Origin of the sequence: Thalassococcus profundi (assembly GCF_003344785.1) — a bacterium.
Lineage (GTDB): Bacteria > Pseudomonadota > Alphaproteobacteria > Rhodobacterales > Rhodobacteraceae > Puniceibacterium > Puniceibacterium profundi.
Genome location: NZ_QPMK01000017.1, coordinates 1 through 55,614, shown reverse-complemented (window position 1 = coordinate 55,614; position 55,614 = coordinate 1). Strand labels below are relative to the sequence as shown.

At 66.3% G+C, this 55,614-nt stretch carries 50 protein-coding genes, 2 tRNA genes and 1 riboswitch; of the genes, 24 read left to right on the top strand and 28 right to left on the bottom strand.

Annotated features, from left to right (window positions below):
- Positions 1–32: 32 nt before the first annotated feature.
- Both DU478_RS17940 and DU478_RS17935 read left to right on the top strand, forming a co-directional pair.
- Positions 33–1,508, top strand: coding sequence for a Do family serine endopeptidase (locus DU478_RS17940; protein ID WP_233501407.1), 1,476 nt, complete (start codon positions 33–35; stop codon positions 1,506–1,508).
- 262 nt (positions 1,509–1,770) lie between these two features.
- The gene (locus tag DU478_RS17935; protein WP_114512344.1) at positions 1,771–2,772 is read left to right on the top strand and encodes a GGDEF domain-containing protein; all 1,002 of its coding nucleotides are present in this window, start codon (positions 1,771–1,773) and stop codon (positions 2,770–2,772) included.
- Positions 2,773–3,072: 300 nt separating this feature from the next.
- Here DU478_RS17935 and DU478_RS17930 read toward each other — a convergent pair whose 3' ends face one another.
- Together DU478_RS17930 and DU478_RS17925 are read right to left on the bottom strand one after the other, a co-directional pair.
- Positions 3,073–3,594 carry a peptidoglycan-binding domain-containing protein gene (locus DU478_RS17930; protein ID WP_114512343.1) on the bottom strand — a complete coding sequence of 174 codons (522 nt, stop codon included), beginning with the start codon at positions 3,592–3,594 and terminating at the stop codon, positions 3,073–3,075.
- A 220-nt stretch (positions 3,595–3,814) separates the two neighbouring features.
- Positions 3,815–4,180 (bottom strand): OB-fold nucleic acid binding domain-containing protein, encoded by a 366-nt coding sequence (locus DU478_RS17925; RefSeq protein ID WP_114512342.1) that lies wholly within the window; start codon positions 4,178–4,180, stop codon positions 3,815–3,817.
- 125 nt (positions 4,181–4,305) lie between these two features.
- On the opposite strand from DU478_RS17925, the gene DU478_RS17920 reads away from it, so the two are divergent.
- Both DU478_RS17920 and DU478_RS17915 read left to right on the top strand, forming a co-directional pair.
- Entirely contained in the window at positions 4,306–4,629 is a 324-nt protein-coding gene (locus DU478_RS17920) for a 2Fe-2S iron-sulfur cluster-binding protein (protein ID WP_114512341.1), read from the top strand.
- The gene (locus DU478_RS17915; protein ID WP_233501404.1) at positions 4,629–5,387 is read left to right on the top strand and encodes a VCBS repeat-containing protein; all 759 of its coding nucleotides are present in this window, start codon (positions 4,629–4,631) and stop codon (positions 5,385–5,387) included. Before DU478_RS17920 ends, DU478_RS17915 begins: the two co-directional genes overlap by 1 nt.
- Before the next feature lie 51 nt (positions 5,388–5,438).
- On the opposite strand, the gene purD is transcribed toward DU478_RS17915, so the two are convergent.
- Complete coding sequence (purD, locus tag DU478_RS17910) at positions 5,439–6,701, bottom strand: phosphoribosylamine--glycine ligase (RefSeq protein WP_114512340.1); 1,263 nt, start codon at positions 6,699–6,701, stop codon at positions 5,439–5,441.
- A gap of 154 nt (positions 6,702–6,855) precedes the next feature.
- Between purD and xseA the strand changes: the two genes are divergently transcribed.
- A complete protein-coding gene (xseA, locus tag DU478_RS17905; RefSeq protein ID WP_114512339.1) occupies positions 6,856–8,394 on the top strand; it encodes an exodeoxyribonuclease VII large subunit in 1,539 nt (512 codons plus the stop codon).
- A 6-nt stretch (positions 8,395–8,400) separates the two neighbouring features.
- On the opposite strand, the gene DU478_RS17900 is transcribed toward xseA, so the two are convergent.
- The 3 genes from DU478_RS17900 to DU478_RS17890 all read right to left on the bottom strand — a co-directional run bounded on the left by DU478_RS17900 (position 8,401) and on the right by DU478_RS17890 (position 12,458).
- Positions 8,401–9,000 carry an inner membrane-spanning protein YciB gene (locus tag DU478_RS17900; protein WP_114512338.1) on the bottom strand — a complete coding sequence of 200 codons (600 nt, stop codon included), beginning with the start codon at positions 8,998–9,000 and terminating at the stop codon, positions 8,401–8,403.
- A gap of 61 nt (positions 9,001–9,061) precedes the next feature.
- Positions 9,062–11,527: a hypothetical protein gene (locus DU478_RS22730; RefSeq protein ID WP_147276383.1), complete on the bottom strand. Its 2,466-nt coding sequence runs from the start codon at positions 11,525–11,527 to the stop codon at positions 9,062–9,064.
- A gap of 28 nt (positions 11,528–11,555) precedes the next feature.
- Positions 11,556–12,458 (bottom strand): EamA family transporter, encoded by a 903-nt coding sequence (locus DU478_RS17890; RefSeq protein ID WP_114512413.1) that lies wholly within the window; start codon positions 12,456–12,458, stop codon positions 11,556–11,558.
- A gap of 80 nt (positions 12,459–12,538) precedes the next feature.
- On the opposite strand from DU478_RS17890, the gene DU478_RS17885 reads away from it, so the two are divergent.
- The gene (locus DU478_RS17885) at positions 12,539–13,018 is read left to right on the top strand and encodes an MgtC/SapB family protein (RefSeq protein ID WP_114512336.1); all 480 of its coding nucleotides are present in this window, start codon (positions 12,539–12,541) and stop codon (positions 13,016–13,018) included.
- Positions 13,019–13,022: 4 nt separating this feature from the next.
- On the opposite strand, the gene ftsY is transcribed toward DU478_RS17885, so the two are convergent.
- Positions 13,023–14,339, bottom strand: a complete 1,317-nt coding sequence (gene ftsY, locus DU478_RS17880; RefSeq protein WP_114512335.1) for a signal recognition particle-docking protein FtsY — start codon at positions 14,337–14,339, stop codon at positions 13,023–13,025.
- A 112-nt stretch (positions 14,340–14,451) separates the two neighbouring features.
- Between ftsY and DU478_RS17875 the strand changes: the two genes are divergently transcribed.
- Positions 14,452–15,336: a lytic transglycosylase domain-containing protein gene (locus tag DU478_RS17875; protein ID WP_233501403.1), complete on the top strand. Its 885-nt coding sequence runs from the start codon at positions 14,452–14,454 to the stop codon at positions 15,334–15,336.
- 284 nt (positions 15,337–15,620) lie between these two features.
- Here DU478_RS17875 and DU478_RS17870 read toward each other — a convergent pair whose 3' ends face one another.
- Entirely contained in the window at positions 15,621–17,306 is a 1,686-nt protein-coding gene (locus DU478_RS17870) for an NAD(P)H-dependent oxidoreductase subunit E (RefSeq protein WP_114512412.1), read from the bottom strand.
- Between the two features lie 198 nt (positions 17,307–17,504).
- On the opposite strand from DU478_RS17870, the gene DU478_RS17865 reads away from it, so the two are divergent.
- Positions 17,505–18,530, top strand: a complete 1,026-nt coding sequence (locus DU478_RS17865; protein ID WP_114512333.1) for an alkane 1-monooxygenase — start codon at positions 17,505–17,507, stop codon at positions 18,528–18,530.
- A gap of 46 nt (positions 18,531–18,576) precedes the next feature.
- A complete protein-coding gene (locus DU478_RS17860) occupies positions 18,577–18,975 on the top strand; it encodes a hypothetical protein (protein ID WP_114512332.1) in 399 nt (132 codons plus the stop codon).
- Positions 18,976–18,997: 22 nt separating this feature from the next.
- Here DU478_RS17860 and DU478_RS17855 read toward each other — a convergent pair whose 3' ends face one another.
- Positions 18,998–19,432 (bottom strand): Lrp/AsnC family transcriptional regulator, encoded by a 435-nt coding sequence (locus tag DU478_RS17855; protein ID WP_114512331.1) that lies wholly within the window; start codon positions 19,430–19,432, stop codon positions 18,998–19,000.
- A 123-nt stretch (positions 19,433–19,555) separates the two neighbouring features.
- Here DU478_RS17855 and DU478_RS17850 point away from each other — a divergent pair, with 123 nt between their 5' ends.
- The 4 genes from DU478_RS17850 (at position 19,556) to DU478_RS17835 (ending at position 24,807) form a co-directional block, all read left to right on the top strand.
- Positions 19,556–20,677, top strand: a complete 1,122-nt coding sequence (locus DU478_RS17850) for an alanine racemase (protein ID WP_114512330.1) — start codon at positions 19,556–19,558, stop codon at positions 20,675–20,677.
- A 152-nt stretch (positions 20,678–20,829) separates the two neighbouring features.
- On the top strand, positions 20,830–23,130 hold the full coding sequence (locus DU478_RS17845; protein ID WP_114512329.1) for a xanthine dehydrogenase family protein molybdopterin-binding subunit: 2,301 nt from the start codon (positions 20,830–20,832) through the stop codon (positions 23,128–23,130).
- Complete coding sequence (locus DU478_RS17840) at positions 23,105–24,172, top strand: DUF2235 domain-containing protein (protein WP_114512328.1); 1,068 nt, start codon at positions 23,105–23,107, stop codon at positions 24,170–24,172. Before DU478_RS17845 ends, DU478_RS17840 begins: the two co-directional genes overlap by 26 nt.
- 167 nt (positions 24,173–24,339) lie before the next feature.
- The gene (locus DU478_RS17835) at positions 24,340–24,807 is read left to right on the top strand and encodes a CoA-binding protein (protein WP_114512327.1); all 468 of its coding nucleotides are present in this window, start codon (positions 24,340–24,342) and stop codon (positions 24,805–24,807) included.
- A 357-nt stretch (positions 24,808–25,164) separates the two neighbouring features.
- Here DU478_RS17835 and DU478_RS17830 read toward each other — a convergent pair whose 3' ends face one another.
- Together DU478_RS17830 and hisF are read right to left on the bottom strand one after the other, a co-directional pair.
- Positions 25,165–25,476 (bottom strand): phosphoribosyl-ATP diphosphatase, encoded by a 312-nt coding sequence (locus DU478_RS17830; protein ID WP_114512326.1) that lies wholly within the window; start codon positions 25,474–25,476, stop codon positions 25,165–25,167.
- Positions 25,473–26,234 carry an imidazole glycerol phosphate synthase subunit HisF gene (gene hisF, locus DU478_RS17825; protein ID WP_114512325.1) on the bottom strand — a complete coding sequence of 254 codons (762 nt, stop codon included), beginning with the start codon at positions 26,232–26,234 and terminating at the stop codon, positions 25,473–25,475. The genes DU478_RS17830 and hisF overlap by 4 nt, the downstream gene beginning before the upstream one ends.
- Positions 26,235–26,350: 116 nt before the next feature.
- On the opposite strand from hisF, the gene DU478_RS17820 reads away from it, so the two are divergent.
- Positions 26,351–26,800 carry a DUF302 domain-containing protein gene (locus tag DU478_RS17820; RefSeq protein WP_114512324.1) on the top strand — a complete coding sequence of 150 codons (450 nt, stop codon included), beginning with the start codon at positions 26,351–26,353 and terminating at the stop codon, positions 26,798–26,800.
- 2 nt (positions 26,801–26,802) lie between these two features.
- Here DU478_RS17820 and hisA read toward each other — a convergent pair whose 3' ends face one another.
- A complete protein-coding gene (hisA, locus tag DU478_RS17815; protein WP_114512323.1) occupies positions 26,803–27,522 on the bottom strand; it encodes a 1-(5-phosphoribosyl)-5-[(5-phosphoribosylamino)methylideneamino]imidazole-4-carboxamide isomerase in 720 nt (239 codons plus the stop codon).
- 135 nt (positions 27,523–27,657) lie between these two features.
- Here hisA and DU478_RS17810 point away from each other — a divergent pair, with 135 nt between their 5' ends.
- Positions 27,658–28,041, top strand: coding sequence for a DUF2147 domain-containing protein (locus DU478_RS17810; RefSeq protein ID WP_114512322.1), 384 nt, complete (start codon positions 27,658–27,660; stop codon positions 28,039–28,041).
- A gap of 242 nt (positions 28,042–28,283) precedes the next feature.
- On the opposite strand, the gene DU478_RS22725 is transcribed toward DU478_RS17810, so the two are convergent.
- Positions 28,284–29,504, bottom strand: coding sequence for a DUF6236 family protein (locus tag DU478_RS22725; protein WP_147276382.1), 1,221 nt, complete (start codon positions 29,502–29,504; stop codon positions 28,284–28,286).
- Positions 29,505–29,818: 314 nt separating this feature from the next.
- Here DU478_RS22725 and DU478_RS17805 point away from each other — a divergent pair, with 314 nt between their 5' ends.
- Positions 29,819–30,640 carry an alpha/beta fold hydrolase gene (locus tag DU478_RS17805; RefSeq protein WP_114512321.1) on the top strand — a complete coding sequence of 274 codons (822 nt, stop codon included), beginning with the start codon at positions 29,819–29,821 and terminating at the stop codon, positions 30,638–30,640.
- A 222-nt stretch (positions 30,641–30,862) separates the two neighbouring features.
- Here the strand turns inward: DU478_RS17805 and DU478_RS17800 are convergent, their stop codons facing one another.
- The 3 genes from DU478_RS17800 to hisB form a co-directional block, all read right to left on the bottom strand.
- Positions 30,863–31,543 carry a Dph6-related ATP pyrophosphatase gene (locus DU478_RS17800; protein ID WP_233501401.1) on the bottom strand — a complete coding sequence of 227 codons (681 nt, stop codon included), beginning with the start codon at positions 31,541–31,543 and terminating at the stop codon, positions 30,863–30,865.
- Complete coding sequence (gene hisH, locus DU478_RS17795) at positions 31,540–32,178, bottom strand: imidazole glycerol phosphate synthase subunit HisH (RefSeq protein ID WP_114512319.1); 639 nt, start codon at positions 32,176–32,178, stop codon at positions 31,540–31,542. Before hisH ends, DU478_RS17800 begins: the two co-directional genes overlap by 4 nt.
- 66 nt (positions 32,179–32,244) lie before the next feature.
- Entirely contained in the window at positions 32,245–32,832 is a 588-nt protein-coding gene (gene hisB / locus DU478_RS17790; protein WP_114512318.1) for an imidazoleglycerol-phosphate dehydratase HisB, read from the bottom strand.
- A gap of 129 nt (positions 32,833–32,961) precedes the next feature.
- Here hisB and DU478_RS17785 point away from each other — a divergent pair, with 129 nt between their 5' ends.
- On the top strand, positions 32,962–33,201 hold the full coding sequence (locus tag DU478_RS17785) for an Lrp/AsnC family transcriptional regulator (protein WP_114512317.1): 240 nt from the start codon (positions 32,962–32,964) through the stop codon (positions 33,199–33,201).
- Positions 33,202–33,376: 175 nt separating this feature from the next.
- Here the strand turns inward: DU478_RS17785 and DU478_RS17780 are convergent.
- The 7 genes from DU478_RS17780 to DU478_RS17750 form a co-directional block, all read right to left on the bottom strand.
- A tRNA-Gly gene (locus DU478_RS17780) sits at positions 33,377–33,451 on the bottom strand.
- A 20-nt stretch (positions 33,452–33,471) separates the two neighbouring features.
- Positions 33,472–33,546: transfer RNA gene (locus tag DU478_RS17775), tRNA-Gly, on the bottom strand.
- Positions 33,547–33,758: 212 nt separating this feature from the next.
- A complete protein-coding gene (locus tag DU478_RS17770; RefSeq protein WP_114512316.1) occupies positions 33,759–34,145 on the bottom strand; it encodes an MAPEG family protein in 387 nt (128 codons plus the stop codon).
- A gap of 12 nt (positions 34,146–34,157) precedes the next feature.
- The gene (locus tag DU478_RS17765; protein WP_114512315.1) at positions 34,158–34,964 is read right to left on the bottom strand and encodes a phosphodiesterase; all 807 of its coding nucleotides are present in this window, start codon (positions 34,962–34,964) and stop codon (positions 34,158–34,160) included.
- 243 nt (positions 34,965–35,207) lie between these two features.
- A complete protein-coding gene (locus DU478_RS17760) occupies positions 35,208–38,651 on the bottom strand; it encodes a pyruvate carboxylase (RefSeq protein ID WP_114512314.1) in 3,444 nt (1,147 codons plus the stop codon).
- 134 nt (positions 38,652–38,785) lie between these two features.
- The gene (locus tag DU478_RS17755; protein ID WP_114512313.1) at positions 38,786–39,916 is read right to left on the bottom strand and encodes an alpha-hydroxy acid oxidase; all 1,131 of its coding nucleotides are present in this window, start codon (positions 39,914–39,916) and stop codon (positions 38,786–38,788) included.
- 167 nt (positions 39,917–40,083) lie between these two features.
- Positions 40,084–40,740: a hypothetical protein gene (locus tag DU478_RS17750; protein WP_114512312.1), complete on the bottom strand. Its 657-nt coding sequence runs from the start codon at positions 40,738–40,740 to the stop codon at positions 40,084–40,086.
- 298 nt (positions 40,741–41,038) lie between these two features.
- Between DU478_RS17750 and DU478_RS17745 the strand changes: the two genes are divergently transcribed.
- Positions 41,039–43,468, top strand: coding sequence for an ATP-dependent helicase (locus tag DU478_RS17745; RefSeq protein ID WP_114512311.1), 2,430 nt, complete (start codon positions 41,039–41,041; stop codon positions 43,466–43,468).
- Between the two features lie 238 nt (positions 43,469–43,706).
- Here DU478_RS17745 and DU478_RS17740 read toward each other — a convergent pair whose 3' ends face one another.
- Both DU478_RS17740 and DU478_RS17735 read right to left on the bottom strand, forming a co-directional pair.
- Complete coding sequence (locus tag DU478_RS17740) at positions 43,707–44,366, bottom strand: glutathione S-transferase N-terminal domain-containing protein (RefSeq protein ID WP_114512310.1); 660 nt, start codon at positions 44,364–44,366, stop codon at positions 43,707–43,709.
- 58 nt (positions 44,367–44,424) lie between these two features.
- Positions 44,425–44,784, bottom strand: coding sequence for a hypothetical protein (locus tag DU478_RS17735; RefSeq protein ID WP_147276381.1), 360 nt, complete (start codon positions 44,782–44,784; stop codon positions 44,425–44,427).
- Positions 44,785–45,063: 279 nt separating this feature from the next.
- Here DU478_RS17735 and metZ point away from each other — a divergent pair, with 279 nt between their 5' ends.
- The 3 genes from metZ (at position 45,064) to DU478_RS17720 (ending at position 49,326) form a co-directional block, all read left to right on the top strand.
- Positions 45,064–46,233: an O-succinylhomoserine sulfhydrylase gene (metZ, locus tag DU478_RS17730; RefSeq protein ID WP_114512308.1), complete on the top strand. Its 1,170-nt coding sequence runs from the start codon at positions 45,064–45,066 to the stop codon at positions 46,231–46,233.
- 128 nt (positions 46,234–46,361) lie between these two features.
- Entirely contained in the window at positions 46,362–47,459 is a 1,098-nt protein-coding gene (gene folE2 / locus DU478_RS17725) for a GTP cyclohydrolase FolE2 (RefSeq protein WP_114512307.1), read from the top strand.
- A 418-nt stretch (positions 47,460–47,877) separates the two neighbouring features.
- A complete protein-coding gene (locus DU478_RS17720; protein ID WP_114512306.1) occupies positions 47,878–49,326 on the top strand; it encodes a TrkH family potassium uptake protein in 1,449 nt (482 codons plus the stop codon).
- A gap of 15 nt (positions 49,327–49,341) precedes the next feature.
- Here DU478_RS17720 and DU478_RS17715 read toward each other — a convergent pair whose 3' ends face one another.
- Positions 49,342–52,419 (bottom strand): valine--tRNA ligase, encoded by a 3,078-nt coding sequence (locus tag DU478_RS17715; protein WP_114512305.1) that lies wholly within the window; start codon positions 52,417–52,419, stop codon positions 49,342–49,344.
- 119 nt (positions 52,420–52,538) lie between these two features.
- A riboswitch (cobalamin riboswitch) is annotated at positions 52,539–52,740 on the top strand.
- Positions 52,741–52,866: 126 nt separating this feature from the next.
- On the opposite strand from DU478_RS17715, the gene DU478_RS17710 reads away from it, so the two are divergent.
- Positions 52,867–53,145: a hypothetical protein gene (locus tag DU478_RS17710; RefSeq protein ID WP_114512304.1), complete on the top strand. Its 279-nt coding sequence runs from the start codon at positions 52,867–52,869 to the stop codon at positions 53,143–53,145.
- Positions 53,146–53,356: 211 nt separating this feature from the next.
- Positions 53,357–53,704, top strand: coding sequence for a hypothetical protein (locus DU478_RS17705; RefSeq protein WP_114512303.1), 348 nt, complete (start codon positions 53,357–53,359; stop codon positions 53,702–53,704).
- Here the strand turns inward: DU478_RS17705 and DU478_RS17700 are convergent.
- Positions 53,701–53,919 carry a DUF1127 domain-containing protein gene (locus DU478_RS17700; RefSeq protein WP_114512302.1) on the bottom strand — a complete coding sequence of 73 codons (219 nt, stop codon included), beginning with the start codon at positions 53,917–53,919 and terminating at the stop codon, positions 53,701–53,703. The two genes, DU478_RS17705 and DU478_RS17700, sit on opposite strands and share 4 nt — an antisense overlap.
- Before the next feature lie 238 nt (positions 53,920–54,157).
- On the opposite strand from DU478_RS17700, the gene DU478_RS17695 reads away from it, so the two are divergent.
- Entirely contained in the window at positions 54,158–55,222 is a 1,065-nt protein-coding gene (locus DU478_RS17695) for an Mrp/NBP35 family ATP-binding protein (RefSeq protein ID WP_114512301.1), read from the top strand.
- A gap of 2 nt (positions 55,223–55,224) precedes the next feature.
- Here DU478_RS17695 and DU478_RS17690 read toward each other — a convergent pair.
- Positions 55,225–55,614, bottom strand: a 390-nt coding sequence (locus DU478_RS17690; RefSeq protein WP_147276380.1) for a TonB family protein, incomplete at its 5' end; no start/stop codon positions are given.

Sequence of the window (55,614 nt, the reverse complement as noted above, 5' to 3'; positions counted from 1 at the left end):
CGATGAAGACCCGAACCGACGAGGAGTTCCCATTGAGACCGCAATCCCACGCCCGCACGTTCGACACGGCGACGCCGCTGCGCCTTTTCTGGCTCGGCACCCTGTCGATGATGCTGATCCTGTCGCAAACGCTGATGGCCGGCGCGCAGGGCGCGCCCCGGAGCTTTGCCGAACTGGCCGAACGCATCAGCCCGTCGGTCGTGAACATCACCACCTCGACCACCGTGGCAGGCCGCACCGGGCCGCAGGGGATCGTGCCCGAAGGCTCGCCCTTCGAGGATTTCTTCCGTGAATTCCAGGACCGCAACGGCGGCGGCGACCGGCCGCGCCAGTCCTCGGCGCTGGGCTCGGGCTTCGTGATCTCGGAAGACGGTTACGTGGTCACCAACAACCACGTGATCGACGGCGCCGACGAGATCCAGGTGGAATTCTTCGAAGGGTTCGAACTGCCGGCCGAGCTGGTGGGCACCGATCCCAACACCGACATCGCGCTTCTGAAGGTCGAGGCGGATACGCCGCTCAAGTTCGTTAACTTCGGCGACAGCGACACCGCGCGCGTGGGCGACTGGGTCATGGCCATGGGCAACCCGCTGGGGCAGGGCTTCTCGGTCTCCGCGGGCATCGTCTCGGCGCGCAACCGGGCGCTGTCGGGCACCTATGACGATTACATCCAGACCGACGCCGCCATCAACCGCGGCAACTCGGGCGGGCCGCTGTTCAACATGAGTGGCGACGTGATCGGCGTGAACACGGCGATCCTGTCGCCCAACGGCGGCTCCATCGGCATCGGCTTCTCGATGGCCTCGAACGTGGTGACGCGCGTGGTCGCGCAGCTTCAGGAATACGGCGAAACGCGTCGTGGCTGGCTGGGCGTGCGCATCCAGGACGTGACCGAGGACGTGGCCGAGGCGATGGGCCTCGAGACCGCGCGCGGCGCGCTTGTGACCGATGTGCCGGACGGTCCCGCCAAGGACGCGGGCATGCTGTCCGGTGACGTGATCACCAGCTTCGACGGCCGCGAGGTCGAGGACACCCGCGCGCTGGTGCGGCAGGTCGGCAATACCGAGGTCGGCAAGACCGTGCGCGTCGTGGTCATGCGCGAAGGCAGCAACGAGACGCTGCGCGTGACGCTGGGCCGCCGCGAAGAGGCCGAGGGCATCATGCCCACCGCCGAAGATGCACCGGACACGCCTGACGAGCCCGAGGAGATGGACGTGCTTGGCCTGACGCTGGCACCGGTTACCGATGCGCTGCGCGACGAACTGGGCATCGACCCGTCGGTCGAGGGCCTTGTGGTGCGCTCGGTGGACGAAACCTCCGAGGCCTTCGAGAAGGGCCTGCGCGAAGGCGACGTGATCACCGAAGCCGGGCAGAGCGCCGTCACCAGCCTGGGCGATCTCAACGACCGCATAGACGATGCCCGCGAATCCGGCCGCAGGTCGCTGCTACTGCTGGTGCGCCGCGGCGGCGATCCGCGCTTTGTCGCGCTGGGTCTGGAAGAGGACTGACGCCTCTGTTCATGCCGCAATCGAAAGCGCCCCGGAGACGGGGCGCTTTTTACATGAATGCGAGATAATTTTTTTCAGGTTCCTTTACCGATGATTAAGTAAACGCCTCCAGATTTGATCCGGATGGCGAGAGGTGGCTTGAGACCATGAAGACAATGCGGCGGCGATTTCCGGAGGTGCACCTGACAGGGCGGATCGTGACGCACGTCCCGCGCCGCGGCGCAACCGGCGGGACCCATGGCCGGACGCGGGTCATCGGGCGATGATGCGGGCGTTCAACGCCGACCATTCCGGGGTCCGGACCGGGATTGCCCTCGCGCTCGAAGCGGCGGCGGAGCCCTGCATCCTCGCCGATCCGGAAGGTCGCGTGCTCTGGATGAACCGGCTGGCACGGGCGCAGTTCGGCCCCGACCTGCCCATCTCCATGGAGGAGCTTGACGGCGCAGAACGGGTGCCGCTGGCGCAGCCCGTCGTGCAGGCGCTGAACCGCCCGGCGCCGGTCTGCACGCGCCTGTGCCGGAGCGACGGGCCGGCAGGCGGCGTGTTCATTGCCCGGTGCCTCGCGCTGCCGGGCGGCCCTGACGACCGTCTGGTGCTGTTCCAGGGCGACCGGTCCGTGCCGCCGGTGCCGGTCCCCGCCCCGCCGAAGCCGGTGGAGGCGGAAACCCGCGACTTGCTGCGCCGCAGCCTTGCCGAAAGGGAAAGCCTGCGCCGCGAGGCGGCCCGGCTGCGGGTGCTGGCGATGACCGATCCTTTGACCGGGTTGCTGAACGTCACGGCGTTTTCGCAAGCGGTGGCCCGGTCGATCGAGGCGGCGGCGGCGGGGCAAGGGGCTGTGCTGTATCTCGATCTCGACAATTTCAAACCGGTCAACGACCGCTTTGGCCATGCCACGGGGGACGCGGTCCTGAAAACCGTGGCGGCGCGTCTGCGATCGCAACTGCGCCCCGAGGATCACGTCAGCCGCCTGGGCGGCGATGAGTTTGCCATCTGCCTGGTCGGGCCGGGTCCGGAGGTGACGCAGCGCATCGTGCGGCGCCTCAAGGCCGCTGTTTCGGCACCGTTGCGGCCCGCGGGTCTGAGCCATCCGATCGACACCCTGTCGGTCGCGGTGGGCGCGGCCTACTGGCCGGCCGAAGGCATTGCACCCGCGGCCCTGCTGCGTCTCGCCGATCAGCGGATGTACGACGACAAGTTCACCCGGCGCCCCGCGCCGGACCGCGCGCGATCCAGGGCCGCTGCGCCGGAGCCACGCAGCGCGTGACGCCGCAGCCACCGCACCGGAGCCGCGACGCCGACCTGCACGGCCCGGACGCCCGCGGGACTGCAACGCAGGGGGCGGGACCGGGCCGGTGCCGGGTGGATGCCGGCGCTTTCTTCGTGCAGCATCGAGGCTGGACCGGCGCAGGCTCGACGACCGCGGGGGCTCTGCGATGCCGGGGCCGGGCCGGTGCCGTTTGGATGCCCGCAGGCCTGCAACGCCGCGTGAGAGGCCCGAACGGCGCCGGTCGGGGTCATTTCGCCTTGGTCGCGGTGCCGGCATGCCGCCGCCGGGCACTCTGGGTCAGGCGTCGCTTTCCGGCAGGTCGATCGCGATCAGGCCAAGCTCCTGTGCGGTGTCGAGCGCCAGGTGACCGCTCGGCAGTCCGCGTTCGGACTGGTAGCGGCGCACCGCCTCGACGGTGGCGGCATCCATGCGGCGGGTGATGATGCCGCGGTAATAGCCGCGCGCCAGCAGGGCGCGCTGCACGGTGCCGATGAATTCGGGAGTCATCTCTTCGGGGCAGGGCACCTGGAAACGGATCTCGCGGCGCGGGGTGACGACCCGTGGCACGGTGGCGTTGCGATAGATCGGCGGGCGGATCACCGTGCCGTCGGGCGCAAGCTCGGCCTGTACGACCTGCACCTGGCCGGGCACCTGTTCATAGATTGCGGGGGTGATCTCGCGCGCCCTGCAGGTGCCGTCGGCCTCACGCGTGGCGGCGACGGCGTCGGTCTCGGCCCGGGTCGCCCGGTCGCCGGGGCCGCCCGGTGCGCAGGCGGCCGCCCAGAGGCACAGGGCCAGGGGGGCAAGGGATCGGATCATCGCTGCTCGGCCTCTGATGCGGGCGTTTGGCGCAAGATAGCCGAGCGGTCGCGCAGGTGCCAACCCCGCGATGCGCAACCCGCCGTGTTTCGGCGGTTTTTCGGCACGGGGCGGCATGCCGGAAGGACCCGAGCGCTGCCGTCCGGACCGGGCCTGCGTTTTTCTCGAGAAAAACGGCCCGGAATTCTCGAGAATTCCGGGGGCGCCGGGTGTCGGCCTGTCACTCTGCGGGTACGGCCAGCAGGCTGTCGAGAAGGGCCGAAATATCTTCGATCTGCTCTGCGATCACATGGGTCACGCCATGGGCGCGCTGCAGCCGTCCGGTCACCCGCAGCATCCGCCCGGCGATCACCGCGCGGCGGAAGCGTTCGTAGATGCCGCGCCAGACGATCACGTTGACCACGCCGGTCTCGTCCTCGAGCGTGACGAAGATCACCCCCTTGGCGGTGCCGGGCCGCTGGCGCAGGATCACCAGCCCCGCCACCGCCACCCGCGCGCCTTCGGGCGGCGCCTCGAGCCGGTCGGCGGGCAGGCAGGCGGGCGGACGCGGCCAGGCGGCGGCAGAGGGGGCGGTCAGGACTCGCATGGGAACGAATATAGAACATCCGGGCTTTCACGCAACTCTGCAAGGCCACCGCCGCAAAAGGGACTGGTCGCGGTCCGCGCGCATGACTAGGTAGGGCCGGAACATCGAATTCTGAGGAGAATGGCATGGCGAAGATCACCTATGTCGAACACAACGGCACCGAGCACGAGGTCGAGGTCGCCAACGGTCTGACCGTGATGGAAGGCGCGCGGGACAACGGCATCCCGGGCATCGAGGCGGATTGCGGCGGCGCCTGCGCCTGCTCGACCTGCCACGTCTACGTGGACCCCGCCTGGGTCGACAAGCTGCCGCCCCGGGAAGACATGGAAGAGGACATGCTCGACTTCGCCTACGAGCCCGATCCGGAGCGGTCCCGCCTCACCTGCCAGCTCAAGGTGTCGGACGCGCTGGACGGACTGCGCGTGCAGATGCCGGAAAAGCAGATCTGATGACCCGCCGGGCGCCGCGTCTTCGGTGGCGCCTGTGGTACGGCTCCGCCCGCGGCGCGGGTCTGGCGCTGTTCCTGTGGCTGGCGCCGGTCGGCGGCGCCGCGGCACAGACGATCACCGCCGCGTCCTATGCCGAGCCGACCACGCGCTACGCCCACGGCGTGCTGGGCGATGCGGTGGAATGGGGCGCCCTTGTCCTGACCTTGGCCCCCTGCGCAGGGTGCGCGGCGCGACAGGTGACGCTGCGCCTGCCAGAGACGCGCGTCTTCGAGGACCTGGCGCCACGGCTCATGACCACCGAGACCGGCGACGTGCTGGCGATGGTCGTGGAAAGCGACCTCGGGAAGGGCGCGCGGCTGGCCCTATACGACACCAGCGGCGTGGTCGCGGCGACACCGTTCATCGGCCGGCCCAACCGCTGGCTGGCGCCGGTGGGCGCGGGCGATCTGGACGGCGACGGTCGGATCGAACTGGCCTATGTGGACCGTCCGCATCTGGCGAAGGTGCTGCGAATCTGGCGGCTCGAGGGGCGGCGGCTGGTGCCGGTGGCGGAGATGGCCGGATTCACCAACCATCTCATCGGCTGGGATGTCATTCCGGGCGGTCTGCGCGACTGCGGCGGTGGACCCGAGTTGATCCTTGCCGATGGCGACTGGCAGACGGTGCAGGCGGTGCGGCTCGGGCCGGACGGTTTGCGGGCCCGCAGCATTGGACGCTACGACAGGCCGGAGGACCTGGATCGAGCGCTGCGCTGCTGAAAACGGGACGCCCCTGGCGGGGATGTTTCCATCTCCGCGGCCGCTTCGCGCTCAGAGCGCGCGCCATCCGATGTCGGGGCGGTAGAAGCCGCCGGGCCAGTCGATCTGCTCGAGAAGCGCATAGGCGGCGTCGCGCGCCTCCTGCAGGCTGGCGCCGCGGGCAGTGGCGTTGAGCACGCGGCCCCCGGCGGCGGCAAAGCCGGTGTCGGTCGCGGTGGTGCCGGCGTGGAACATCATCCGGAAGCTGTCCTCGGGCAGGGCCTTGAGCCCGTTGATCGGCGTGCCTTTTTCGTAATCGCCGGGATAGCCCTTGGCGGCCATCACCACCGTCATGGCGTGGTCCTCGGCCCAGTTCACCCGCGTCTCGGCCAGACGGCCCTCGGCGCAGGCATGCATGAGGTCCAGCGCCTGCGCGCCCAGCCGCAGCATCAGCACCTGGCATTCGGGATCGCCGAAACGGACGTTGTATTCCACCAGCCGCGGCTGGCCGCCCTCGATCATCAGCCCGGCATAGAGCACGCCGTGATAGGGCGTGCCGCGGCGGGTCATTTCGGCCATGGTCGGGCGGATGATCTCGTCCAGCGCCTTTTGCGCCACCGCATCGGACAGCACCGGCGCGGGCGAATAGGCGCCCATGCCGCCGGTATTGGGGCCGGTGTCGCCCGCGCCCACGCGTTTGTGGTCCTGCGCCGTGCCGATGGGCAGCACCGTGCTGCCGTCGCAAAGCACGAAGAACGACGCCTCCTCGCCCCGCATGAATTCCTCGATCACCACCTCGGCACCGGCGCCGCCGAAGACGCCGCCGAACATGTCGTCGATGGCGGCGTCGGCCTCCTCCAGTGTCTCGGCGATGATCACGCCCTTGCCCGCGGCGAGCCCGTCCGCCTTGACCACGATGGGAAGGCTCTGGGTGCGCAGGTAGTCCCTGGCGTCCTCGGCATGGGTGAAATGGCCATAGGCGGCGGTGGGCGCGTTGGCGGCGTCGCAGATCTCCTTGGTGAAGCTTTTCGATGCCTCGAGCCGGGCGGCAGCGGCAGAGGGTCCGAAGACCAGGAGCCCCGCGTCGCGCAGCCGGTCGGCGACGCCCGCCGCCAGAGGCGCTTCGGGGCCGATGATGACGAAGTCGATGTTGTTCTCGCCGGCGAATTCCGCCACCGCGCCGCCGTCGGTGATGTCGAGGCTGGCGCATTCGGCGATCATCGCGATGCCGGCGTTGCCCGGGGCCACGATCAGCTTGTCGCATTTCGGGTTCTGCAGCGCGGCCCAGGCCAGGGCATGTTCGCGCCCGCCGCTGCCGAGGATGAGGATGTTCATGGCGTGGCCCTTCGATGGCTGACCGGGTTTCGGGGGCGCTGCCCCCGGACCCCCGAGGTATTTGTGAACCAGAGAAGCGGGGGCGCTTTCACGGGGTTTCGTCGTCGTTTAAGGTGACCGGTAGGCAAGGGCAAGCGACAGGGCAGGGCAGGCCATGGATTTGATCGACGAGGGCGAGAGCGGCAACACGCCGGAATTCACCGTCTCGGAGCTGTCGGGCGCGGTGAAGCGTGTGATCGAGGGCGAGTTCGGCTTCGTTCGGGTCAAGGGCGAGGTCGGGCGCGTGTCGCGGCCGCGCTCGGGGCATGTCTACCTCGACCTCAAGGACGACCGGGCGGTGATCTCGGGCGTCATGTGGAAGGGGGTGGCGTCGAAACTGCAGACCCAGCCCGAAGAGGGCATGGAAGTGGTGGCGCGCGGGCGGCTCACGACCTTTCCCGGCCAGTCGAAATACCAGATCGTGATCGAGGACATCCGGCCCGCGGGCATGGGCGCGCTGATGGCGATGCTGGAAAAGCGCAAGGCGGCGTTGCAGGCCGAGGGGCTTTTCGCGGCAGAGCGCAAGCGGCCCTTGCCCTATCTGCCCGAGGTGATCGGGGTGGTGACCTCGCCCTCGGGGGCGGTGATCCGCGACATCCTGCACCGCCTGCGCGAGCGGTTTCCGCGCAAGGTGCTGATCTGGCCGGTGGCGGTGCAGGGCGCGGCCTGCGCGCCCGAGGTGGCGCGCGCCATCGCCGGTTTCAACGCGCTGACGCCCGGTGGCGCGCTGCCGCGGCCCGATCTGCTGATCGTGGCGCGGGGCGGCGGGTCGATCGAGGATCTCTGGGGCTTCAACGAAGAGATCGTGGCGCGGGCGGCGGCGGCGTCCGAGATCCCTTTGATCTCGGCCGTGGGGCACGAGACCGATACGACGCTGATCGACTTCGTCTCGGACAAGCGCGCGCCCACGCCCACCGCGGCGGCGGAGCTGGCGGTGCCGGTGCGGCGCGAGCTGTTGGGATGGCTTGGCGACCAAGAGGCGCGGCTGACGCGCGCGCTGGTGCAGCGGCTCGAACAGCGCGGCCAGCGGCTGCGGGATCTGGCGCGTGCGCTGCCGCGGATCGAGACACTGGTCGAACAGCCGCGCCAGCGGCTCGACGTGCTGGGCGACCGGTTGCCGCAGGCGCTGATCCGGGGCGTGCAGGTCCGGCGCGTGCACCTGTCGGAGACCGCCGGAAGCCTGCGCCCGCAGGCGCTCTTGCGCACGGTGGCCGAGGCGCGGCGGCGGTCCGAAGACCGGGCCGAGCGGCTGGCCCCTGCCTTGATGCGGCTGGTGACGGCGCGGCGCGAGGCGCTGGGGCGGCGGGCGGACCGGCTGAGCCTGCGGCCCCTCACCCGTGACATCACGCAGAAGCGCGAGCGGCTGGCGGGTGTGTCGCGGCGCTTCGAAGATGTGTCGCAGGCGCAGCTTGCCGGTCTGCGCCAGCGTCTCGAGGCGCTGGACCGCCTGCGCGAGACGCTGGGCTACAAGGCGACGCTGGAGCGCGGCTATGCGGTGGTGCGCGGCGACGGGGCGGTGGTGACGCGCAAGGCGGAGGCTGCGGCGGCGTCGGGTCTGGAGATCGAGTTCGCCGACGGGCGCTTCAGGATCGGCGGCACGGCGCCCAAGCCCAAGGGCAAGGCCAAGCCGCCAGAGCAGGGATCGCTGTTCTGAGGCGGCTCAGCCCTTGTCCTCGACCGCGTATTTCTTGAAGAGCCCCGTCTGGGTCATGAAGAAGACGAAGATCGCCGCCGTGAGGCCGAATGTCTTGAAATAGACCCAGGCCTCGGTGCTCATGGTGCGCCAGATCACCTCGTTCAGCACCGCGAGGCCGAAGAAGAAGGCGGCGAGGCGCTTTGTCAGCAGCATCCAGCCTTCGTCCTGCAACGGCATCAGCCCGGACATGACCGTGCGCAGGTAGCTTTGCCCGCGCAAGAGCCCGGCGCCGAGGATCGCGGCGAAGAGCAGGTAGATCATCGTCGGCTTCATCTTGAAGAACCGTTCGTCGTTGAGCCAGACCGACAGCCCGCCGAAAACCGTGACCAGAACCACGGTCAACACCTGCATCCGGTTCAGCGTGCCGGTCAGCCACCAGAGCACTCCGGTTGCCGCGATCATCAGCGGCACGAAGCCGGCGGTCACCAGGATGAACCCGTCGTACTCGGTGCCACCGATGGTGAAGGTGTCGTCCTTGAGCCAGAGATAGGCCACGAAGAAGGCGATCACCGGCCCAAGCTCGAGCGCGGTCTTGAGGGTCGGGTTGATGGTCTTTTCGGTCATGGGGCCTCGCATTTCTCAGCGGATATAGGGGGATTTGCCTTCCACCTCAATGTGCATACGGTCATCCGCCCAAAAGTGTGAGCGCCCCGATGAGAACGGTCGCCAGAACGAAACCGAGAAGCTTCTGGATGTGAAAAAAGCTATCGATCCAGACGTTCGGATGACTTATCGAACGGTGGTCTCCGGACAACTGGATGACGGGCATCGCGTTTTCCATGGAATACCACAGCGAGTCTACCCTCGGTCTGTTCCGGAATGCGTTCGACCTACGTGCGACCAGAGCGCCGACCAAGACCAACGCGGCGAACCACCAGAGTATGCGAAAGGGCCGATAGCCGTACCCGGTAAGAGCCGACCAGAACCTTTCGGCGGTCCAGGCCCAATAGTTACCCTGTTCGGCATGCCAATCAGTGCGTCTGTCGTTCCGCGCCAAGGCAATGCTATCCGCTGCACGATCAGCGCCCATGTCCCGAAGGACCGACTCCAACTGCATGTAGGGTTGCGGTACAAAATCGTTGTTCTGGGCTTTGACAAGCGGTCCTTGCAGCAACGTTTCGACAAAGCCGTCGCCGATCGCTGACAGGTCGTAGCCTTCGCTCGATCCTAGACCGCCCAGCCGTGTATAGACAAAGCCTACCGGGTCCATTACCAGAGGGCGTCGGTCGCTGCGCAGCCAGCTGTCGGGCATCCGGAATTGCAGGCTATCAGATCGGGCGTTGCKAAGGATCAGACGCGCCTCCGGGCCCCAAATCGGTACCTGCTCCGGAATACCGGACCTGTTGGGCCGCCAGAGCATGATCGAGCCGCTTTTGGTTTCGGTAAGATCGACATCGCCAAGGAATGTTGAGCCCTGAAGCTGAATATGGCCTTCGACGGTAGCGCCCGCAATAATCATATTCTTCGCGAACGTCGATCCGTTCCTGAAGATGACATGTCGACCAACCTGCATGCCTTCGCCGGAAAATGTTTCATCGAAGAGCGAATTGGATGCGTAGATCGATCCGCCGATTACCGTTCCGATAAGGTTAATGCTCTTAAATCTGGCCTTGCCGCTCAAGTATAAGTCATTTTTTACTGATAAGCTATTGGCGCTCAATGGGCCGGAAAAGCTAGAGCTGTCTGCTTCGAGGCTTCCGCCGATATGAGCGCCAGTCAGATTCACTTTCTCGAACTGTGATCCGTTTCGCATGAACAAACTGTTACCGACTTCAAGATTATACGCTTCAAATAGTCCAGAGATACGGGATTTATCGATTTCGAAATTGCCCTCTATAAATGCGCCTTTAAGTTCGACGTTCTCAAATTTTGCATTGTCGCGCATAAAAATATTGTTTACAGATACATCATCGGCATCAAAAACGCCGCTGAATTGTGACGTGTCGGTATTGAGGTTTCCAGAAATTCTTGCGCCGCTTAGGTAARCATCCCTGAATCTACTTTCACTTGCCATTGAGATAAAGCCATTTACAAAAATTCCTGCCGCATTTAGATAGGATTCGACATGGGTTTGATCCATATAAAGATTCCCCCCAATCCTTGCATTTTTTAGCTCTACTTCCTTGAACTTTGATTGTTTTCCCATAAACACACTGCCTCCAGTAGATAGGCCGAATGCATAAAAATTTTCTTTGAAAACTGCTCCTCTGACGTCGAGGCTACTGGAGATGGTCGCGCTAGTTAGGTCAACGTCCTTGAATTTAGCTCCGCCACGCATAAAAATGCTGCCGCCAACTTTTGTTCTGTTTAAGTTCAGGAGACTCAGAAATTCGGAATCATCCATTTCGAAATTTCCGCGCACATTGAGGCCGATTGCATTGATTTCATGAAAAATACCATTTCGCATAAAGATAGCTCCTCCAATTTGCGATCCCYAGAATTCAACTTCTGACAGTACCGCGCTTCGATCTAATGAGAGGTTTGAATCGAAACGTGCCGCGGCGAACGAGGCTCCTTTCAGAAACACGCTGTCATTCAAAATTAGCGAATTTGGAACATGCGCATAGGTAAGATCAAGGTGGCCATCAATGATAGCGCACGAAATCGATACTTTGTTTCGTTTCGGTACTTTTAAGTAAGGCTCTTTTGTAGTGATAAGTTCGATAAACTTCGGGCTAATGTGGCGACTAGTTGGCCAATACTCTACTGTTTTTTCTATTCTTTCCGTGTAGGGGCCTATTGGGGGCGTGATCGTAAGCGCACGTTTGGAAATCTGACCATCAACGATCTCGGAGTCTACCGCTCCTGATGGTAGGCTGTCAGATAAGGGCGGGGCGACGGCCTGAGGTTGTACGACCTTGAAATAGCTGACCGCGGAACAGCCTGCTCCATCATCTTCTCCGGTCACCATTGACATGTTGGCCGTCTGGCCTTCGCAAATACGATTCCAAGCGTAGCGTTCGGAGAGGGAGGCCCATTCCGGCAGCTCGACGAAACAGGAATTGTCCGGGTTGATCTGGAAATCCTGCTGAGCTTTGTTGCTTGATGGGAAAAATAGTAGAAGAAGAAAAAATGTCAGAAAGATGCGCATCGTGGACTCCCAATCGATCCCTGCGATCTTACCCACCAATTTCCACAATCACAGCCCCAACAGCGATCAACGTCATCAGGACGATGCGGCGCGGCCCCACGGTTTCCTTGAGCGCGAGCCAGCCGATGAGGGCGGCAAAGACGGTGGAGGTTTCGCGCAGCACCGCCGCTTCGCCGACCTTGTCGAGCCTTGTGGCCAGCATCACGCAGCCGAAACTACCGAAGGCGATGAACGCCCCGGCGAGGCCGCGTTTCAGGAGCGGGCGCAGGGCGACGCCGTGCAGGCGGTGGCGTTGCGAGGGCAGGGCCATGAGCAGCGGGAAGTCGAAGGCCGAGAGGAAGAAGAACCAGGCGAGGAAGGTGAAGGGATCCTGCGTGGCGCGGATGCCATAGGCGTCGTAGGTGGTGTAGAGCGCCACGAAGAGCCCGGTGACGAAGGCATAGGCCAGCGCCGGGGCCAAGGTCTCGCGAGCGGTTTCGAGATAGGCGAAGTTGTAGAGCGCGAGGCCGAAGATGCCCGCAAGCAGCACCGCAAGGCCGATCCATTGTGCGCCGGTGAAGGTCTCTCCGAAGAGCAGATAGGCGCCGATCACGGTGAAAAGCGGGCCGGTGCCGCGCACCACCGGATAGACGACCGTATACGCACCGCGGGTATAGGCCATGGCCTGCATGACCTTGTAGACGAAGTGGATGACAACCATACCGGCGAAGATCGGCCACATGTGCGGCTCGGGGAAGGGCACCAGCAGGATCAGCGGCACCGACAGGACCAGCAGCCAGAGGTCGATGGCCCAGCGGCTGACCCAGGGGTCGTAGCGGCCCTTCTGCAGGGCGCCGAAGATCGCGTGCAGCAGCGCCGCCGAGAGGGCCAGCAGCATCGCCAGCCGGTGCCCGGCCTCGGTCCCGTCGAGCGCGATGATCGCGTCGCTCAGCACCGTGCGGCATCCCCCGCTGCGGAACCGCGGGCGCGGCGGGGCATTGTGTTGGCAACGCGAACGCACTGAGAGGCCGTATGATCGACCAGATCTTCAAGGAATTCACTGGCACCTTTTCCACCATCCCGGCACCGGTGGCCTTTGCCCGATTGATGATCGCGATCCTGCTGGCTGGTATCGTGGGATTCGAGCGCGAAATGCGCGACAAGCCCGCGGGGCTTCGGACGCATATCCTCGTGTCGGTGGCGGCCTGTCTCTTTGTCATCCTGGGCCGTGAACTGGCGGCGATGGATTTCGGCGCGGGCGAACAGCGCAACGATCCCCTGCGCATGATCGAGGCGGTGACCGCCGGGGTGGCCTTTTTGGCCGCAGGGGTGATCTTCACCTCGGGTGGCAAGGTGCAGAACGTCACCACGGGCGCATCGCTCTGGCTTGCCGGGGCCATCGGGCTCGGCTGTGGCGCGGGTCAGATGCCATTGGCGGCGATGACCACAGCCATCGTGATCTTCGTGCTGTTCCTTGTCCGGAAATTCGGACGGGCAATCGGCACCCATTGAGGGCTCAGGCCTCGAGACCGGTCAGGGCGGCGGCGAATTCCTCGGGGTCGAAGGGGGCGAGGTCGTCGATCTGCTCGCCCACGCCGATGGCGTGGATCGGCAGGCCAAACTTGTCGGCGAGCGCCACCAGCACGCCGCCCTTGGCGGTGCCGTCGAGCTTGGTCATCACCAGGCCCGAGACATCGGCGAGCTTCTGGAATTCCTCGACCTGACGCAGGGCGTTCTGGCCGGTGGTGGCATCAAGCACCAGCAGGGTGTTGTGCGGCGCGTCCGGGTCCTTCTTGCGGATGACGCGGACGATCTTGGCCAGTTCCTCCATCAGGTCGGCGCGGTTCTGCAAGCGGCCGGCGGTGTCGATCATCAGCAGATCGGCGCCGTCGGCCTGCGCCTTGGTCATGGCGTCGAAGGCAAGGCTCGCGGGGTCCGAGCCCTCGGGCGCGGTGAGCACCGGCACCCCGGCGCGGTCGCCCCAGACCTGCAGCTGTTCCACGGCGGCGGCGCGGAAGGTGTCGCCGGCGGCGATGACCACGGTCTTGCCGGCGGCGCGGAACTGGCTGGCCAGCTTGCCGATGGTCGTGGTCTTGCCGGACCCGTTGACCCCCACCACCAGCACCACCTGCGGCTTCGTCGGGTAGAGCGGCATGGGCTTCGCCACCGTCTCCATGATCCGCGTGACCTCTGCCGCCAGAAGCGCCTTGATCTCGGCGGTGGAGAGTTTGCGGCCATAGCGTCCCTCGGCCATGTTGGCGGTGACCCTCAGCGCAGTGTCGACGCCCATGTCGGCGGCGATCAGCAGCTCTTCGAGCTGTTCGAGCATGTCGTCGTCGAGCGTGCGGCGCATCACCGGCGCGTCGGGCTTGCGGCCCATGAGCCGCCCGAAGAGACCGCCCGAGGGCTGCGGCGGCACCTGCGTCGGGATTTCCTGCGGCGGCGCGGTCGGTGTCGGGTCCGGCTGCGCCGGAATTTCCTGCGGCGGCGGTGCGGGCTGCGCGGGCGGGGTCGGCGTCGGGTCGGCGGGCGGTGTCACGTCCGGGCCGGGGCCGGGAGGTGTCTCTTCGGGCGCCGGGACGGGATCGCTGGTCTGCGGGGCTTCCTGCGGCGGCGCAGGCGGGGTTTCGGGCACGCGGTCGGGCGTCGGATCGGAGGGCGGTGTCACGTCCGGAGCGTCGGGTTCGGGCGTCGTGGGCGGCTCCGGGTCGGGCAGGTCGGGGCGCGGATCGGGATCGGCGCTGCCGCCATCCTCGACGATGGCATCGAGCCCTTCCTCGAGCCGCGAGGAAGATTTGAAGAGCTTGTTCTTGAGCTTGCCGAAAAAGGACATCTGGCGCCTGCGCTGTTACCGACCCTTCTGACCTAATGCCTGCCGCGTCTGAGTGAAAGTCCGAGTTGACCTTTCGCCCGCGACACGGCCTAGTCGGGGCATGAGGTGGTGGGTGAACTTGGCGTGTCTGTGGCTGGCGTCGGCGCTGTGGCCGGGGTTTGCGCGCGCCGAGCCGGGCACCATGTGCAGCACCGGCAAATGGGGCCACGTGCAGTGCATCCGCCCATCGCATTTCGTGCACGACGCCTGCCAGGCCATCGACATCTTCGCCCGCGCCAACGGCCTGCCTCCGGGGTTCTTCGCGCGGCTGATCTGGCAGGAAAGCCGGTTCGACCCCAATGCGCTGAGCCATGCGGACGCGCGCGGCATCGCGCAGTTCATCGACTCGACCGCCGCCCTGCGGGGCCTGTCGGACAGTTACAACCCCGCCGAGGCGCTGGAACATTCCGCGGACTACCTGGGCGAGCTGTCGCAGCGTTACGGCAACCCCGGCCTCGCGGCGGTGGCCTACAACGGCGGCGAGCGGCGCGCGGACGGGCTGGTGGCCAAGACCGGCGGGCTGGCGCGCGAGACGGTGAACTACGTGCAGATCATCACCGGGCTCACCGCAGAGACCTGGCGCGACGACCCGCCCGAAGGGCACGATTTCCGCCTGCAGGGCGACGTGCCGTTCCGCGCCGCCTGCCATGACCTCGCGCGCAACCGGCGGCTCACGGCCTATCCGGAGCCGGAACCGGCGGTCAAGCCCTGGGGGGTGCAACTGGCCTTCGGCACCTCGGTCGACGCGGCACGGCGCAAGTATTCCGAGAAAACGCGCAGTTGCGCCGCCTTGGTGAAGGGCGAGACGGTGGATTACGTCTACGAGAAAAGCCGTGCCAGCCCGCGTGGCGGCTATTACATGGCCCGCATCGGCCGCGACGACCGCGACGCGGCCTGGCGCTATTGCAGCCAATTGAAAAACCGCGGCTGCATTTGCGCGGTTTACGCGAACGGCTAGGGGCCGCGACGCTTGGCGCCAGATGGCCTGGCCCAATCCTTTTCCGCCGAGCGCGCGGTGCTTTCGTGATAGCTAAGCGCGCGACGGACCGAGGTTTGGCGTTCCGGCGTGGATGATGGGCGATTTATCCGCGCAGATACGGACGAAGGCTCAGCCTCGTGCGTGCTCCACCGCATTGCCTGACTGGGGGGCGGTCCTGCGATCGCGCGGCGGACCCAGGCGGCTTTGAGTCCGCGCGGTGTCGCGACGGCACAAAGGGCGGGTTGAAAACCCACCCTACGCGCTCACACCTCGTTGGGAAAATGCTTCATCGTCAGGCGGATCGGGTTCGGCGCCGCCTGTCCCAGCCCGCAGATCGAGGCGTCGGCCATGGCCTGGCAGACCTCTTCCAACAGCGGCTGGTCCCACTTGGGCGCCTGCATCAGCTTCACCGCCTTTTCGCAGCCCACACGGCAGGGCGTGCACTGCCCGCAGCTTTCGTCCTCGAAGAAGCGCAGCATGTTGATCGCCGCGTCTCGCGCCGAATCCTTGTCCGACAGCACCACCACCGCCGCCGAGCCGATGAACGACCCGTGCGGTTGCAATGTGTCGAAATCGAGCGGGATGTCGTCCATCGACGCGGGCAGCAGGCCCGAGGACGGGCCGCCGGGCTGGTAGGCCTTTAGCGTATGGCCGTCGAGCATCCCGCCCGCGGCCTCCACCACGTCGCGGATGGTCGATCCGGCGGGCAACAGGTGCACGCCGGGGTTTTTCACCCGGCCCGAGACCGAGTAGGAGCGCAGCCCGGTGCGGCCGTTCTTCTCGACACCCGAGAGGATCTCGCCGCCCTCGCGGCAGACACGGGCGACCCAGTGCAGCGTTTCGATGTTGTGTACGAGCGTCGGTTTGTCGAAGACGCCGACCTGCGCCACGTAAGGCGGGCGGTGGCGCGGGATGCCGCGCTTGCCTTCGATCGATTCGATCATCGCGCTTTCTTCACCGCAGATATAGGCCCCGGCGCCGCGGCGCAGGTCGATATATCCGGCCTCGACCACGCCCGCATCCTCGAGTGCCGCGATCTCGCGGCGCAGGATTTCCAGCACCGCCGGGTATTCGTCGCGCATGTAGATGAAGCAGGTCTGCGCCTCTACCGCCCAGGCGGCGATCAGCATGCCCTCGAGGAAAAGGTGCGGCGTGCGTTCGAGGTAGTAGCGGTCCTTGAAGGTGCCGGGCTCGCCCTCGTCGCCGTTGACGGCGAGGTAACGTGTGCCCTTGTTGGCGCGCACGAATCCCCATTTCTTGCCCGACGGGAAGCCTGCGCCACCCAGGCCGCGCAGACCGGAGTCGAGCACCTTTTGCTGCACCGCTTCCCAGTCTCCATTCTCACGCAGGTCCTTCAGCGTCTCGTAACCGCCGTTGGCCGCATAGGCGGCGTAGTCCTCGTAGTCCGGGATATGGGCATGGGTGTCGCCGGCCTTGATCGCCGCGTGCACCTTTTCGGGCGTGGCGTGATCGATATGCGCATGGCCCAGTTCCAGCACCGGGGCGGTGTCGCAGCGGCCCATGCAGGGCGCGCGGACAACGCGCACCTCGGCCGGGTCCAGCCCCGCTTCGAGCGCCTGTTGCAACGCCTCGGCGCCCGCCAGTTCGCAGGACAGCGAATCGCAGACCCGGATGGTCAGCGCGGGCGGCGGCGTCTCGCCTTCCTTCACCACGTCGAAATGCGCGTAGAAGGTCGCGACCTCGTAGACCTCGGCCATCGACAGGCGCATCTCTTCGGCCAGGGCGCGCAGGTGCGCCGCCGAAAGGTGGCCGTACTGGTCCTGGATCAGGTGCAGGAATTCGATCAGCAGGTCGCGCCGCCGCGGACGGTCGCCCAACAGCCCCTGCACCTCGGCCCAGGCCTGGTCCTCGAGCGGGCGGCCCTTGGTGTGATGCCGGCCCTTGCCCTTGCCGCGTTTCCACACGCCCTTGCGTTCGTCGAGTGCCATCTGGGTCATTCTCCTGCGATTTGCGGCACCCTAGCCGAGGCGCGTTTCGATGCGAGACCAAAAACGACGCAACGCCCGTGCGAAACGGCCCGGATTCGCCGCGATCTCGTCCCATGGGTGACGGAATTTTCCGATAGGGGTAACATGGGGACGGACCCGGCTTAAGGCCGCCAAAAGGATAGGGGCACGGACGGACACATGGCGCGCTTCGCCATCATCACGCTGAGCATGGTCGCCCTGCTGGCGCTGGCGCTTTTGCAGGGCGGGATCTGGCCGGCGCTGGCGCTGGGCTACATGACCGCGCTGGCCTATTTCCTCGACAAGCTGGCCGCGCTTTGCGCCCCTGATGCGCCCGAGGGGCAGGAGTTTCCCGCCGGCCGCGGGCTGTCGCTGTTGCTGGGCGCGCTGCATTTCCCGCTGCTCTACGGCGGCGTCGCGACGCTGAGTGCCAGCATGGCGCCGCTGCAGGCGGTGTTGTGCTTCGCGGCGTTGGGCCTCTATCTCGGGCAGGTGAGCAATTCCAACGCCCATGAACTCATCCACCAACCCGACCGCGGCGCGCGGCGGCTGGGGATGCTGGTCTATGCCTCGGTGCTCTTCGGGCACCACGCCTCGGCGCACATGCGGGTGCACCACATCCATGCCGCCACCGACCGAGACCCCAATTCGGCGCGGCTGGGCGAAGGCTTCTACCGCTTCGCCCTGCGCGCCTGGATCGGTTCCTTCGTCGAGGGCTACCGGGCCGAACGCGCCCGGCTGGCAAAACGCGGGCAGGGCGGCGTACATCCTTACGCGATCTACGGCGCCGGCTCTGCCGCATCGATGGCCGTGGCGCTGCTGATCGGCGGCGGCACGGGGCTGCTCTGGCTGCTGGGGCTTTCGGCCTATGCCCAGGCGCAGCTCCTGCTCTCGGATTACGTCCAGCATTACGGTCTGCGCCGCGCAGAAGTCGCGCCCGGCAAATGGGCGCCCGTCGGCCCCGCGCACAGCTGGAACGCGCCGCAGGGGTTCACCAGCGCGCTCATGCTCAACGCGCCGCGCCATTCCGATCACCACGCGCGGCCCGCACGCGCCTATCCGGGGCTGGAGCTGGACCGCACCGCGATGCCGGTGCTGCCGCACTCGCTGCCTGTGATGGCCACCCTGGCCCTGCTGCCGCCGGTCTGGCGCCGGATCATGGACCGCCGCGCCCGGCGCTGGTCCGCGGATTTCAATCACGTTTGAACGATCTCTGTTGCGCCCGCCGCCCCGCCTGTCCAGACTGCCGCGCATGAAACAGCTGATGGCCCTCTCGACCGCTTTGTTCCTCGCGCTCCCGGCGCTGGCGCAGGCCGCCATGTCCGGCGCCGAATTCGAAGCCTACGTGACCGGAAAGACGCTCTATTTCGGGCAGAACGGTCAGGCTTACGGGGTCGAACGCTACCTGCCGGACCGCCGCGTGCGTTGGTCCTTCCTCGACGGCCAGTGCAAGGACGGCTACTGGTACGAGGAGGCCGAGCAGATCTGTTTCGTCTACGAGGACAACCCGGTGCCGCAGTGCTGGACCTTCTTCCGCGAAGGGTCGGGCCTGCGCGCGGTGTTCGAGAATGATCCCGCCTCCACCGCGCTTTACGAGGCCCGGCAGGACGAGGAACCGATGATGTGCCTCGGTCCGGACGTGGGCGTCTAGCCGCCGCCCACCGCCGCCGGCGTCACGCGCTGCGGTCGATCTTGGTGCTGAGGTGCACGAGGCTCTCGGACGACCGCACCCCCTTGGCCTCGCCGATCCGGTCCAGCGTCTCGTCCAGCGCTTCGGTCGAGGGCGCGCGCAGCGTCACGATCAGGTCCACCCGTCCGGATGTCGTGTGTACCGTCTCGACCCCCGGCAGCGACTTCAGCCGCGCCAGCACCGCAGCACCCGACCGCGGCTCGATCGACACCAGCGCCGTGGCCCGGATCGGCGCGCGATGCGCCGCCCCCAGCCGCAGCGTGAACCCCGCGATCACCCCGCGCGCCAGCAGCCGGTCGATCCGAGCCTGCACCGTGGTGCGCGCCAGCCCCAGCCGCCGCGCGAGGTCTGCCACCGGGGCGCGGGCATCTTCTGACAACGCCGCGATCAGCGCCCGGTCGGTTTCGTCGATCTGCATGTCTGTTCCGGCGTAATGACGAAAGAATGAGTCAGAACCTACCATCTGACGCTGCCATCCGGCAAGACAGGCGCGCAGACTGATCCTGCAAGACCCACCAAGACCCATGAAGAGGCAGAGCAGATGGTGAAACAGGACCCCTTCGGCGCCGACCCCGGCGCCTGGCTACGGCGCAATACCCCCGATGCGCCGGTTTTCTTCTTCCGGCCCGCGACCCTGCAGGCCACGGCGCAGCGGTTTCTGCGCGGCTTTCCCGGCGCCGTGACCTACGCGGTCAAGGCCAACCCGGCTCCTTGCGTGCTGGACAACCTCGTGGCCGCGGGCCTGCGCACCTTCGACGTGGCCTCGGTGCCGGAAATGCAGGCGGTGCGCGCGGCCTGCCCGGACGCCGCCCTGCATTTCCACAACCCTGTGCGCAGCCGCGCCGAGATTGCCGAGGGGCTGCGCCTGGGTGTGCAATCATGGTCCGTCGACCGCCTGTCCGAACTCGACAAACTCGCCGCCCTGCCGCCCGGCAGCGAAATTGCCGTGCGGCTGAAACTGCCCGTACCCGGCGCTGCCTATGACTTCGGCGCGAAATTCGGCGCGGAGCCCGAGGCCGCGGCGGCGCTGCTGCAAGCGGTGGCAAGACGCGGCCTGACCCCGTCGATGACCTTCCACCCCGGCACCCAGTGCGACGCGCCCGCGGTCTGGGAGCGCTACATCGCCGCCTGTGCGGGCATCGCCGCCCGCGCCGGGGTCACCCTGCGACGGCTCAACGTCGGCGGCGGCTTCGCGGCGCATCGCGGCGCCGGACCCGCGCCGGATCTGGAGAGGGTCTTCGCCCGCATCGACGCTTCCGCCAAAGCCGCCTTCACCGGCCCGCCGCCGCCGCTGGTCTGCGAACCCGGCCGCGCCATGGTCGCGGAGGCCTTTTGCCTGGCGCTGCGCGTCAAGGCGGCAGAGCCCGGGCGGATCACCCTCAACGACGGCCTCTACGGCGCCCTGGGCGAATGGCGCGACCTGCCCGCAGGCGGACGCATCGCGGTGCTCGATCCCGCTGGCAAAACCCGCACCGGGCCGGCGCATCCGGTGCGCGTCTTCGGCCCGACCTGCGATTCGCTCGACCAGCTGCCGGCATCGCTGCCGCTGCCCGCCGACCTTGCGGAAGAAGACTGGCTGCTGATCGACGGCATGGGCGCCTATTCCGGCGCGCTGGTCACCGATTTCAACGGCTTCGGCGCCCGTCGCATCGTCACCCTCTAGCCTCGCGCCTTCATCTTGCCGACAAACTCCAGAGAGCACGAGAGACAGCGTCTCTCGTTTGCCGCAGGCAACCCGCAGCCGGACGGACAGCCGCTCTGGACACCCGGGCCTCAGGGGCTAATGTCGCGCCAAGCCAGCAAGGAGGGCACGGCATGGACAAGTTCGGCAAGAGCCAACCGGTGAAGCGCATCGAAGACAGCAGATTCCTGACCGGACGGGGCCGCTACGTGGACGACATCGCGCCGGCGGACGCACTGCACGGCTTCGTCTTCCGCTCGCCCGTGGCCCATGCCGAGATCGCCGGGCTCGACGTCACCGTCGCGCGCGAGGCTGAGGGCGTGGCGCTGGTGCTGACCGCGCAGGATCTGCTCGAGGCGGGCGTCGAGATCGGCATCCCTGCGACGCTGGTCAAGAACCGCGACGGCAGCATGGGCGCCAGCCCCGAACGGCCGCTGCTGGCACGGGACCGCGTGCGCTTTGTCGGCGAGGCGGTGGCGATGGTCTTTGCCGAGACGCTGGACCAGGCCCGCGACGCGGCCGAACTGATCGAGGTCGATCTCAAGGACCTGCCGGTGCACACGGCGCTGGCGACCGGCGGGCCGCAAATCCACCCCGAAGCCCCGGACAACCGGGCCTACGACTGGGCGATGGGCGACGAGGCGGCGACCGCGGCGGCTTTTGACAGCGCCGCCCACACCGTGACGCTGAAGGTCGACGACAACCGCATCATCTGCAACGCCATGGAGCCGCGCGGCTGCTACGCGGAGTGGGACGGCGAGCGCCTGCACCTTGCCTTCAACGGTCAGGGCGTCTGGGGCATGAAGGGCGAGCTGGTGCGTGCGCTGGGTCTCGATGCGGAGCAGGTGCGGGTCACCAACCCCGATGTCGGCGGCGGCTTCGGCATGAAAGGCATGCCGTATCCCGAATATCACGTCTGTGCCTTCGCCGCCCGCGCATTGGGTCGTCCGGTGCGCTGGATGTCCGAGCGCGGCGAGGCGATGCTCACCGACAATGCCGGGCGCGATCTGACCTCGACGCTGGAGCTGGCCTTCGACGCGGATCACCGGATCACCGGCTTTCGGACCGAAACCATCTCGAATCTCGGGGCCTACAATTCCAACTTCGCCCAGCTGATCCAGAGCCAGCTTTATTCCCGCGTCCTCACGGGCGTCTATCACATGCCGGCGATCTGGCTGCATGTGCAGGGCGTCTATACCAACACCACCCAGGTCGATGCTTATCGCGGCGCCGGGCGGCCGGAGGCGATCTATGCGCTGGAACGAATCATGGACCGCGCCGCCCGCGAGCTGAGCGTCGATCCCTGGGACCTGCGCCGCCGCAACTTCATCAAGCCCGACCAATTTCCCTACAAGACGCTGGTGGGTGAAACTTACGACGTGGGCGATTTCGCCCGAGTGCTGGACCATGCCGCCCGCCGCGCCGACCGCGACGGCTTTGCCGCGCGCCGCGCCAAGTCCGAGGCGGTGGGGCTGCTGCGCGGGCAGGGGCTCTGTTACTATATCGAAAGCATTCTGGGTGCACCTTCGGAGGACGTGAAAGTCGAATTCACCGAAGAGGGCGGCGCGCTGATCTACGTGGGCACGCAAAGCAACGGGCAGGGGCACGAGACGGTGTTCGCGCAGTTCCTGTCGGACCAGACCGGTATCCCGACGGACCGGATCGCAGTCGTGCAGGGCGATTCGGACCGGATCGCGCGGGGCGGCGGCACCGGCGGATCGCGGTCGGTCACGGTGCAGACGAACGTGACGCTGACGGCGGTGGCGGAGATCGTCGAGAAATTCAGCGCCGTCGTCGCCGAGGAGGCGGGGGTCGCGGCGAGCGCCGTCAGCTTCGACGATGAACGGTTCCGCGCCGAGGGCACGAACCTCACGCCGACGATGCTCGAAGTGGCCGAGATGGCCCGCGCCAAGGGACGGAACGACCTGCTGGTGCACGAGGCGACGGCGCAGCTACCGGCGCGCAGTTTCCCGAACGGCGCCCATGTGGCCGAGGTCGAGATCGACCCCGAAACCGGCGTGGTGCGCGTCGACCGCTACACGGTCGTCGACGATTTCGGCAATCTCATCAACCCGATGCTGGCCGAGGGCCAGGTGCATGGCGGGGTGGTGCAGGGCATCGGTCAGGCGCTGACCGAACGGGTGGTCTATGACGAGGAAGGGCAGCTCTTGTCCGCCAGCTTCATGGATTACGCCATGCCGCGTGCGACGGATGTGCCGATGATCGGCTTCGACACCGAACCGGTGCCATCGACCGCCAACCCGATGGGCATGAAGGGCTGCGGCGAGGCCGGGACCGTGGGCGCCCTGGCGGCGGTGGCCAACGCGGTGCAGGATGCGCTCTGGGCGCGCGGGGTGCGGCAGGCGGACATGCCCTTCACGCCGCAAAGAGTGTGGAGCATGTTGCAGGATGAACGGCCTCTCGCGGCTGAGTGAGCGCTGGCTTGGCTGGCTGACGCGGCGCTTTGCACCGCGCCGAGAAACCGTTACGCCGTCCCGCGGCTGCCGCGATCATGTCATCATCCTCGACGGCACCCTGTCGTCGCTTGCGCCGGGAGCCGAGACCAACGCCGGTCTGACCTACAAGCTCTTGCGCGAGGGCGGCGGGGCGCTGTCGCTTTACTACGAGGCGGGTCTGCAATGGCCCGACTGGCGCGCTACGCCCGATGTGATGCTGGGGCGCGGCATCAACCGGCAGATCCGGCGGGCCTACGGCGTGCTCGCGTCGCGCTACCGGCCCGGCGACCGCATCTACCTGCTGGGCTATTCCCGCGGCGCCTTTGCGGTGCGGTCGCTGGCGGGGATCATCGACCGGCTGGGGCTCTTGCGCGCCGAGGCCGCGACCGAGCGCAACCTGCGGCAGCTTTACCGCCATTATCAGGGCGACCCGGACAGCGCCGCGGCCAAGGCGTTCTCGAAGGCTTATTGCCAGGACGATATCGCCATCGACATGATCGGCGTCTGGGACACGGTGAAGGCGCTGGGGTTCCGGGTGCCGGTGCTCTGGCGCTTCACCGAGGAAAAGCACGGCTTTCACAACCATGAACTCGGGCCCGCCACGCGCCGCGGCTTCCACGCGCTGGCGCTGGACGAAACCCGGCGGGCCTATGCGCCGGTGCTCTGGACCTGTCCGCCGCACCGCGCCGGGCAGGTGGAACAGGTCTGGTTTCCCGGCAGTCACGGCGATGTCGGCGGACAGCTGGGCGGGTTCGACGCGGCGCGGCCGGTGTCGAACATCGCGCTGGTCTGGATGCTGGAGCGGCTGGAACTGTGCGGCCTGACCCTGCCCGAGGGCTGGCGCGCGCGGTTTCCCTGCGACCCGGCGGCGCCCAAGGTCGGCACCTGGCGGGGATTCGGCAAATTCTTCCTGCTGCGGCAGCGCCGTGTGGTGGGGCGGGACCCCTCCGAACGCCTGCATGAAACGGTGCCCGCCTCAGACCGCGCGGGCCATGCCGCGCCGCTGGAAGCGTCGTTTTGATCACAGATGCTTGACCGGGCTTTAAAATCGGAAAGTGGTGCATATTTGCCTGTCATGGCCGCGGGTTCGGAACTCCCGCGCGCCCTTCACTGTCCCTCGTTCCGTACTGGCGCCCAAGCTTCGCTTGGGCGCTTTTTTCTTCGCGGGACTGCGTATAGCGTGGCGCCATGAGCTATTCCGACGCCCTCCTCAAGGATATCCTGACCCGCACCCGGCGCATCGCCGTGGTCGGCGTGTCGGCCAACCCGGTGCGGCCCAGCTATTACGTTGCGCGCTACCTTGCGCTCAAACGGTTCGACGTGGTGCCGGTCAACCCGGGCCTTGCGGGGCAGATGCTGTTTGGCAAAAAGGTCTGCGGCAGCCTTTCCGAGATCGAGGGACCGGTCGACATGGTCGACATCTTCCGCCGGTCCGAAGCGGTGCCGGAGATCGTCGACGAGGCGCTGGAGACCTGCGAAGGGTTGCGCACGATCTGGATGCAGATCGGCGTGGAACATGCCGAGGCGGCGGCGAAGGCCGAGGCGCGCGGCATCGACGTGGTGATGAACCGCTGCCCGAAGATCGAATACCAACGGCTCTTCGGTGAGCTGCGGATGGGCGGGTTTGCGACCGGGGTGATTTCCTCGAAACTCTGAGGCTGCCGGGACGGCGCGCTTTCGGCGGGGCCGAAAGACGCCCCGCCCGCCATCCCCGGCGACAGGGTGGGGACATGGTCCTGTGGCATTGTGGCCCCGGAAAACGCCGCCTGATCGCAGGAAAACTGGGGGCCGGAGCGCCGGACTACTGGGGGGSCAGCCCCCCMGACCCCCCGGRGGKTTACTGGCAAGATGAAGGGGGAACGGCGCGAGTCGGTCACGGGGTGGGACCCCGTGTCGAGACGGCTTTGGCGGCAAGCGACCCGTCAGGTGGGGTGCCGGCATCTCGGAGGCGCATCGAAAAGCTCTCGCGTTTCGATTCGCGGGTCGTCGGATGGAAAGACGGACCAAGGGCGATCAGTCGCCGCGGGCGGCCTTTTCGGCGAGGCCGGAGGTGCCCTGGCGGCGGGCGAGTTCGGACATGACGTCCGCGAGCGGCACGTCTCGGGCCTGCAGCATCACCAGCAGGTGAAAGAGCACGTCGGCGGCCTCGGCGGTGAGGGCGGCGCGGTCGCCCTTGATAGCCTCGATGATGGCCTCGATGGCTTCCTCGCCGAATTTCTCGGCGCATTTCTCGGGCCCTTTCGCCAAAAGCTTCGCGGTCCAGCTGCTGTCGGGATCGGCCGTGGCTCGGTCCGAGATGACGCGCGCAAGGTCGTCGAGCGTCATGACATCCTCATGGCGATGCCGTTGGCGGCCATATGCGCCTTGGCCTCGTGGATGGTGAAATCGCCGAAGTGGAAGATCGACGCGGCCAGCACCGCCGAGGCGCCGCCTTCTGTCACGCCTTCGACCAGGTGATCGAGCGTGCCGACGCCGCCCGAAGCGATGACCGGAACGTGCACCGCGTCCGAGATCGCCCGCGTGAGCGCAATGTTGAAGCCCTCGCGCGTGCCGTCGCGGTCCATTGAGGTGAGCAGGATCTCTCCGGCGCCCTTGGCGGCCATTTCCATGGCGAAATCCACCGCGTTGATGCCGGTGGCGCGGCGGCCGCCGTGGGTGAAGATCTCCCACCGGCCGGGCGAGACGGTCTTGGCGTCGATGGCCACGACGATGCATTGGCTGCCGAACTGGTCGGCGGCGGCGGTTACCACGTCCGGGTCGGCCACCGCGGCGGAGTTGAAGCTGACCTTGTCCGCACCCGCCAGCAGCAGCGACCGGACATCGGCCACGGTCCGTACGCCGCCGCCTACGGTGAGCGGGATGAAGCATTGCTCGGCGGTGCGGGTCACCACGTCGAACATCGTGCCGCGGTTTTCCTCGGTCGCCATGATGTCGAGAAAGCATATCTCGTCGGCGCCCGCGGCGTCGTAGGCGCGGGCGGCTTCGACCGGATCGCCCGCGTCGACGAGGTCGACGAAGTTCACGCCTTTGACGACGCGGCCATCGGCGACGTCGAGACAGGGAATGATGCGGGTCTTGAGCATGGTTGCGCCTTTGTTACCGGGTGTGAGGACCTTTTATGCGGGATGGCGGTTACCTTCCAGAGGGCGGGGCGGTTTTCTTGGACCCTGCCGCCGGGCGAATGAGGGAGACCTATGAGATGAAACAGATACTTGCCGCCGCCGCGATGGTGCTGGTGCCGGGCGCGGCCCTGGCCGATGACGAGATCGTCACGCGCGGGTCGGAGTTTACCGTGGCGCAGACCGTCGACAAGCTCACCGCCGCCATCGAGGAAGCCGGGGCCACGGTCTTCGCGGTCGTGGATCATGGCGCGGGTGCCGAGTCGGTGGGCGAGGATATCGGCGCGTCGCAGCTGGTGGTCTTCGGCAATCCGGCGATCGGCACGCCGGCGATCCTCGACAACCGGCAGGCGGGGCTGTTTCTGCCGCTCAAGGTCTTGGTCTACCAGAACGAGGGCGGGCAGGTGATGGTCGCCTACGAGGATCCCGAAGAAATGTTCGACGATCTGGGCAACATCGACGACGATGCGGAGTACATCGCCAAGATGTCCGGGGCGTTGGAGAATTTCGTCACCGCCGCATCGGAGTGATTTCAGGCCAGCGCGTCCAGAGCGGTGCGCAGATCGAGCGCCCCGTCGTAGAGCGCGCGGCCCGAGATCGCGCCCGAGATGACTCCGGTGTCGCGCAGGGCGATCAGGTCGTCGAGCGACGACACCCCGCCCGAGGCGATGACCGGGATCGACACCGCCCGCGCCAGCGCTTCGGTCGCGGCCACGTTGGGGCCGCCCATGGCGCCGTCGCGGTCGATATCGGTATAAATGATCGCGGCGACCCCTGCGTCCTCGAAGCTTCGGGCGAGGTCGTCGGCCATCACGTCGGTCTCTTCCGCCCAGCCCTTGGTGGCGACACGGCCCTTGCGGGCGTCGATGCCGACCGCGACCTGTCCCGGAAACGCCTTGGCCGCCGCGCGCACCAGCGCCGGGTTCTCCACCGCCACGGTGCCCAGGATCACCCGCTGCAGGCCCTTGTCGAGCCAGGCCTCGATGGTGGCCATGTCGCGGATGCCGCCGCCCAGCTGCGCCGGCACGCCGGGGCAGGCGGCGAGGATCGCCTCGACCGCCGCGCCGTTCACCGGCTGCCCGGCGAAGGCGCCGTTGAGGTCCACGAGGTGCAGCCACTGGCAGCCTGCATCGACGAAAGCGCGAGCCTGGTCGGCGGGGCTGTCGTTGAAGACGGTGGATTTCTCCATGTCGCCGCGCAGCAGCCGCACGGCCTGGCCGTCCTTGAGGTCGATGGCGGGGTAGAGGATCATGGCGGCACTCCGGTCTGGTCGTTCCGGCTTTTATATGACGGAACGGCAGATGCAACGCGACCTCACGTCAGTCTTGATTTGATCCCGGTGCTCGGCTCAGGCTTTGGCAGCCACTCAATGGGAGGAGAGGACGAGATGAAGAAACTGAGCATGATGCTGGCGGCGCTGGTGCTGAGCGCGGGGCCCGCGGCGGCCGATCCGGTCGAGGGCGTCTGGAAGACCGAGGTGGACGACGGCGCCTACGCCTACATCACCATGCGCCCCTGCGGCGGCGACATCTGCGGCGTGATCAGCCGCACCTTCAATGCCAGCGGCGAGTTCAAGTCCGAAAACATCGGCAAGCCGCTGGTCTGGGACATGACGCCGGCGGGCGGCGGGTCCTATTCGGACGGCAAGATCTGGCAGCCGTCCACCGGCAAGGTCTACAAGTCCAAGATGGCGCTGTCGGGCAACACGCTGAACGTGTCGGGCTGCGTCGGCCCGTTCTGCAAACAGCAGACCTGGAGCCGGGTGCAGTAATCTCGTTGCAAGTTTCGGGATGAGAGAGGGCCGGGTTTGCCCGGCCCTCTGCGTTTCCTGTGCAATGGCTGCAAATGAATTTCGGTCGGATCACGGCCTGTCCCCGGTTTTCAAGGGGATGCTTGGATGCCGGGTCTGCGGACAAAGTTGGCTTTCGCTGCAGTCCCACGAATGTCTTCTCTCATTAGCGCGTGATAAGAAAACCACGCCAATCGCGCCTTAGTGATTGACCACCAATGTCTCTATGCATCATCAAAGTCAGGAAGTCCGAAATTTGCCTCAATGTCATGAAGATAAGAAAATGGATTGCCTGCCCGTGCCTTTTGCCCCGCCAAATACCCCCGAACCCCGATGTCTGCCGCTGCAAGGGCGGCCCCAGCCCCAAGGAGCGCCGGGCCAGTCAAACCAGTAAAATACGCAAGGGCCCCCGCAGAAGGCACAGAAATCGTGATCGCCCTGTAGGCACCTGCCCATACAGTCGAAATTGACTGATTGCTTAGTTCGCGCTTCAGTGCCCGCAAGCTGGGTTCAATATCCCTATCATATGCCTTCTGTGCCCTTTCAAATAACTCTGCACCCTCGACCTCTCCGGCATCCGAAAGCTTTTCAGATAATTCCGAAATCTTGCCTGCAAAGTCTAAATACTGATCTTTTCGTGACTGTCGAAACTTTAGCAACGTCTCCACGGGCACAGATGCGTCAACGCGCAACCCGCGCATTACCACACCGACCATAGCCCCGGAAGCGCTATCACGTGAGGCGTCCACCACATCATCAAACATAAACCGAAATGACATGCCTTGAGCACGCTCGTAAGACGTCAGTGGCGACATCGCCAATTGCTTCGAAAGTTGCGCTGCAAGTGCTGACATATATGCGTCGGCAAATCGACTATCAACAAGAAGCCATTCCTCATCATGAGGGCCATTGGAGTGCCCCCTATCAAAAATGTCCCGCATTACACGCGGCATCTTTTCCGGGTGCATTTGCGCCATTTCTAGTTTCCGAAATATCCGCTGTACACTTCGCGGAACTTTTCCGCGATGCATTTTGCTCAACCCGAATTGAAAAGCCAGCTCTCGAATTTCGGGTGTCATCTTTCCTGGATGCATCCCTACTTCATGAAATGCCGCTTCCAGCTCCCAAGTAATTTCATCAGCCTGGTGAACGGATTGAAAGACAGGGTTACCAATCCGTCTTGCTCGCCACCAATTGTCGTTCTCACAATCCCCAAGGCGCAATATCTTTCGCCCCAAATCTTCGATCACATGCGGATGCAGGTCACATCTCAGTGGGCGTAGATAGCCCTCTGCTTGACAAGTCCTCGTATCCATATTCAGATATGGATCTTCAATTGCACTAGGTGCAATTGTTTGAATTTCGTCCCAAAATAAAATTGCCGAGCGAAGCCAAGCCGGATCGTGAATATCAATGTGTGGAAAATACAGTGCTGAACCGAGCATGAGCCACCCAAGTAATTAAAGTGTTACTGCGAACACTGTTACGAGAATCGGTGAAAAACTCAATCCTTACTGGTGGGCACTGGTCGATAGTAGAAGTAGCTACTTCGATCCCAAAGCTGCCGTTGGCACCTGTTGCAGCATCCGTCAAAGTGGGCTCGAAGCGGACATTGATCTTCCAGCAATTGAAACAATGATTTGCTGCGAAACAGGCACGCCGTTCTCACGCATGGTATGGCCTGGGGTCGCGGGGCGCCGCCGGAACGCACCGCCTCTCCCCGCGTTTCTGATGTGACACGAGACAAGAGGAGAGTTTCATGCCCTATGTGACCGCAGCCGACGGCACGGAGATTTACGTCAAGGACTGGGGCTCCGGCCGTCCGGTCGTGCTGATCCACGGCTGGCCGCTCAATGCCGACAGCTGGGAGCACCAGGCGCTTGCGCTGGCCGAGGCGGGCTACCGCGTGGTGGCCTATGACCGGCGCGGCTTTGGCCGGTCGGCGCAGCCGTTTCACGGGTATGATTACGACACGCTGTCGGATGATCTCGGCAAGGTGATGCAGGCGCTCGACCTGCGCGACGCGGCGGTCGCCGGGTTCTCCATGGGCGGCGGCGAGGTGGCGCGCTACATGTCGCGCCACGGCGGCGACCGGGTGAGCCAGGCAATGCTGATCTCGTCCATCGCGCCTTTCATGAAGCAGACCGACGACAATCCCGACGGCGTGCCCGGCGATGTCTTCGAGGAGATGAAATCCGGCGTGCGCACCGACCGGCAGGCCTTTCTCGAGGGGTTCTTCAATGACTTCTACGGCGAAGGCAGCGAGGGCGGCGGGGTCAGCGACGCGGTGCGGCACTGGACCTGGAGCATGGCGATGATGGGCAGCGTCAAGGCGACGCTCGGGTGCATCGACGCCTTCGGCCAGACCGACCTGCGCCCGGACATGGCGGCGTTCAAGGTGCCGACGCTGGTGCTGCATGGCACAAACGACCAGATCGTGCCGATCGCGCCGTCGGGACGCCAGGCGGCCAAGATGATCGACGGCGCCGAGCTGCGCGAGATCGACGGCGCGCCGCATGGCATGACCGCGACGCATGCCAGCCGGGTGACCGAAGCGATGTTGTCCTTTCTGAAGAGCTGAGGCCGCGGTTCGGAATCGCCCGGGGAGAACCCGGGCGATACGAGAGACGCCGTCCGATGCGCTGGCGCATCGGCGCAGCAGTATCGCCCTTCGGGCGATACGAGAGACCAGTCTCTCGTGCTCTCTGAGGGTTATTGTGAACCGAAGAAGGGGGCACGCGGCGTGTGAGAGCGGTGGCGCAAGAGAGGGGAGGTTTCGCGGTTCCAGCGCGCGGCGCGGGGATCAGATATCGGACAGGAGCACGTCCGCATAGGCGAAGCCGTCTCGCATCACCGTTTCGCCGCGCGCGTGCGGGATCGGGGCGGCGAATTCCGGGCTGTCGGTGACGACGGTGTGGAATTCGCCGTTTTCACCGCAGGGGTCGACACCGGCGGGCAGGTCGTCGAGAAGCGCCCGGTCCCAGGTGCGGCCTGCGAAGGCGGGATCGAGTTTCTCGGGGTTGCAGGTGACGATGCGGGCGCGCAGGCCCGAGGCCATCATCTCCTGCGCCAGCCGCGGCGTGTCCGCCGGCGTGCCGAAGAGCGGAAACAGCGGGGTCAGGCCGGAGCCCGCGAGCTTTTCCTCGCGGTAGGCGCGAATGTCTTCAAGGAATAGATCGCCGAAGACGATGTGCGTGAGGCCGCGCGCGGCGATGTCCGCGGTGGCGCGGGCCATGCGGGATTCGTATTCAGCATTGCTGCAGGGCCAGGGCAGGGAGACGGCGATCAGCGGCAGGCCCAAGGCCGCGGCCTGTGCATCGAGCAGCGCGCGGCGGGTGCCGTGCATGGCGACGCGGCCCGCCTCTTCGTTGACGGTGGTGAGCAGGGCGCGGACATCGGCGATGCCCTCGCGGCGGCAGACGTGCAGCGCATGGGCGCAGTCCTTGCCAGACGACCAGGACAGCACCGCAGCGGGCGCGGTCACGGCGTCCACTTGAGGAAGTTGGCGATCATCCGCAGGCCGATGTCGGCGCTTTTCTCGGGGTGGAACTGCAGGCCCAGCATGTTGTCGCGCCCGACGATGGCTGTGGTTTCCTCGTCGTAATCCACATGCGCGATACGCTGCGTGAGATCGGCCATGCGCATCTGGTAGGAATGCACGAAATAGGCGTGGTCGCCGGTCGTCACGCCCTCGAGCACCGGGTGCGGCATGTCGAGGATGAGGTCGTTCCAGCCCATGTGCGGCACCTTGTAGGCCGGGTCCTTGGGGGCGATGTGCATGACCTCGCCGTCGATCCAGCCCAGCCCGTCGGTTTCCTCGTATTCGTGGCCCTTGCGGGCCATGAGCTGCATGCCGACGCAGATGCCGAGGAAAGGACGGCCACGCTTTTCGACGGCTTCGACCATCGCCTCGTAGAGGCCGGACTTGGTGCGGAGCGCCGCGGCGCAGGCGGGGTAGGCGCCGTCGCCGGGTAGCACGATGCGGTCGGCGCGGGCGACGCTGTCGGCATCCGAGGTCACGATGACGGTCCCCGCGCCGACTTCGCGGGCCATCTTGCGGAACGCCTTGTCGGCGGAGTGCAGGTTGCCGGATTCGTAGTCGATGATCGCTGTCAGCATCGGGTCGCCTGTTGTTGCTCCGGCGTCGGAGTGCCGGTTTCCTGAGCGGGGGTCAAGGGCGGAGGGTCAGAGCGCGCCCTTGGTGGACGGGATCGCCTCGGCCATGCGCGGATCGGTCTCGAGCGCCTCGCGCAAGGCGCGCGCCACGGATTTGAAGGTGGCCTCGGCGATGTGGTGGCTGTTGAAGCCGTTCAGCGCCTCGACGTGCAGGGTGATGCCGCCATGCACCGACAGGGCCTGGAAGAATTCGCGTACCAGTTCGGTGTCGAAGGTGCCGATCTTGTCCGTGGGCATCGCCATGTCCCAGACGAGGTAGGGCCGGCCGGAGAGGTCCAGCGCGCAGCGCACCAGCGCATCGTCCATGGGCAGCAGGCAGGCGCCGTAGCGGCGGATGCCGGTCTTGTCGCCAAGGGCTTCGGTGAGGGCCTGTCCGATGGTGATGCCGGTGTCCTCGACCGTGTGGTGGTCGTCGATATGGAGGTCGCCGGTGGCGCGCACGGTCAGGTCGATCAGCGCATGGCGCGCCAGCTGGTCCAGCATGTGGTCGAAGAACCCGACGCCGGTCCGGTTGTCGTACCGGCCGGTGCCGTCGAGGTCGAGCGTCACGGTGATCTCGGTCTCGGCGGTCTTGCGGGTGACGGTGGCGGTGCGCATGGGCGTCTCCTGAAGCTCTTGAGCGGGCTTATAGGGGGGCAGGGCGCCCGCGCCAAGGGGGCGGATTTCGACATTGTGGCCCGCGGTGCGGATGTGCCAGATTGCGGGGCGACTCCTGAGAGGAATGCCATGACCACCTGCGTCTTCGTCCAGATCCGCTGCACGCCCGGGACCACCTATGCGGTGGCCGAGGAGATCGCGCTGCGGGAGATTCATTCCGAACTCTACTCGACCAGCGGCGAGTACGACCTGCTGCTCAAGCTCTACGTGCCGGAGGACCAGGACGTGGGGCATTTCATCAACGAGAACCTGAGCCGGATCGAGGGTCTGGAACGCACGCTGACGACGCTGACCTTCAAGGCGTTCTGAGCGGCGCGCGTTTTCCTCGAGGAAAACGGGCCGGAATTCTCGAGAATGCCGGTGTCGCGGTCGATCGGACCCTGTCTGGGCTCGGGCGGACTGGAGACGTGTTTCTCGAGAAACACGGGACGGACATGTCGAGATGTCCGGCGGCGCGCATCATGTCTCTGGAAAGGTGTCCGGCTGGAGCGGGCGAGGCGATTCGAACGCCCGACCCTAACCTTGGCAAGGTTATGCTCTACCCCTGAGCTACGCCCGCGCTTCAGCCGTTTGACCCAATGGAGCGGGCGAGGCGATTCGAACGCCCGACCCTAACCTTGGCAAGGTTATGCTCTACCCCTGAGCTACGCCCGCACCTTTGGGTGAGGGGGATTTAAGGCCATGCGCGTTTGGCTGCAAGGGGAAATTTGGGCTTTGCGGTCCGATTGTGCGACGCGTCGCCGCCGCACTGCCGTTCCGGCGTACGCGAGGTCGTCCACTGGAGGCGCGATTGGTTCAAGTCCAATGGACGCCGCCTCTCGCGCTCTGAGAGGTATTTGCAATCCGAAGACGCAGGGCGTGGTCGGCTAGAAGAGCCGGTGCAGAAGCAGGCCAAGGGCGGCAAGGCCGATCATCGTGAAGGTCAGAATCATGCCGCCGACACGCGAGGCCAGTGGTTGCGGGTGTTGCGACAGCGCCGAGGCATGCAGGGTGCGCCCCGCGAGCAGCATCAGCCCGAGCACGTGCAGCGCTACGGGCGGGGCCGATTGCAGTTCGGCCAGCAGCAGGAGCAGCAGGCCGATGGGCGCGTATTCGGCGCAGTTGCCCTGGGCGCGGATGCTGGCGGTGAGGGCCGGGTCTCCGGCATCGCCGAGCGAGACCTGTTTCGCCCGGCGATAGGCGACCACGCGCATGCTGAGGCCTAGGAAAAGCAGCGCGATGAGGCTGGCGTAGAGGGTCGTGACGGGGGCCATGGGCCGGTCCTTTCAGGAATGCGAGGAGTGCGCGACGGGGCGGGCGGGGGCGACGTCCTCGGCGTGCAGGATCATGGTGTCCGGGGTCAGCAGGGCGATGCCATAGCCGCCGGGGTCGTCCGTGGAATGGCCCGAACCCTCGGCGCCCAGGAGCATCGGCATCTGGTGGCAGGGACTCTTGAGGATGCTCCAGGCGAGGCCCGCGCGGTTGCCGGAAATGGCGCGGTGCACATGCCCGCAGACCAGCTGGCGTACCTGCGGGTGATCGTTCAAGAGCGCCATAAGCGCCGTATCGTTGACCAGCCGGATGCGGTCCATGCCGTCGAATCCGGTGCGTACCGGGGGATGGTGCATGGCGACCAGGGTCGGACGGTCGGGCGCTTCGGCCAGGCGGGCGGAAAGCCAGTCGAGCCGCGTGTCGCAGAGATAACCGGCGTGAAGGGGATGCGCGCCGCTTTCGTCCAGGGTGTCGAGAAGCAGCACCCGGCAGGGTCCGATGTCGAGCGCGGCCTGGGCAAAGCCGTCGCCGTCCTGTGCGGCCTCGGGGAAGGCCGCGAAATAGGCAGCGCGGTTGTCGTGGTTGCCCAGGGTCGCCGTGACCGGCAGCGGACAATCCGCCAGCAGGGTGCGCAGACGGGCATATTCCTCCGGGTGCCCGGTGTGGGTGAGGTCGCCGAGGATCAGCAGGTGTCTGGCCTCGGGATGGGTGGTCAGGGCCTGGTCCAGTGCGCCAGCAAAGCGGTCTGCGGGATCGAGCCCGATGATGGTCTCGCCGGGGGCGGTGATGTGCAGATCGGAGAAGAGAAGGCACGTGTGCATGGCGCGGCTCCGGGCGTGGCTGGCGCGGAGCAAACCGTGTTTCGGCGGGTTTGGCAACCGCGGGGGATGCCCGTGCCGGGCATACGAGAGACGCTGTCTCTCGTGCTCTCTGAGGGTTATTCTGAACCGAAGAAGGGGGGGCGTGGCACGGGGGGCCGCGCAGGGCATCCGCCGCGGTGCAGGGGACAGGCGCGGGGCGCGTCTTTCCGGCACCGCCCGCGGCAGGGCGGCGCCGGGAACGGGTCATTCCAGTTCGATCAGCAGGTCCTTGGCGTCGATCTGCGCGCCGGCGCTGACGTGCACCGCCTTGATCTTTGCGTCACGTTCGGCGTGCAGGCCGGTTTCCATCTTCATCGCCTCGATGGTGAGCAGCAGGTCGCCTTCCTTGACCTCCTTGCCCTCGGTGGCCGCGACCGAGGCGACGACGCCCGGCATCGGCGCGCCGATGTGGTTCGGGTTCGACACCTCGGCCTTGGGGCGCGCGGTCGAGCTGGCCTTGGCCTTGCGGTTGGGCACGCGCACGGTGCGGGGCTGGCCGTTCAATTCGAAGAACACCCGCGCCTCGCCGTCCTCGTGGGTTTCGCCGATGGTGATCAGGCGGATTTCGAGCGTCTTGCCGGGGTCGATCTCGGCGGTGATCTCTTCGCCGGGTTCCATGCCGTAGAAGAAGGTGCGGGTCGGCAGCACGCGCACCGGACCGTAGATGCGGTGGCGGCCCATGTAGTCGAGGAAGACCTTGGGATACATCATGTAGCCCATCAGATCCTCGTCATCGACCTCCTTGCCCTCCATTTCCTTGGAGACCTCGGCGCGAGTCTTTTCGAGGTCCGCAGGCGGCACGCCCTTGCCGGGGCGGTCGGTGTTCGGTTTCTCGCCCTTCAGCACCTTCTTCACGATCTTCTCGGGGAAGCCGCCCGGCGGCTGGCCCAAATTGCCCTTCATCATGTCGATGACCGAATCGGGGAAGCTCACATCGGTCTTGGGGTCCTCGACCTGGGCGCGGGTGAGGCCCTGGCTCACCATCATCAGGGCCATGTCGCCCACCACCTTGGAGGACGGTGTGACCTTGGTGATGTCGCCGAACATCTGGTTCACGTCGGCATAGGTCTTGGCGATCTCGGGCCATTTTTCCTCGAGACCCAGCGACCGGGCCTGGGCGCGCAGATTGGTGAACTGGCCGCCCGGCATCTCGTGCAGGTAGACCTCGGAGGCGGGCGACTGCATGGCCGACTCAAAAGCGGCATATTGCATCCGCACCTGTTCCCAGTAGGTCGACATCTCGCGGATCGCCGCCATGTCGAGCTTGGTGTCGCGGTCGGTGAAGCGCAGCGCCTCGACCACGGAGCCGAGCGTTGGCTGCGAGGTGTTGCCCGACAGCGCGTCCATCGCCACGTCGACCGCGTCGACACCGGCCTGCGCCGCGGCGAGGATCGAGCCGATGCCCGCGCCCGAGGTGTCGTGGGTGTGGAAATGGATGGGCAGGCCGACCTCTTCCTTCAGGGCCTTGACCAGCGGGCCGGCGGCCGAGGGCTTCAGCAGCCCCGCCATGTCCTTGAGGCCGAGGATATGGGCGCCTGCGGCCTTCAGCTCCTTGCCCATGGCGACGTAGTAGTTCAGCGAATACTTGGCGCGGTCCGGATCGAGGATGTCGCCGGTGTAGCAGATCGAGCCTTCGCAGACCTTGCCGCTCTCGATCACCGCATCCATGGCGAGGCGCATGTTCTCGACCCAGTTGAGCGAATCGAAGACGCGGAAGACGTCGACGCCCGAAAGCGCCGCCCGTTCCACGAAGGCCTTGACCACGTTGTCGGGATAGTTGGTGTAGCCCACGCCGTTGGCCCCGCGCAGCAGCATCTGCGTCATGATGTTGGGCATCTTCTCGCGGATGTCGCGCAGGCGCTGCCAGGGGCATTCCTGCAGGAACCGGTAGGCCACGTCGAAGGTGGCGCCGCCCCAGCATTCCACCGAGAAGAGCCCGGGCAGATTGTGGGCATAGGCGGGGGCCGCCTTGATCATGTCGATCGAGCGCATCCGCGTCGCCAGCAGCGACTGGTGCCCGTCGCGCATGGTGGTGTCGGTGAGCAGCAGCTGTTTCTGCGCCGCCATCCAGTCCGCCACCGCCTGCGGACCCTTCTCGTCCAGCAGGCTGCGGGTGCCTTTCGGCATCTCGTCGCCGCGCGGCTGCGGGGCCTTGGGGTTCTTGAGGTCCACGCGCGGCTCGGGCCGGCCCTCGACCTCGGGATGGCCGTTGACGGTGATGTCGGCGATATAGGTCAGCACCTTGGTGCCGCGGTCGCGGCGCTTCTTGAAGTTGAAGAGCTCGGGCGTCTCGTCGATGAACTTGGTCGTGTACTGGTTCGACAGGAAGGTCGGGTGCTTGAGCAGGTTGATCACGAAGTCGATGTTGGTGGTCACGCCGCGGATGCGGAATTCGCGCAGGGCGCGGTCCATGCGCGAGATCGCCTTTTCCGGGGTCGGCGCCTTGGCGGTCACCTTGACCAGCAGCGAGTCGTAATAGCGGGTGATCACGCCACCCGCATAGGCCGTACCCCCATCGAGCCGGATGCCCATGCCCGTGGCAGAGCGGTAGGCGGTGATGCGGCCGTAATCGGGGATGAAGTTGTTCTGCGGATCCTCGGTGGTGATCCGGGTCTGCAGCGCATGGCCGGTGAGGCGGATGTCGTACTGGCTGGCCTTGCCGGTGGCCTCGGACAGGTTCTTGCCTTCCGCGATCAGGATCTGCGCCTGCACGATGTCGATGCCGGTCACTTCCTCCGTGACCGTGTGTTCGACCTGAACGCGCGGGTTCACCTCGATGAAGTAGAACTGGCCGGTGTCCATATCCATCAGGAATTCGACAGTGCCTGCGCATTCGTAGTTCACATGGGCGCAGATCTTGCGGCCAAGTTCACAGAGCTCCTCGCGCTGTGCCTCGCTGAGGTAGGGGGCAGGGGCCCGCTCCACGACCTTCTGGTTGCGGCGCTGGACCGAGCAGTCGCGTTCGTAGAGGTGGTAGATGTTGCCCTGCTTGTCGCCGAGGATCTGCACCTCGACGTGGCGGGCGCGCAGGATCATCTTTTCCAGGTAGCCTTCGCCGTTGCCGAAGGCCGCCTCGGCCTCGCGCCGGCCTTCCTTGACCTTTTCCTCGAGCTCCTTGGCGGACATGATCGGGCGCATCCCGCGGCCGCCGCCGCCCCAGCTGGCCTTGAGCATCAGCGGATAGCCAACCTCTTCGGCCTCCTTGCGGATGGCGTCCATGTCCTCGCCCAGCACCTCGGTGGCGGGGATGACCGGCACGCCCGCCTCGATCGCCACGCGTCGGGCGCTGGCCTTGTCGCCGAGCGCGCGCATGGTTTCGGCGCGCGGTCCGATGAAGGTGATGCCGGCCTTGTCGCAGGCATCGACCAATTCGGGGTTTTCCGAAAGCAGGCCATAGCCGGGATGGATCGCGTCGGCGCCGGATTCCTTTGCCACGCGGATGATCTCGGGGATGCTGAGGTAGGCGGCGACCGGGCCCAGCCCCTCGCCGATGCGGTAGGCCTCGTCGGCCTTGAACCGGTGCAGGCCCAACTTGTCCTCTTCGGCGAAGACGGCGACGGTCCTTTTGCCCATTTCATTGGCGGCGCGCATGATGCGAATTGCGATTTCGCCGCGGTTGGCGATCAGGATTTTCTGGAAATCGGGCATGGGGTCTTCCTGAGCAAGAGGATTTATCAATGAATACGGGGTCGGGTGCGGGTTCACAACTCGTGAAAACGGGTAGGCGCGGGCTGCCCGATCGGATGCCTCATTATGAGGCGCCTCCCGCGGTGGACGAAGGTCTAGCCGATCTGCCGGCGTAGCCAGGTGGGGCGCGTGATGCCCAGCTGGCCCATGTTGGCGATCATGTCGCGGGTCAGGATGTCGATCAGATGCGCCGGACCGTCGCGCCCCAGCGCCGCCAGCGCGTAATGCCACGGCCGGCCCATCATCACGAAATCCGCCCCCAGCGCGATGGCCCGCAGGATGTCGAGCCCGCTTTCGACGCCGCTGTCGAAGATCAGCGGCAGCCGCGTGGCGGCGCGGATCTGCGGCAGCGCGGTGATGCTGGCGGGAGCGGCGTCGAACTGGCGCCCGGCGTGGTTCGACACCCAGATCGCATCGACGCCCGCCTCTTGCAGACGTGGGGCGTCGGCGGGGTTGAGCACGCCCTTGACCACCAGCTTGCCCTGCCAGTGCTCGCGCAGCCAGGTCAGGTAGTCCCAGTCCGGCGAGGTGCGCAGCAGGTAACCGACATGTGCGGTCGAATCCCGGGCAGAGGTGTCGCTGCTGTAGGCGTCGAGCGTGCGCATGTGCGGCATGCCGTGGCTCCAGGTCTCGAAGGCCCAGGCCGGGCGCAGTGCCACCTGCGCCAGCAGGCGTGGCGTCAGCCGCGGCGGCTGCGTGAGGCCCGAGCGCAGCTGCCGTTCGCGCCGGCTGGCCACCGGCACGTCGACGGTCAGCACCAGGGTCGAGAAGCCCGACTCGTGCGCGCGGCGCAGCATGTCGAGACGGATCTCGGGGTCGCGCGGCGGGTAAAGCTGGAACCAGCCGCGCCCGTCGGTGAGCGGACCGACGGTTTCGGGCGTCTGCGTCGCGACGGTCGAGAGGCAGTAGGGCAGGCCCGCGCGGGTCGCGGCCCGTGCCAGAGTGCGTTCGGCATCCGGCCATACCAGTCCGGACATGCCCACGGGTGCCACGCCGAACGGGGCGGGGTACGTTTCGCCCATCAGCGTCGTGGTCAGGTTCGGCGTGATCTCTCCGTGCAGGATGGACGGGGTGAAGCCTATGGCGTCCAGGGCCGCGCGGTTGCGCGCCTTGGTGGCCTCGTTGCCGGTGGCGCTGTCGAGGTATTCCCAGACGAATTTCGGGATGCGGCGTTCGGCGCGGGCGCGCAGGTCGGAAATGGCGGGATAACGGGCATCGATCGACATGCGCGCAGCGATAGCAAGACCGGCAGGGGCCGGAAAGCGAAAACGGCGTCTGGGCCGGATACGGCCGAGGTGCCGGTGCGCCGAACGCCGAAAGAAAATCCGCCATCCGGCTGGGGATGGCGGAGTCGATTCTCGGGAAAGCGTGTCCCAAGCGTCGGGCGCGCGCGTTACAGGCTGCGCGCTTCTTCGACGGCTTCCATGCAGGCGGCTTCGTCGCCGGCGTCGAGAGCGGCCTGCGCCGTGGCAATGGCGTCCTCGAATTCCTGCGAGGTGTCGCCCGAGGAACCGTCCTGTTGCTCGGAGGCATCCTGGCCGGAGGTCGCGATCGTGTCGGTGTCGGCTTCCAGAGGCGCGGTATCGCCATCCTTCACGATCTGGTTGTCGCCGTCGCCGGTGTCCGACCCGCTGGCGGCTGTCTCGGTCGAGCTGCTCTCGGACATGTCGCTGGAGCCGCCGCCAGCCATGTCGCCCGAGCTGCCGTCGGCCATGTCGGTCGAACCGCTGCCAGAGGTATCGGCGGCGGCGCCATCGGCGTTTTCAAGCGGTGCGAGGCTGCCGTCCTTGGCGATCTGGTCGTCGCTGCCGCTCGAGCCGGAGCCGCTGCCCGCCATGTCGCCCGAGCCGCTTTCGGTCATGGTGTCCGATCCGCTGCTGTCGGCGCCTTCGAGCGGCGCCATGCTGCCGTCCTTGGCGATGCCGCCGCCGCTGTCCATCCCGGTCCCGCCGGTCAGTTCGGCCAGTTCCGCTTGGCAATCGGCCATGGCGGGACCGGCCAGACCGAGGCCGGTACAGATCGCGATCACGCTTGTCATCTTCCGTTTCATGGGGGTCTCCTCCTCTATGATAACCTGGGATCACAACCGCGAGAGAGGCGGGTTCGTTCCGCCCGCGGCGCCGCGCCGACCGCTTCGTGCCCGGGGTCCAGGGCCTGCAAACCGGCGCAGGCGGCTGAAAGGGCAGGGAATTTCCGGCGGCGCTTTTCCGCCTGTCACCGGGCGGCGCGGGGTGGCCGTTGTCGCGGACCGGAGGCGGGCGTTCGGCACATGCGTCGTTTGAAAATCCCTGCGAACACAGCATGAACATGCGCTTTCCCTCGGGGGCCGGCCGGGTTATCATCGGGTCATGAGCAGTTTCGACGAAATGGACGCCTTCGAGGGCGCTTCGCTGTCCGCGCGTGCCATGGCCGCCCGGCCCAGCCCCTACCTGGACTCGCTGAACCCCGCGCAGCGCGAGGCGGTCGAGCGTCTGGATGGCCCCGTGCTGATGCTGGCGGGGGCGGGCACCGGCAAGACCAAGGCGCTCACCGCGCGAATCGTGCACCTGCTGAACACCGGGCGGGCGCGGCCGAACGAGATCCTCGCCGTGACCTTCACCAACAAGGCCGCGCGCGAGATGAAGACCCGCGTGGGCCAGATGCTGGGCGAAACGGTGGAGGGCATGCCCTGGCTCGGCACGTTCCACGCCATCTGCGTCAAGCTGCTACGCCGCCATGCGGAACTGGTGGAGCTGAAGTCGAACTTCACTATCCTCGACACGGACGACCAGCTGCGCTTGCTGAAACAGCTGGTGGCGGCGGAGGGGATCGACGACAAGCGTTGGCCGGCGCGGATGCTGTCGGGCATCATCGACGACTGGAAGAACCGCGCGCTGACGCCCGAGAAGGTACCCGCCGCCGATGCGGGGGCCTACAACCACAAGGGGCCGAAGCTCTATGCCGCCTACCAGGCGCGGCTGCGCGAGCTGAACGCGGTGGATTTCGGCGACCTGTTGTTGCACATGGTGACGATCTTCCAGACCCACGGCGACGTGCTGGAGCAGTACCAGCGCTGGTTCCGCTACATCCTCGTGGACGAGTACCAGGACACCAACGTGGCGCAATACCTGTGGCTGCGGCTCCTGGCGGCGGGGCATCGCAACATCTGCTGCGTCGGCGACGACGACCAGTCGATCTATGGATGGCGCGGCGCCGAGGTGGGCAACATCCTCCGGTTCGAAAAGGATTTTCCCGGCGCCCATGTGGTGCGGCTGGAGCAGAATTACCGCTCCACCCCGCATATCCTTGCCGCCGCGAGCGGCGTCATCAAGGGCAACCAGGGGCGGCTGGGCAAGGAGCTGTGGACCGAGGCCGAGGACGGCCAGAAGGTGCGCCTGATCGGCCACTGGGACGGCGACGAAGAGGCCCGCTGGGTCGGCGAGGAGATCGAGGCGCTGCAGCGCGGGACACGCGGGCAGGACCCGGTGAGCCTCGACGCGATGGCGATCCTCGTGCGCGCCTCCCACCAGATGCGCGCCTTCGAGGACCGGTTTCTGACCATCGGTCTGCCCTATCGCGTGATCGGCGGGCCGCGCTTCTACGAGCGGATGGAGATTCGCGACGCCATGGCCTACTTCCGGCTGGTCGTCAGCCCCGACGACGATCTGGCCTTCGAGCGCATCGTCAACACGCCCAAACGCGGCCTGGGCGACAAGGCGCAGCAGACGATCCAGGTGGCGGCCCGGGCCAACGGCGTGAGCCTGCTCGACGGCGCGCGCATCGCCGTGGACAAGGGGCTGATCAAGGGCAAGGGCGGGGCGGCCCTGCGCGAACTGGCCGAGGGGCTGGCGCGCTGGTCGGGCAAGCTGCGCGGCCCGCTGCGCGAATCGGGCGTGGACGCCGACCGGGTCATCGACGACGAGGATCGCGCGGTGCGCATGGAGCACGGTCCCGCCGAGATCACGCACATGGAACTGGCCGAGATCATCCTCGATGAAAGCGGCTACACCGCCATGTGGCAGAACGACAAGACGCCCGAGGCGCCGGGACGGCTGGAGAACCTCAAGGAACTGGTGAAGGCGCTGGAAGGCTTCGAGAACCTGCAGGGGTTCCTCGAGCATGTCAGCCTCATCATGGACAACTCCACCGAGGATGCGGGGGAGAAGGTCAGCATCATGACTTTGCACGCTGCCAAGGGTCTGGAATTTCCCGCCGTGTTCCTGCCGGGCTGGGAGGACGGGCTGTTCCCGTCGCAGCGCTCGATGGACGAGAGCGGCGTCAAGGGGCTCGAGGAGGAACGGCGGCTGGCCTATGTGGGCATCACACGGGCGGAGGAACTCTGCACGATTTCCTTTGCGGCCAACCGCCGGGTGTTTGGCCAGTGGCAGTCGTCGCTGCCGTCGCGGTTCATCGACGAACTGCCCGAGGATCACGTCGAGGTGTTGACGCCGCCGGGGCTCTACGGCGGCGGCTACGGCGCGGCGGGACTGGGCGGCGCGTCGAGCGGGCTGGAGGCGCGGGCGGCGGAGGCGAATGTCTACAATTCGCCGGGCTGGCGGCGGCTGCAAGCTCGGGCGGCGGAGCGGCCGGTGAGCCAACCGAAGGAGAGCCGCACCACGGTGATCGACCTCGAGGCGGTGTCGGCCTACACGGTGGGAGAGCGGGTGTTTCACCAGAAGTTCGGCTATGGCGCTGTCGTGGGGATCGAGGGCGACAAGCTGGAGATCGATTTCGAGAAGGCCGGGGTGAAGAAGGTCGTGGCGCGATTCATCATGGCGGCGGACGACGTGCCGTTCTGATCGGCTCCTCCGCCCTGGCGGGCGTCCTCGCGGGGTCCGGTCCGGCTTCAGGGCTCACCAGAACAAGGCCCTTGTTCCGAAACCACCCCGCGCCCGATCCCTGTCTGACAGGGGCCCGACGCCGCGCCAAGCGGAATGGCCGTCTCCCCGCGAGGCGGGGCCCCTCGGCAATTCCGCTTGTCCCGCCGCCCGTCCCCTGTCTGCCGGGTCTCAGGCGAGGGGCGGCTCCGGAACAAGGTCAGCGTTTTGCGGTGGGGTCGCGGCGATGTTCGGCATGCAGGGCGCGGCCTTTTTGCACCGCGGGCCGGGCGCTCACGGTGTCGAGCCAGCGTTTCATGTGCGGCTTGTCGTCCAGCGTCTGCTGCTGGCCTTCCCAGAGCGAGCACCAGCCCCAGAGCGCCATGTCGGCGATGCTGTAGTCGGCGCCCGCGACGTATTCGTTTTTTGACAATTGCGTGTCGAGCACCTTGTAAAGCCGCCCGACCTCGGTGCGGTAGCGGTCCTTGGCATAGGGCAGGTCTTCGGGGGCGAATTTCAGGAAGTGATGCGCCTGGCCCGCCATCGGGCCGACGCCGCCCATCTGCCACATCAGCCACTGGTCGACCGCGATGCGGTCGCGTTCGGACTTGCCGCAGAAGAGACCGGTCTTGCGCGCGAGGTATTGCAGGATCGCGCCGGATTCGAAGATGTGGATCGGCGCGCCGTCCGGCCCGTCGGGATCGGTGATCGCGGGGATCTTGTTGTTGGGCGACACCTTGAGGAAATCGGGATCGAACTGCCCCTTGTTGTAGAGGTCCACCAGGTGCGTGGTGTAGGGCAGCGCCATTTCCTCGAGCGCGATGGAGATCTTCCAGCCGTTGGGCGTGGGCCAGAAATAGAGGTCGATGGGGGCGGTCATGGCTGTCTCCGGTCGGGTCCGGGCCATCATGCCTGACGGAGCGCTGAGGGCAAGCGGCTCAGCAGTTTCGCACAGGGCGGCGCCGGGTGTGATTGATCCATGCGGTTTCGCAATGCCGGACCTCGCCGCGAAAGAGGGCGCAATAAAGATCGATCACCCGGACGATCCCGCTCCAGACAAGCCGCAACCGCGCGTCCTGCGCGGCCAGGTGGCTGCGCGCCGAAAAGGTCATGTCGGACGCGCCGCCGGTCAGCCGGTTGAGCCGGATCGACAGCAGGAACAGCAGCGCCTCGGTGAATTCCTCCTCGTGGGCGCCGTCGGGCAGGGCGGCGTGCACGGCCTCGCCCAGGCGCTGGCGCATCATCGACAGGGGTCTCGGAAAGAGACGCGGCCCAAGGTCGTTGTCCGAAAACGCCATGCTGTGCTCCCACCAGATATTGTGGCTACTGCGTAGCGGACGGATATAACGGCGGTATGAAACGCGGGTTACAGCACCGTGACGGTCTTGACCGGTGCGTCGCGCGGGCGTAAGCCGATGCCGTGGCGATTTGTTACCGGATTGCGGGCCACTCGGGACGGGCAGGAATGTCCGGGACCCGGAAAACATGCCGCTAAAGAGGTCAGACGACGAGGGAGCCCCCTTTCGCTTGACCGCGACGGGGGTTTTTTTGTGGGCGATGGCCCGGGAGACGAGACGATGAAGAAGCGCACGGCCTTGGTGCATGGCGGCACGCGCCGCAGTCAGTATGGCGAGCTGTCCGAGGCGATGTTCCTGACACAGGGCTTTGTCTATGACAGCGCCGAACAGGCCGAGGGCCGGTTCATCGAGGCGGGGGCGGACGAGTATATCTACGCCCGCTATGGCAACCCGACGGTGCGGATGTTCGAAGAGCGCATCGCGCTGCTCGAAGGCACCGAGGACGGCTTCGCCACGGCAAGCGGCATGGCGGCGGTCAACGGTGCGCTGGTGTCGATGCTGAAGGCGGGCGATCACGTGGTCTCGGCTCGGGCGCTGTTCGGCTCCTGCCTTTACATCCTCGAGACGATCCTGCCGCGCTTCGGCGTCGAGGTGACTTTCGTGGACGGTGACGATTTGAGCCAATGGGAGGCGGCGATCCGCCCCGACACCAAGGCGGTGTTCTTCGAATCCATGGCCAATCCAACGCTGGAGCTTGTGGATATCGAGGGCGTGGCGAAGCTCGCCCATGCCAAGGGCGCCTTCGTGCTGGTCGACAACGTCTTCTCCACGCCGGTCTATTCAAAGGCCGTGGAGCAGGGCGCCGATGCGGTGATCTATTCCGCCACCAAGCATATCGACGGGCAGGGCCGCGTCCTGGGCGGCGTTATCCTCGGCAGCCGGGACTTCATCCGCAAGACGGTCGAACCCTACATGAAGCATACCGGCGGGTCGATGAGCCCGTTCACCGCCTGGGTCCTGTTGAAGGGGCTGGAGACGATCGACCTGCGGGTACGGGCTCAGACCGCGAGCGCGCAGGCCATCGCGGAGGCCATCGAGGGGCACGAGAAGCTTGCCGGGATCTCCTATCCGGGCCTCGCCAGCCATCCGCAGCATGCGCTGATGCAGCGGCAACTGGGCTCGGGCGGGACGATGATCGCGCTGGATATCAAGGGCGGCAAACCGGCGGCCTTCGCGTTCCTCAACGCGCTGGAGGTGGTGCTGATCTCGAACAACCTCGGGGACGCGAAATCCATTGCGACGCATCCGGCCACCACCACGCACCAGCGCCTCAGCCCGGAGCAGCGGAATGCCCTGGGAATCACCGAGGGTCTGGTCCGGCTGTCGGTGGGGCTCGAGGATCCGGAAGACCTGGTGGCAGATGTGCTGCGCGGCCTCTCCGTGACGTGATGGCGCAAGTCGCGATCGACGGAATCCTTTGATCCGGCGTCGCGTTTCGCACGTAGACCCTTTGACGAGTTGGATATTCGCCGACAGGCGACCTATCTATAGGGACGAAGCTGGGCGGAGGGCCTGACATGAACGTGCACACACCGGAAATCGACCGAAAGCCGAGCCGCGAAGAGGCCGAGGCGGCGCTTGCGCTCTTGCGGCAATGGGCGAACAAGGCGCCGGATGCCGAGATCGAGGCGCTTGATCCCGCCGTCGCGCGGCTGCTGGACGATGCCGCGTTCGAGTATCCCGACCTGTCGCGGATTTTCCCGCACAAGTTCGAGGTGGATGCCGCCTATAAATCCAGCCTGCCGGACCTGCAGAACGGGCCGTCCTCCCTGATCAAGGGTGCGAACCGGTCGATCCAGCATGTGGGCATCTCGAATTTCCGCCTGCCGCTGCGGTTCCACACCCGCGACAACGGTGACCTCACGCTGGAAGCCAGCGTGACCGGGACCGTGAGCCTCGATGCCGACAAGAAGGGCATCAACATGTCGCGGATCATGCGGTCCTTCTACAGGCATGCCGAGGCGACCTTCAGCTTCGGGGTGATCGAGGCGGCGCTTGACGACTACAAGTCCGACCTCGACTCCTTCGACGCGCGGATCAACATGGCGTTCCGCTTCCCGGTGAAGGTGCAGAGCCTGCGGTCGGGGCTCGAGGGCTACCAGTATTACGACATCTCGCTGGAACTGGTGGAAACCGACGGGCAGCGCCGCAAGATCATGCATCTCGATTATGTCTATTCCTCGACCTGCCCCTGTTCGCTGGAACTGAGCGAACATGCCCGCCGGACCCGCGGTCAGCTGGCGACGCCGCATTCTCAGCGGTCTGTGGCGCGGCTGTCGGTCGAGGTGCAGGACGGCGCCTGCCTGTGGTTCGAGGACCTGATCGACCTGTGCCGCCGCGCCGTGCCGACCGAGACGCAGGTGATGGTCAAACGCGAGGACGAGCAGGCCTTTGCCGAGCTCAACGCCGCCAATCCGATCTTCGTCGAGGATGCGGCGCGTCTGTTTGCGCAAGGCTTGCAGAAGGATGCCCGGGTGGGGGATTTCCGTGTGTTGGCCAGCCATCAGGAAAGCCTGCACAGCCATGACGCGGTGTCGGTGCTGACGGAGGGCGATCTTTTCGCCGCTGGCAGCCTCGATCCGAAGCTGTTCTCGACCCTGTTCCACGTCGGCTGACGAAGCGGGACGCGCGTGCCGGGGCGCTGCCCCGACGGCGCGCAAGCGCGCCTCCCCCGAGGTATTTTTGAACCGAAGAAGCAGGGGCGTGTGGATCGGGGCGTCTGCCGGAGGGGCGTCTGGCCGCGTCGGTTTATGCTGCGTGACGCGGGGGTGCCGCTCGGTGAAGGTGCTGTCCCCGCGGGAAATGCGTCGTGATCCCAGACGAATTCATGAACCGGAGAGGCGCGCTCGGTGTGCGAACCGACGCTGCGGAAACGGCATCGAACAGGATTGGCTGCGTATGGCGTGAAGACGTGCCGGCAGGCCGATGTCTCGCCGCGACTATGTGTCGGTCTGAAGGTTCTTCCGAACCGCGGATGCGCGGGGCGGCGCGGCTGCTTGACACCGCGCGAGCGGCGGGCCAACGCTGCGCGTTATGTTTGATCTGCGTCCCGTTGCCCATGTCATCGGCATCCTGGTGGCCATCCTTGGCCTGACCATGCTCTTGCCGATGATCGTCGATATCGTCGAGGGGCGGGACGAATGGCATGTCTTTGCCCAGAGCAGCGTGATCACCGTGCTGACCGGGGGGCTGATTTCCCTTGCCACCTCCAACGCCACGACCGAGCGGCTGTCGATCCAGCAGATCTTTCTGCTGACCACCGGGGTCTGGGTGGCGCTGCCGGTCTTCGGCGCGATTCCCTTCGTGATCGGCGCCACCGAGGCGCGGGTGGTCGACGCGGTCTTCGAGGCCATGTCGGGGCTGACCACCACCGGATCGACAGTGTTCACCGGGCTTGAGACGCTGCCCAAGGGGCTGCTTCTGTGGCGCGGACTGCTGCAGTGGCTGGGGGGCATTGGCATCATCGTCGTCGCCATGGTGTTCCTGCCCGAACTGCGGGTCGGCGGCATGCAGATCTTCCGCTCCGAAGCTTTTGACACGATGGGAAAGATCCTGCCGCGGGCGACGCAGATCTCGTCCTCGATCTCGACCATCTACGTGAGCCTGACGCTGGCCTGCACGGTCTGTTACATGATCACCGGCATGAACACTTTCGATGCCACGGTGCACGCGCTCACCACCGTGTCGACGGGCGGATTCTCGAATTATGACGCCTCCTTCGGCACCTTCTCGGGTTCGGCGGAATACGTGGCGAGCGTGTTCATGGTGCTCGCGGCGCTGCCCTTCGTGCGCTACGTGCAGATGATCAACGGCAACCAGATCGCCATCTTCCACGACAGCCAGGTACGCACCTTCCTCGCGATCATCGGCGTGCTGGTGGTGGTGACAGTCAGCGTGCTGCTCAGCGTCTTTCCGCACCATCCCGAACAGGCGCTGCGCGAAGCGCTGTTCAACATCACCTCGATCATGACCGGCACCGGCTATGCCTCGGTCGACTACATGCTCTGGGGCCCGTTCCTGGTCGTGCTGTTCTTCTTCATCGGGCTGATCGGCGGTTGCGCCGGGTCCACCGCCTGTTCGATCAAGGTGTTCCGCTACCAGCTGCTGTTCGCGTCGATCAAGGTGCAGCTGCGCAAGATCCGGGCGCCGCACGGGGTATTCACGCCGCGCTACGACGGGCGGGTGGTAAGCGACGACGTTCTGTCGTCGGTGATCTCGTTCTTCGTCTTCTTCGTGGTCACGCTGGGGGTGATGTCGGTGGCGCTGGGCATGACCGGACTCGATTTCATCACCTCGGTGTCGGGGGCGGCCACGTCCATCGCCAACGTCGGGCCGGGGCTGGGGCCGATCATCGGACCCGCCGGCAATTTCCAACCGCTGAACGACACCGCCAAATGGATCCTGACCTTTTCGATGCTGATCGGGCGGCTGGAGCTGATGGCGGTCTACGCGATCCTGACCGTGCGGTTCTGGCGGGCCTGACGCGGCCCGCCGCCGTTATCCGATTTCGGCCAGGCGGGCGAGCGCGGCCTTGAGCGTGGCCTCTTCCTCTTCGCGGGCCGCGAGGTTCTCGCGGGCTTCCTCGACCACCTCTTCGGGGGCGCTTTGTGCGAAGTTGGGGTTGTTCAGCCGGCCCTTGAGGCCGCCGATCTCCTTGGCCAGTTTGCCCAGGGTCTTCTCGAGCCGCGCCTTTTCCTCCTCGATGTCGATCAGCCCTTCGAGCGGCATGCCGAAGGTGCCGCCCTCGACCGGGATCGTCACGCATCCCCTGGGGAAGGCATCGGTCTTTTGCAGCGAGTCGATCCGCGCCAGCCGCATGATGATGTCGGCGTTCCGGTCCCAGGCGGCCTGGCCCGCGTCGTCCAGATCGGTGACCAGCATCGGCACCTTGAGGCCGGCGGGGACGTGCATCTGCGCGCGCGCAGAGCGTGTGCCCTCGATCAGGGAAATCACCCAGGACATTTCGCGGTCCGAGGCGCTGTCCACGAGGTCGGCCGCGGTGTAGCTGGGCCAGTCGGCGTGGATCAGCATTTCGGAGCGCTCGGCCATGGTGGCCCAAAGCTCTTCGGTGATGAAGGGCATGATCGGGTGCAGCAGGATCAGACACTGGTCCAGCACCCAGGCCATGGTGGCGCGGGTTTCCGCAATCACCGCCGCGTCTTCGGAGGCGAAGAGCGGTTTGGAGAATTCCACGTACCAGTCGCAGACCTTGCCCCAGACAAAGGCATAGAGCGCGCCCGCGGCATCGTTGAAGCGGTAGTTTTCCAGCGCCGTGTCGACCTCTTCGCGGACCTTGGCGGTCTCGCCGAGGATCCAGCGGTTTGCGGTCTGGGTGGGCTGCGGCAGGCCGCTGCGCGCACCCTCGAAAACGCCGTTCATCTCGGCGAAGCGGCAGGCGTTCCAGAGCTTGGTGCCGAAGTTGCGGTAACCGGCGATGCGGTCCTTGCTGAGCTTCAGGTCGCGGCCCATGGCGGCCATGGCGGTGAGGGTGAACCGCACAGCATCGGCGCCGTATTCGTCGATCAGGTCCAGCGGGTCGAGCACGTTGCCCAGCGACTTGGACATCTTCTTGCCCTTCTCGTCGCGCACAAGCGCGTGGACATAGACATCCGAGAAGGGTTTTTCGCCCACGACCGCGTATTGCATCATCATCATCCGGGCGACCCAGAAGAAGATGATGTCGAAGCCGGTGATGAGGGTGGAGGTCGGGAAGTAGCGCGCCAGTTCCGGTGTCTTTTCCGGCCAGCCCAGCGTGCCGATGGGCCAGAGGCCCGAGGAAAACCAGGTGTCGAGCACGTCGGGGTCGCGGAACACCGGGATCGTCGCGGGCGCCTCGCGCTGCTGGATGCGGCCCTCGGTGCGCCAGTTGCCGACCAGATCGCCCAGCAGGTCGATGGCGGCGCGTTCGTCCTCGACGACGCGGAAATCGGCATCCTCACCCCAGAGCACGCGCAGTTTTTCCAGCGCCTCGGCCTCGGTCGCGGCGCAGACATGGTGCCAGTCGTCGCCGCCGGTGGGCGCAGGCGCGTACCACACCGGGATCTGATGCCCCCACCAGAGCTGGCGCGAGATGCACCAGGGCTCGATGTTCTCGAGCCAGTGGAAATACACCTTCTTGTCGCGTTCGGGCAGGATGCGGGTGTCGCCATTCCGTACCGCGTCGAGCGCCGGGCCGACGATCTTCGACGTCTCGACGAACCACTGGTCCGTCAGCATCGGTTCGATAACGACCTTGGAGCGGTCGCCGTAAGGCTGGGTGATGGTCTTGGCCTCGACCAGCGGCACGAGGTCGTCCTCGCGCGCCTCGCCGCCCTCTTCGGGCGCGACGGGTTTCTGCGCCTTCTTGCCCAGCCGCGGATCGCTGGCCTGGGTCATCACGGCCAGACCCTCTTCGGTGATCTCTTCGACCACGCGGCGGCGCGCTTCGAACCGGTCGAGCCCGCGCAGATGGTCGGGGACGAGGTTCACGGCATCCGCCTCGGCCTCGGTCAGGGTCTGTTCACCGCGCGCCACGGCCAAAGCCAGCGCCGCGGCTTCGGCATAGGGTGCGCCGTCGGAGCGCATCGCGGCGCGGGTGTCCATCAGGCGGTAGCAGGGGATATCTCCGCGCTTGGCCACGCCGTAGTCGTTGAAATCATGCGCGCCGGTGATCTTGACCGCACCCGAGCCGAAGGTCGGATCGGGATAGTCGTCGGTGATGATCGGGATGAGCCGCCGATGCTCTTTCGGCCCAACCGGGATTTCGCAGAGCTGCCCGACGATGGGCGCATAGCGCTCGTCCGACGGATGCACCGCTACCGCGCCGTCGCCCAGCATGGTTTCGGGCCGGGTGGTGGCGATGGAGATGTAATCGCGCGTCTCGGTGAAGAGGACGTTCCCGTCCTCGTCCTTCTCGACATATTCATAGGTGGCCCCGCCCGCGAGCGGGTACTTGAAGTGCCACATGTGCCCCGCGGTGTCGATATTCTCGACCTCGAGATCGGAAATCGCGGTTTCGAAATGCGGGTCCCAGTTCACCAGCCGCTTGCCGCGGTAGATCAGGCCCTTGTCGTACATGTCGACGAAGACCTTGATGACGGCGTCGTGGAAATTGCCGTCCTCGCCCTCGGGCGCATTGGGCGCGCCGGACATGGTGAAGGCCTCGCGCGACCAGTCGCAGGAGGCGCCGAGGCTCTTGAGCTGGCCGATGATCGTGCCGCGCGACGTGATCTTCTGCTGCCAGACGCGGGAGAGGAAAGCATCGCGGCCCATCTCGCGCCGGGTCGGTTCACCGTTGGCGGCCATCTCGCGCTCGGTCACCATCTGCGTGGCGATGCCCGCGTGGTCGGTGCCGGGCTGCCAGAGCGTGTCGAACCCCTGCATGCGTTTCCAGCGCACCAGGATGTCCTGCAGCGTGTTGTTGAAGGCATGGCCCATATGCAGCGAGCCGGTGACGTTGGGTGGCGGGATCATGATCGAAAAGGGCGGCTTGCCGGGCTTGGCATTGGCCCCCGCGGCGAAGGCGCCGGCCTCTTCCCAGGCTTTGTAAAGGCGCGCTTCGGCGGCCTTTGCATCGAATGTCTTGTCCATCGCCATGGGTGGTGCCCCCGTCCGTTCCGTTTCCCGATCCTCTACGACAGCAAGGGCGGAAGGGAAAGAGGCGCAAAGCCCGTCAAAGCGTCGGTTTGGGGCTAGGCGACTCGGGCGCGGCGCGGTTAGCGTGAAGCTCTCAGGGTGCCGCAGCGATGCGGAGAATTGGGAAGCCGGTGCAAGACCGGCACTGCCCCCGCAACGGTGAGGGCGGGATATTCGGCGCATTTGCCACTGGAGCCGCATGGCTCCGGGAAGGCGCGCCGGAGCCGGGCCACGTGGCCCGCCCGCCTCAGTCCGGAAACCAGCCTTGGGACAACGTCGATCCGCGGTGGGCGGTCAGGGCGCAAGGCCGTACCGCTTTGCCGTTCCGATCTCGTCTGCCGACCCAACGCCACGGGGCGTGGCCATACAGAGGTACGAGATGGAAACGCATGTCCAGCGGGGGCGCCGATGAGCGCCCGGGCGATTTTCGACAGCTTGCAGACACTCAGCGCGGCGGCGCCCGAGGACGCGGCGCGGGCCGGATTCCTGGAATGGGCTTTCGGCCTGCCCGAGGACAGCGTGCCGCGCGCCGAGGCCTGCGCCGCGCTGCGCCGCATCGGCGGGCTCAACGCGCATTCCGCCGCGGCGCGGGCCTTTGTCGGACTGTTGGAGGAGGCAGCGCTCTGGCCCGCGGCGCGGCCGGCACGGCGCGGCGGCCGGGCCGGGCGCAAGCGGTCCTTGCACTGATTGCAATCTGGTCGCGACCATAAAAAAACGGCGACGCCGGGAGGAGGTGGCGCCGCCGTTCTAGGTCACGGCAGTCTCAGGGAGGAGGAGAGAGACCGCCGATGCCGGTGAGGCTTGCGCCTCGGAAGAAGGATGCGGCGACGCCAGGGAGGAGGAGAGGTGCCGCCGCGTTATCGACCGACCCAGGGAGGAGGAGAGGGCCGCCGAACTGGTGTGGGAGTGGGCCGTAGAGGCCGATCCCRGTGTAAGGTGCGGCGACGCCAGGGAGGAGGAGAGGCGCCGCCGCGTTATCGACCGACCCAGGGAGGAGGAGAGGGCCGCCGAACTGGTGTGGGAGTGGGCCGTAGAGGCCGATCCCGGTGTAAGGTGCGGCGACGCCAGGGAGGAGGAGAGGCGCCGCCGCAGTATCGACCGACCCAGGGAGGAGGAGAGGGCCGCCGAAGACGTCGGACGGTCAGACCGTCCGTTTTGTGGCAATGGCACTGGGAGGAGAAGATGTGCCGTTGCCGAAGATCGCGGGTCTAGGGAGGAGGAGAAAAACCCGACGATCCAAACTTAATTCTCGTACGCTGCCTGATAGGCGATGCGCGGGATTTCGGACCGGTGAATTCCCAGGTCCGCCAGGTCGCGATTGCTCAGCGAGGCGAGCTCGTCGCGGGTCTGGGCGTAGATGCGACGACGCTCCATGCGGACCTTCAGCCCGTCGATGAAAGCAGAAAATCGCGTGGTGCCAGCGGTCTGGCCGGTGATGTTCAAGTTCGATGCAAATGCCATCTCGGGTTGCCTCATTCGATTTGCCGCGGATGCCAATTAGTGGTTTGCTCCGCTTCGTTGACCTCAAGATGGGTCGAATGCTGCAGTTGCACAATGGTAAAAAGGTACAATGCTGCTATGCAGAAACTGCATATGAATTTTTGACCTAATTCGAAGCGGTTGACTGAATTGTTAGCGCTGTGAAAACGCTGGGGCGCCGGAGGACGGCGAATTGCGAACATAACACGGGAGATCGGCCATGAGCGACGTTCGGGACAGGGTTCTTGAGGCGCTGGCGCGGCTGGCGCTGCCCGATGGCGGCGATCTTGTCGCGCGCGACATGATTCGCGCCTTGCAGGTCGAGGACGGCAAGGTGCGCTTTGTCATCGAGGCGCCATCGCCCGAGATCGCCCGCCAGATGGAGCCCTTGCGCCGCGCCGCCGAGGCCATCGTGGCCGAGGTTCCGGGCGTGACCGGCGTGCAGGCGGCTCTGACGGCGCACGGCCCGGCACAACCCGCGCCGCAGCTCAAGATCGGCGGCCACCCCAAGCCGCAGGCGGGTCCAGCGAAGCCCGCGGGCGTGGCGCGCATTCTTGCGGTGGGGTCGGGCAAGGGCGGAGTGGGCAAGTCCACTGTGTCGGCGAACCTCGCGGTGGCGCTGGCGCGGCAGGGGCGGCGCGTGGGATTGCTGGACGCCGATATATACGGTCCCAGCATTCCGCGGATGATGGGCGCCAGCGGCAAGCCCGCCAGCCCCGACGGCAAGATCATCGAGCCGCTGCGCGCCCATGGCGTCACGCTCATGTCCATCGGCTTCATGCTGCCCCAGGAAAAGGCCGTGGTCTGGCGCGGGCCGATGCTCATGGGCGCTTTGCAGCAGATGTTGGGGCAGGTGAACTGGGGCACGCTGGATGTGCTGATCGTCGACCTGCCGCCCGGAACGGGCGACGTGGCGATGACCCTGTGCCAGAAATCCGAGGTATCGGGCGCCATCGTCGTGTCGACCCCGCAGGACGTGGCGCTTCTGGATGCGCGCAAGGCGCTGGACATGTTCACCACGCTCAAGACGCCGGTGCTGGGGCTGATCGAGAACATGTCGGTCTTCGTCTGCCCCCATTGCGGCGGCGAAAGCCACATTTTCGGACACGGCGGCGTGGCGTCCGAGGCGGAGAAGCTGGGGTTGCCATTGCTGGCGGCGCTGCCGCTCGATCTCGACACGCGGCTCTCGGGCGATGGCGGCACGCCGGTGGCGGCAGGGGAAGGACCGATGGCCGAGGCCTATGCGCGGCTGGCGCAGGGGCTCATCGGCGGCGGCATGGCCTGAGCCTAGCGCCGGGCGAATTGCAACGGCAGGTTGAAGCTGTAGCTGGCCGCGGTCAGGACATTCGGCGCGCGCGGCAAGCGGGCGTTGCGCGCGGCGCTGACGGCGGCGCGGTCGAGCGCGGCATCGCCCGAGGATCCGGTGACGCTGACCCCGCGCAGGCTTCCCGACGGCGAGACCGTGATCTGCAGCGTGACGATGCCCCGCGCCCGCGTGCCGCCCGGATAGCGCTGCGCGCGGGCGACGCTTTGCCGGATCTGCCCGCCCCACTGCGCCTGCGCCTGCCGGAGCGTCGCGGCGGAGGGTCCGGGGGCAGGCTTTGGTCTCTGGCGGGCCGGCGCGGCTGCCGGCGGCTCGGTTCCGGATCCCTGCGCGCGCTGCGCCGGGGCGGGCGC

What these genes read in the sequence shown, in the direction of transcription:
- DU478_RS17935 (WP_114512344.1), top strand. Translation starts at nt 1,771, where the DNA reads ATGATGCGGGCGTTCAACGCCGACCATTCCGGGGTCCGGACCGGGATT.
- DU478_RS17930 (WP_114512343.1), bottom strand. Translation starts at nt 3,594, where the DNA reads ATGATCCGATCCCTTGCCCCCCTGGCCCTGTGCCTCTGGGCGGCCGCC.
- DU478_RS17925 (WP_114512342.1), bottom strand. Translation starts at nt 4,180, where the DNA reads ATGCGAGTCCTGACCGCCCCCTCTGCCGCCGCCTGGCCGCGTCCGCCC.
- DU478_RS17920 (WP_114512341.1), top strand. Translation starts at nt 4,306, where the DNA reads ATGGCGAAGATCACCTATGTCGAACACAACGGCACCGAGCACGAGGTC.
- DU478_RS17915 (WP_233501404.1), top strand. Translation starts at nt 4,629, where the DNA reads ATGACCCGCCGGGCGCCGCGTCTTCGGTGGCGCCTGTGGTACGGCTCC.
- purD (WP_114512340.1), bottom strand. Translation starts at nt 6,701, where the DNA reads ATGAACATCCTCATCCTCGGCAGCGGCGGGCGCGAACATGCCCTGGCC.
- xseA (WP_114512339.1), top strand. Translation starts at nt 6,856, where the DNA reads ATGGATTTGATCGACGAGGGCGAGAGCGGCAACACGCCGGAATTCACC.
- DU478_RS17900 (WP_114512338.1), bottom strand. Translation starts at nt 9,000, where the DNA reads ATGACCGAAAAGACCATCAACCCGACCCTCAAGACCGCGCTCGAGCTT.
- DU478_RS17885 (WP_114512336.1), top strand. Translation starts at nt 12,539, where the DNA reads ATGATCGACCAGATCTTCAAGGAATTCACTGGCACCTTTTCCACCATC.
- ftsY (WP_114512335.1), bottom strand. Translation starts at nt 14,339, where the DNA reads ATGTCCTTTTTCGGCAAGCTCAAGAACAAGCTCTTCAAATCTTCCTCG.
- DU478_RS17870 (WP_114512412.1), bottom strand. Translation starts at nt 17,306, where the DNA reads ATGGCACTCGACGAACGCAAGGGCGTGTGGAAACGCGGCAAGGGCAAG.
- DU478_RS17865 (WP_114512333.1), top strand. Translation starts at nt 17,505, where the DNA reads ATGGCGCGCTTCGCCATCATCACGCTGAGCATGGTCGCCCTGCTGGCG.
- DU478_RS17860 (WP_114512332.1), top strand. Translation starts at nt 18,577, where the DNA reads ATGAAACAGCTGATGGCCCTCTCGACCGCTTTGTTCCTCGCGCTCCCG.
- DU478_RS17855 (WP_114512331.1), bottom strand. Translation starts at nt 19,432, where the DNA reads ATGCAGATCGACGAAACCGACCGGGCGCTGATCGCGGCGTTGTCAGAA.
- DU478_RS17850 (WP_114512330.1), top strand. Translation starts at nt 19,556, where the DNA reads ATGGTGAAACAGGACCCCTTCGGCGCCGACCCCGGCGCCTGGCTACGG.
- DU478_RS17845 (WP_114512329.1), top strand. Translation starts at nt 20,830, where the DNA reads ATGGACAAGTTCGGCAAGAGCCAACCGGTGAAGCGCATCGAAGACAGC.
- DU478_RS17840 (WP_114512328.1), top strand. Translation starts at nt 23,105, where the DNA reads ATGAACGGCCTCTCGCGGCTGAGTGAGCGCTGGCTTGGCTGGCTGACG.
- DU478_RS17835 (WP_114512327.1), top strand. Translation starts at nt 24,340, where the DNA reads ATGAGCTATTCCGACGCCCTCCTCAAGGATATCCTGACCCGCACCCGG.
- DU478_RS17830 (WP_114512326.1), bottom strand. Translation starts at nt 25,476, where the DNA reads ATGACGCTCGACGACCTTGCGCGCGTCATCTCGGACCGAGCCACGGCC.
- hisF (WP_114512325.1), bottom strand. Translation starts at nt 26,234, where the DNA reads ATGCTCAAGACCCGCATCATTCCCTGTCTCGACGTCGCCGATGGCCGC.
- DU478_RS17820 (WP_114512324.1), top strand. Translation starts at nt 26,351, where the DNA reads ATGAAACAGATACTTGCCGCCGCCGCGATGGTGCTGGTGCCGGGCGCG.
- hisA (WP_114512323.1), bottom strand. Translation starts at nt 27,522, where the DNA reads ATGATCCTCTACCCCGCCATCGACCTCAAGGACGGCCAGGCCGTGCGG.
- DU478_RS17810 (WP_114512322.1), top strand. Translation starts at nt 27,658, where the DNA reads ATGAAGAAACTGAGCATGATGCTGGCGGCGCTGGTGCTGAGCGCGGGG.
- DU478_RS22725 (WP_147276382.1), bottom strand. Translation starts at nt 29,504, where the DNA reads ATGCTCGGTTCAGCACTGTATTTTCCACACATTGATATTCACGATCCG.
- DU478_RS17805 (WP_114512321.1), top strand. Translation starts at nt 29,819, where the DNA reads ATGCCCTATGTGACCGCAGCCGACGGCACGGAGATTTACGTCAAGGAC.
- hisH (WP_114512319.1), bottom strand. Translation starts at nt 32,178, where the DNA reads ATGCTGACAGCGATCATCGACTACGAATCCGGCAACCTGCACTCCGCC.
- hisB (WP_114512318.1), bottom strand. Translation starts at nt 32,832, where the DNA reads ATGCGCACCGCCACCGTCACCCGCAAGACCGCCGAGACCGAGATCACC.
- DU478_RS17785 (WP_114512317.1), top strand. Translation starts at nt 32,962, where the DNA reads ATGACCACCTGCGTCTTCGTCCAGATCCGCTGCACGCCCGGGACCACC.
- DU478_RS17770 (WP_114512316.1), bottom strand. Translation starts at nt 34,145, where the DNA reads ATGGCCCCCGTCACGACCCTCTACGCCAGCCTCATCGCGCTGCTTTTC.
- DU478_RS17765 (WP_114512315.1), bottom strand. Translation starts at nt 34,964, where the DNA reads ATGCACACGTGCCTTCTCTTCTCCGATCTGCACATCACCGCCCCCGGC.
- DU478_RS17760 (WP_114512314.1), bottom strand. Translation starts at nt 38,651, where the DNA reads ATGCCCGATTTCCAGAAAATCCTGATCGCCAACCGCGGCGAAATCGCA.
- DU478_RS17755 (WP_114512313.1), bottom strand. Translation starts at nt 39,916, where the DNA reads ATGTCGATCGATGCCCGTTATCCCGCCATTTCCGACCTGCGCGCCCGC.
- DU478_RS17750 (WP_114512312.1), bottom strand. Translation starts at nt 40,740, where the DNA reads ATGAAACGGAAGATGACAAGCGTGATCGCGATCTGTACCGGCCTCGGT.
- DU478_RS17745 (WP_114512311.1), top strand. Translation starts at nt 41,039, where the DNA reads ATGAGCAGTTTCGACGAAATGGACGCCTTCGAGGGCGCTTCGCTGTCC.
- DU478_RS17740 (WP_114512310.1), bottom strand. Translation starts at nt 44,366, where the DNA reads ATGACCGCCCCCATCGACCTCTATTTCTGGCCCACGCCCAACGGCTGG.
- DU478_RS17735 (WP_147276381.1), bottom strand. Translation starts at nt 44,784, where the DNA reads ATGGCGTTTTCGGACAACGACCTTGGGCCGCGTCTCTTTCCGAGACCC.
- metZ (WP_114512308.1), top strand. Translation starts at nt 45,064, where the DNA reads ATGAAGAAGCGCACGGCCTTGGTGCATGGCGGCACGCGCCGCAGTCAG.
- folE2 (WP_114512307.1), top strand. Translation starts at nt 46,362, where the DNA reads ATGAACGTGCACACACCGGAAATCGACCGAAAGCCGAGCCGCGAAGAG.
- DU478_RS17720 (WP_114512306.1), top strand. Translation starts at nt 47,878, where the DNA reads ATGTTTGATCTGCGTCCCGTTGCCCATGTCATCGGCATCCTGGTGGCC.
- DU478_RS17715 (WP_114512305.1), bottom strand. Translation starts at nt 52,419, where the DNA reads ATGGCGATGGACAAGACATTCGATGCAAAGGCCGCCGAAGCGCGCCTT.
- DU478_RS17710 (WP_114512304.1), top strand. Translation starts at nt 52,867, where the DNA reads ATGAGCGCCCGGGCGATTTTCGACAGCTTGCAGACACTCAGCGCGGCG.
- DU478_RS17700 (WP_114512302.1), bottom strand. Translation starts at nt 53,919, where the DNA reads ATGGCATTTGCATCGAACTTGAACATCACCGGCCAGACCGCTGGCACC.
- DU478_RS17695 (WP_114512301.1), top strand. Translation starts at nt 54,158, where the DNA reads ATGAGCGACGTTCGGGACAGGGTTCTTGAGGCGCTGGCGCGGCTGGCG.